Raw genomic sequence first — 57,671 nt, 5'->3', positions numbered from 1 at the left:
GGTGGCAAGGTAGGGCCGCTACTGACCGATGACGAGCGCATTCAGGGCGTCATGTTTACCGGCTCTACCGATGTGGCCCGTCTGCTGCAACGCACGCTTGCCAAACGCCTTGGGGCCAACGGCAAACCTGTACCGCTGATTGCTGAAACCGGCGGCCAGAACGCCATGATCGTTGACTCCTCGGCACTGCCAGAGCAGGTCATTCGTGATGTTGTCATGTCCGCTTACGACAGTGCTGGGCAGCGCTGCTCCGCGCTGCGCGTGCTGTGCATCCAGGAAGATGTGGCCGAACGCACCCTCGATATGCTCAAGGGAGCCATGCGCGAGCTGCAACTGGGCGATCCGATGCAACTCGCAACCGACGTAGGCCCGGTCATCGACGCTGAGGCCCGCGATAACATCAATCGCCACATCAGCACCATGCGCAGCAAGGGCCGCACTGTGCATCAGCTCAATCTGCACGGTGAAAGCGCCCAGCAAGCCGCCGATGGCGCTGGCACCTTTGTGCCGCCCACCTTGATCGAGCTGGATTCCATCGCTGATCTTGAGCGTGAAGTCTTCGGCCCCGTACTCCACGTAGTACGCTATAAGCGCGAAAACCTGGGCGATTTGCTGAAGCAGATTCGCAATACCGGCTACGGCCTGACCATGGGTGTTCATACGCGCATCAACGAAACCATCAACTATGTTGCCTCCAACTCCCACGTTGGCAACTTCTACGTTAACCGCAACATGGTCGGTGCCATCGTAGGCGTGCAGCCCTTTGGTGGCGAGGGGCTTTCCGGTACTGGCCCCAAGGCGGGCGGCCCGCTGTACCTTTACCGCCTGCTGGCCGAGCGTCCTGAAGGCGTACTGGCGTGGCCGTTCGGAACCCGTAACGATACCTACGCAACGCCAACTTCTCATGACCAGCGCTCAGAGAAGGAAGTGGGCGAGCTGCGTCGCTGGGCGGCCGCAAAAGGCGTCGATTTTGCCAAGGCAGACGAGCCTTTCTTCGGCCCTGACACTTACGGTTTGCCCGGCCCTACCGGAGAAGGCAACACCTATCGCACGCTGGCGCGTGATGCGGTGCTCAGCGTCGCCGATACCATAGAGCAGTACCTGATTCAGCTCGAATCGGTAGTAAAAGCAGGCTCTCGCCTGGTGTGGGACGCCTCCAGCCGAGTACCGGCCAAGCTGTATCATGACTTGCCAGACATGCTGAAAGGATTTGTGACGCTCAGTGCCAAGCCGCTTGAGGAAGAGTTTGATATCGCCCTGCACCATGGCGGCAAGGAATCCCTGCTGGCATTGCAGAAGGCACTTGCCGAGCGCGACGGCGCTATCGTGATTATTACTTCCATGGGTGAAGGTAACGCACTGGTACCGCCTGAGCGACTGATGGCGGAGTGTTCCACCAGTGTGGATACGACGGCAGCAGGCGGCAATGCCAGCCTGATGACGATGGATTAAGCCTTTTCTGCCATCTCTTTCCAACTACGCTGTTATTTTGCCGGGGCCGTCAGGCTCCCGGCTTTTTTACGTGTAGCAACGGGGCGTGAGGCTTGCCGGTGAGCTGAAACAACCAGCGATACTTCTCTTTTGGCAATACCGCACCAGTGCATCTACACTGTCTAGCCAGTAACAAAGAAAGTCGCTTTCAGCACTTGAAATTGCACGTCATCAGGCGCATTTATAAGGGCAGGTACAAGTTCCTAACCGTGGCAGGATAGTCGCACAAGCTGTCACATCATTCTCACACGAGAAGGGTAACTAACATGAGCAGTGCAAATCCGAGCAATATCAACGAAGTAAATGCCAGCAACCTCTTCGCTACACGCATTGGCCTCAGCGACGATACTCGTGCCAAGGTAGTAGCCATTATCAACGAGCGCCTGGCTGACCTCATAGATCTTCAGCTGGTAATCAAGCAGGCTCATTGGAATCTCAAAGGCTCCAACTTCATTGGCGTCCACGAAATGCTCGACGGCTTCCGTGCTGAAGTTGACGGTTTCGTTGATTCCGTTGCAGAACGTGCCACTCAATTGGGCGGTACTGCCCTGGGTACAGTTCAGGCAGTTGGTCAGAACACCAACCTGAACGCCTATCCCACCAATATCCATCAGGTGGAAGATCACCTGAAGGCGTTGGCTGATCACTATGGTGATGCTGCCAACCTGGTGCGCAAGGCGATTGATGACACCGACGAGCTTGGCGACCAGGACACTTCTGACCTGTTCACCGAAGTTTCTCGCGGCCTCGACAAGAACCTGTGGTTCATCGAATCGCACCTGCAGAAGTAAGCGCATCAATCAGAAGCTGATACGCTTTCAGACAAAACCGGAGCCTGGCGCTCCGGTTTTTGTTTAGAGAAGCTTTCTTCCCTGAGCAAGCATTCGATGTTCGCTTATCTACCCGTTCATCGCCTCTGCTATTGCGACGATAACGACCCTTCCCGCCTTGATGCCCTGCTCTCTTTGCCGTTCTGCTCAGAGATTACCGTTTAATCTTCGCCGCAAATTACGCTAACAGTTCCCGCTCCCTCCCCCCATAAGGGTCGCGATTATCCACCAGAATCACGGTATGGATTTCTCACACAGTACGCCCCATCTCTCCTATGCGACGCGCTATTTAGCCTCCACTATATACCCGAGATTCTGCTGGATAGCTCAACCGGCAGAAAGCTCTCTACGCCATACTTATAATTAATGAAAAAGCTCGCCGTGGGCCATTCGTAGACGGTGTCAATCTACAACCCGAGCGCCACTTTCTTGCAGAGGACAAGCTCACTTCCTTCCACATCACACCGCATCATACATGATACTTTCGTAGCACTAACCACTGTCATCAATGCAGGGTATCAAGCCATTGGGCACCTAGCAGATCGGCACTCTTCGACACACCATTTGCTATCCCCCGACCAGTTCAGTGCAGTGATCGAGTCCAGCAATGACATAGGTTATAGCTCGTTTTTTGGCATTACAGCTGCGCGATACCCAAGGGCAAAAATCTTCAAACTCATCCCACATTTCTGAGCTTCCAGCGTCTGTTCCCTTCTCACCTCACTCATTGAGCCTGCGATGGTAACCCTTGTTTTTCATGGTAATCTGAACCGGCTTCTAAATATTGCAGGGCAACTTGTGTTTCTCCTCACGATTGGGAAGCGCCGCACACTACCACTAAAAAAACCAATAAGGTTTGTTCACATTTCCAAATGAGGGCAAATCCTAACTAATAATTACGCAACAGGAGATGCCTTTATGGCCATTGGGGTTTGGATCAGTCTGATTGCCTATTTCGTACTGATGATCGCCATCGGCTTGTACGCCATGCGCACGTCCACTTCTACATCCGAAGATTACATACTGGGGGGCCGAACCCTCAGCCCTCAGGTCACCGCGCTATCTGCTGGTGCCTCGGACATGAGCGGCTGGCTGCTGTTGGGCTTGCCTGGGGCCATATTCATCTCAGGTCTTGGGCAAGCCTGGATCGGTATCGGTCTTTTCATCGGAGCTTTCTTGAACTGGATACTGGTAGCCCCGCGCCTGCGCGAGCAGACCGTTCGCTACGGCAACGCAATCACCATTCCAGCGTTCCTCTCCAACCGTTTTCCGACACGCGCCATGTCACTGCGCACGATCTCGGCCATCGTTATCGTCGTATTCTTCGCCATCTATACCGCCTCGGGGCTGGTGGCTGGAGGCAAGCTCTTCGACAGCGCCTTTGCAGGAGTGATTAACATCGGAGGTCTGAGCAACTATGCCACCGGTATCATCATCACCCTCGGCATAGTGCTGGTCTATACCGTCATCGGTGGCTTTCTTGCCGTGAGTCTGACCGACTTCGTGCAAGGCTGCATCATGATGCTGGCACTAGTCATCATGCCTGCGGTAGTACTGTTCGGTGAAGGTGGCGGCGGCTTGTCCCAGGCTACCCAAACGCTTAACGAAGTCGATCCCAACCTGCTCTCCTGGACCAGCGGCTTGACCTTCATCGGTTGGCTCTCGGCTGTCACCTGGGCACTCGGTTACTTCGGTCAGCCCCACATCATCGTGCGCTTCATGGCCATTCGTTCTCTCAAGGACGTTCCTGCTGCCCGCAACATCGGCATGAGCTGGATGCTGATCTCGCTGATCGGCGCGATCTCTGTCGGTGTTTTCGGTCGCGCCTATGCCGTGCGCAATGGGCTGGACGTACAGGACCCGGAGACGATCTTCATCGTACTCTCCAACCTGCTGTTCCATCCGCTCATCACCGGCTTCCTCTATGCGGCTCTGCTCGCGGCGATCATGAGCACCATTTCCAGCCAGCTATTGGTGGCCTCTTCATCGCTGACTGAAGACTTCTATCGTCTGTTCCTGCGCAAGGAAGCAACCGAGAAGGAAACCGTCCTCATCGGTCGTGTGAGCGTGGTCGCAGTGGGCATTATTGCGGCAATCATCGCCTCCAATCCGGATTCACAGGTACTGGGGCTGGTGAGTAATGCGTGGGCCGGCTTTGGCGCAGCCTTCGGACCGTTGATCCTTCTGTCTCTGATGTGGCCTCGCACCAACGGCACAGGCGCCATCGCTGGCATGATCGTGGGCGCAGTTACCGTGATGGTCTGGATCTCACTCGGCTGGAGCGATTCGTTCCTGGGCGGCCCCGGCATCTACGAAATCATTCCCGGCTTCGCTGCTTCCCTCATTGCCATTCTCGTAGTGAGCTGCGCCACGGGAGATGCTGGCGAATACAAGGCGCGCTAGTCCACATCACCAAGGGCCTCGGCTGGGGCCTCTAAAACGATCAGACCGGAGCCAAAAGCTCCGGTCTTTTTATAGTGATGCTCCCGTTGATAGAACTCTTATTGAGCACGCAGGCGGTCAGCCGCTTGCCGCAGGAGCGTGGCCGTATTCTCCCAGCCTAGACAGCCATCGGTGACCGACACCCCATAGCGCATAGCATTAGAGATCGGCTGCTTGCCCTCTTCCAGATGACTCTCGATCATCACACTGTGCAGACTTCTTTCGCCGTTCAAACGCTGACGTACCACGTCCTCGAACACCAGCGGCTGCCGCGTGGGGTCCTTGAGGCTATTACCATGACTACAATCCACCATGATGCTGGGGCAGTAGCCCGCCTGCTCAAGCGCTGTTCGCGCGAGCGCGATACTCTGTTCATCATGGTTGGGGCCGTTTCTTCCGCCACGCAACACCATATGCGTATCAGGATTGCCAAGCGTAGCCACCATCGAAGGCATGCCCGTTTCACTGAGGCCAAAATAGTGATGCGCCCTGGCAGAAGCACCAATAGCGTCACACGCTGCGCCGAAGGAGCCGTCGGTGCCATTCTTGAAGCCGGTCGGGAACGGCAAGCCACTGACAAGCTCACGGTGAACCTGTGATTCAGTGGTACGTGCCCCTATCGCTCCCCATGCCAGAAGATCAGAGAAATACCCGGCCACCATCGGGTTCAATAATTCATTGGCAAGCGGAACACCGCGCTCCAGCAGTTCGATCATCAGCGCACGGCTCATTTCGAGACCTGAGGCCATGTCATCACTGCCATCAAGGAACGGATCATACAGCAGCCCCTTCCAGCCCACTGTGGTACGCGGTTTTTCAATATAAGCGCGCATCACCAGTAACAGTTGGTCGTCCACCTGACGAGAGAGCGATGCCAAACGCTCAGCATACTCCAGAGCAGAGCGCCGGTCATGCAGCGAGCAAGGCCCTACCACGACCAGCATGCGTGAATCCTGACCGTTGATGATATTGCGAACCTGCTCACGCTGCTGGGCAATACGCCGTGTCAATTCAGGCGTGAGGGGAAATTGATCGCGCAGGCAGGCAATGCTCGGAAGTTGCCCGTTGAGAACAGGCTGGGAGGTTACGGCTTCAGTGGTATCGGTGGTCATAAGAGCGGTTCCTTGAGATCAGCGCATCAGGTGCGCTGCTGAATTCAATGTCGGGTTCGTAAAGAGAGGTCGGAGAAGCGCTGGCCGCGCAGGGAGGTATAAGGCCGCCAGCGCACGCTAAATCGAACATCAGAGATGCTGTTGGGATAAGAAGCGTTGGAATAGGTCATAACAATCTCCTTTCAAGTAAATCAGGTAGTCACTGCACCAAAACGAAAACCCCGGTCAGGAAGCCTGACCGGGGTTTAACTGTAGCGGTATCAGGCGGCCTCTGGTGGGCACGCCTGTGGGGTATCAGGCGCGCCTGTGGCTAAACCAATACCCAAAATAGTTGGAGCTGCCGGGAGCAGCGCTCTTTTCTTCATGACATAACGCAAGAGCAGCACGCGCTTCCATGGAAATGCACGTACCAGGCATACGAGTCTGGAGCAAATGTGACGCTGCCATAATGTGCCCTACGTTAATCTGCGTTTATGTTGATTGATGTCGCACTGCTACGGAATGCGCGAACATCAGCCTTGCTGCCAATATATCGACCATACGCCGGGACAGATGGATTCTCAAGCGCATTCAGCCTGAAATAACTTCCCACCAGATAAACAGTGCAGGCAATGCACTGACCGCAGCCAGCATCGTGAGTATGGCAGCAGTACAGCATAGCGCTACCGGTTCACGTCGCCATAATGCGCCAGGTGACAGTTCTGCACAGTCGCGCTGTACGCTGCTGCCGGGAAAGTGACGAGCTGATGCGGCACGAGGCCGAGGGTCGCATGGCATAGGATGGCTCCTGCATGGCTGATATACCGACGATACTCGAACGAGTATCTATCCATCAACACTATTTCACCCCGCGCCCGCCATCAACAGAGAGCACTGTTCCGGTAACAAAACGAGCATCCAGCAGATAACGTACGCTCTCCCACACAGCGGAAGGCCCCGGCAGTACATCAAGTACCGACTTGCGCTTCAATTTTTCAATGTAGCGGGCATCATCACCGCGATTCAGCATGATAGCGGCTGGCGCGACGGCATTGACCTTGATATCAGGCGCATAGCGAGCCGCAAATGATCTGGCAAGATTTTCAAGCCCCGCCTTGGATGACGCATAAGCGGAGTGGCGGCGCGAGCCATGCGCGGCTGAAAAATCGGTGATATGAATGATGTCGGTCAGCGGCTCAGGCCCCGCCAGCAGTAGCTCACGACAATGCGTATTGATCAGCATGGGCGCCTGCATATGCACATGAAACATCCGTTCGTATGTATCGGCTTCCTGCTCGATATCCTCAGCGTTATCCGGCAGCCACACCGAGGCATTGTGGATAATGGCGCGAAGCCGCGGCGTACTCTCCTTCAGATGCCCAATGAAGCCGATAATGCCCGCACTGCTGGAAAAATCGGCCTGAATGGCCGTCGCTCCCCGCGCGCGCATGGCCGCCACGGCATCACGTTCGCGCAGGTAGGTAATGATGACGGGATACCCTTCATCCAGCAGGCGTTCAGCGAGGTAACGCCCCAGCCGCTGCGCTCCGCCGGTAATCAATACAGGCGATTGAGGCATTAGCGGGCTGCACCTTGCGCTGACGGTCTGGGGGCATAGCTGAAGACATCGGAAAATACCCGCTCCGTCAGCGGCTCGATGGCTTCCAGCGCATCCACGACGGCATAGACCATGCCTGGCGATCCCGAAATATAGACGCTGTAGTGCTGGGTGGCGGTCAGCGTATTGGTCAGCGCCTGGTCGATGCGCTCAACCAGAAACTCAAGGTCATCCTGCTCATTGCCGCCGGGCTGATGCTCTTCGATCACGGGGTGATAGTGAAGATTGGGGTAGCGCTGCGCCCATTCGCGGGGCAAGTGATCCATATATAGCTCGCGAGCGCTGCGCGCCGCCCACCATAGATCAATATGATGATCGGGATCATGCGCCAGCACCGCTTCCGTGATCGCCTTCATTTGCGCGAAACCGGTGCCTGCCCCGACCAGCAGCAAGGGGGCGGAATCCCCCAAACGGAATACCGTGTCCCCCTTGGGCAACCGAATATTCAGCGTTCGGCCAACTTCCAGCACCTTGCGCAGCGCGGTATTACTTCTGCTCTCTTCGACACGCAGAATATGCAGCTCAAGCAGCCCGTCACCACGGTACGCATTGGCAATGGAGAACGGCACCCACTTCGGTTCACCGTCAACCTCTACCGATATTTCCAGATATTGCCCCGGCGCATGGGCGATCCCCTCTCCTTCCATACGCAGAAATACGCGCAGTACATCGGGGGCGAGGGTTTCAATGCTGTCAATTGTCGCGTTAGTGGTTGTCACGCTCATGCTGCATGTCCGTCTGATTGGGTTAAATGCGTTAGCCTGGAAGGTACAGCGACCTGCCGATGCTGACCTCTGGCAAACGCTTCTTTATTGATCGAGCCCGTATTCGCTCCAGCGCTGCGTTACGGTCTCCTTCACCTGCTCATCCATCTCGATGGGAACGCCCCATTCACGACTGGTTTCCCCAGGCCATTTGGAGGTGGCATCCATGCCCATTTTTGACCCCAGCCCACTCACCGGAGAGGCAAAGTCAAGGTAATCAATGGGCGTATTTTCGACCATCACCGTATCCCGTGCAGGGTCCATGCGCGTGGTGATGGCCCAGATCACATCTTTCCAGTCGCGCGTATTGATGTCGTCGTCCACCACGATAACAAACTTGGTGTACATGAACTGGCGCAGAAAGCTCCAAACGCCCATCATCACTCGCTTGGCGTGCCCCGGATACTGCTTGCGCATTGATACCACGGCCATTCGGTAGGAGCAGCCTTCAGGAGGAAGATAGAAGTCGATGATTTCGGGAAACTGTTTGCGCAGAATGGGCACAAATACTTCATTCAGCGCCAGCCCCAGCACTGCCGGTTCATCCGGTGGCCTGCCAGTATAGGTCGAGTGATAGATCGCTTCACGGCGATGCGTGATGCGGGTAACAGTGAAAACAGGGAAGGAATCGACTTCGTTGTAATAACCGGTGTGGTCACCAAACGGGCCTTCAGGGGCGATATCGTCAGGATAGATAAAGCCTTCCAGCACAATCTCGGCAGAAGCAGGTACTTCAAGATCGGCATGCCCACAGCTCACCAGCTCGGTTCTACTATTGCGCAGCAAACCGGCAAATGCGTACTCCGAGAGAGTATCCGGTACAGGCGTTACCGCCCCCAGAATGGTGGCAGGGTCAGCGCCCAGCGCGACAGCGACCGGGAAAGGCTCGCCGGGATGCTGCTGCTGCCAGTCGCGAAAATCGAGCGCCCCGCCACGGTGTGACAGCCAGCGCATAATCAGCCGATTACGGCCTATTTTCTGCTGCCGGTAAATGCCCAGGTTTTGACGCTTACGATGGGGGCCACGAGTCACTACCAATGGCCAGGTCACCAGAGGGCCGGCATCGCCGGGCCAGCAATGCTGAATCGGCAAGCGATCAAGATCAACGTCGTCACCTTCCAGCACCACTTCCTGACAAGCGGCCTTGCGCACCCGTTTTGGCCCCATGCTGAGCACTTTCTTCAGAAGCGGCGCTTTTTCCCACGCATCGCGCATGCCCTTGGGCGGATCAGGCTCTTTCAGGAAGGCTAGCAGCTCGCCCACTTCGCGCAGCTTGAATACATCGTCCTGCCCCATGCCCAGTGCGACACGGCGAGGCGTCCCAAACAGATTAGCGAGCACCGGCATATCATGGCCGCGTACATTTTCGAACAGCAGCGCCGGGCCACCGTCACGCAACACTCGATCGCAAATTTCGGTCATCTCAAGGTAAGCATCCACCTCGGCCGAAATGCGCTTAAGCTCGCCCATCTCTTCCAGACGCGCGATAAAGTCGCGTAAATCCTTGTATTGCATGACGTTCTTCCAACCCTGCGTACCTGACGGTATTTGGCTACCTTGGTACAGCGACTTTCACGCCTTTAGCGACAACACGCTGTAGGCACATTACCCTGCAAAATAAAAAGGGGCGATGCATCATAGCATTCGCCCCTTCTTGCGCCTACAACACTACTGTTTGGCCTATATAACAGTTTCCTATTAACGGCGCTTCATCGCCTCGAAGAACTCATCGTTGGTCTTGGTATCCTTCAGACGCTCGATAAGGAACTCGGTAGCCGCAACATCATCCATCGGATTCAGCAGTTTGCGCAGAATCCACATACGCTGCATCTCTTCTTCCGAGCACAGCAGATCTTCACGGCGCGTGCCTGAGCGACGAATGTTGATCGCCGGGAAGACGCGTTTTTCAGAGAGCTTGCGATCAAGGTGCGCTTCCATGTTACCGGTGCCCTTGAACTCTTCGAAGATCACTTCGTCCATCTTCGAGCCGGTATCGACCAGTGCGGTGGCCAGAATGGTCAGACTGCCGCCCTCTTCGATGTTACGCGCCGCGCCGAAGAAACGTTTTGGCTTCTCGAGTGCGTGAGCATCAACACCACCGGTCAGCACCTTGCCAGAAGAAGGCACAACGGTATTGTAGGCACGCGCCAGACGGGTAATGGAGTCAAGCATGATGACCACATCTTTCTTGTGCTCGACCAGTCGCTTGGCCTTCTCGATTACCATCTCCGCAACCTGAACGTGGCGTGCGGGCGGCTCGTCAAAGGTAGAAGCAACTACTTCACCGCGCACGGTGCGCGACATCTCGGTCACTTCCTCAGGGCGCTCATCAATCAGCAGAACAATCAGGTAGCATTCAGGATTGTTACGCACGATGGCATTGGCCACGTTCTGCATCATCATGGTTTTACCGGCCTTGGGCGGCGACACAATCAAACCACGCTGGCCTTTACCGATCGGCGATGTCAGATCAATGATGCGCGAGGTGAGATCCTCGGTTGAGCCGTTACCGATCTCCATGGTCAGACGCTCGTCCGGGAAGAGCGGCGTCAGGTTCTCAAAGAGAATCTTGTGCTTTGAATTCTCGGGACGGTCGAAGTTGATCTGGCTGACTTTCAGCAGCGCGAAGTAACGCTCACCTTCCTTCGGCGGACGAATCTTCCCGGAGATGGTATCGCCCTTGCGCAAATTGAAGCGGCGGATCTGGGAAGGAGATACATAAATATCATCAGGGCCAGCCAGGTAAGAGCTGTCCGCACTTCTCAAGAACCCAAACCCGTCCTGCAGGATTTCGAGAACGCCATCGCCATAGATATCCTCGCCACTTTTGGCATGCTTTTTAAGGATGGCGAAGATAATGTCCTGCTTGCGCGAACGTGCGACGTTATCAATTCCCATGCTCTGCGCAAGTTCGAGCAGTTCCGGAACGGTCTTTTGCTTAAGTTCAGTTAGATTCATTGGCTTGTTTCAAAGAGAGAAAGGGCTGATTTATCAGCGAGGCATAATGGGAAGACAAGTGCCGTTAAGCACGATATGGAATCTTGAGGGAATGGGCCTTCACGCCTTTTGAGCGTGTGAGAGACGTGTGCATAGCAGATGCGGCTGCCACTAGCAGCGGCCGGTTCAGCACTGTGCATCGCCTGAAGGCACCGTTGTACCCGCGATATTGGAACCGATGGAAAACATAGCGATCAACGCTCAGTCTGCAATTGTGCATCCTCAAACGATACAGGAGCAAAATAAGCGGATGGACCTGGGTGACTAGCGAAAAGCGAACAATAAATTGGGGTATCAACTGACTGAACGCGTCAGAGAGATTCCAGGTGAAATCGGCTGCAGAGGCCGTTGGGAGCACCAGAGCGGGCTAACTGCACGAATAGTATGCAACACAGAAACACAACGCAAGCGAAAAACCGAAAATTGCTTAAACCATCAGTAGCATAGTAACGAATGTTGCGGTTGTCTTTGCCTTAGTTACCGAAAGAGTAATGACTCCCTGCTTGCCACCCATCGGCAAACCGGGACCACCGCTCACCTAGCAATGCGACCGGCTCATTATTATTCCCTGCATAATACACAACCCCCACCCAATGGCGCTGCCACGGAGGAATATCCGCTTCCTGCAATAGCTGTTTAACCCGCCGGTGCTGCTGCCCCACCAATAGTCGCTCACCGCCTTGTCGCGGCTGGCACCATAGCGAAGCCGCTGCGCCATCCTGGCGACATGGCTGCCACTGCACCAACAGGCGCTGCCAATAGCCAGCATCGGGGGCTTCACGCGCACGTTCCATGTAAAGCCGCCCTCGCCATAGCCGTGCGACCACATCCGCCCACTTCACCTCAGCCACGCTATCGGGCCGAGCCTCCAACTGTCGCAGCAACTGCGCCATCACTGCGCGCGGCGGCGTTGCCAAAGCGCGTTGCGACAATGCATGTCGAATCAGCAGCGCAGCACGCGTGCTGCTCAGGGCCAGCAAAGCCGCCTGATCCAGCACACCTGGCGTCAGCTCAATATCTGCCAAATCCTGCGCGGCGTACTCTTCCAGCAACTGGCGCTGCTCGCCTAGCTGCTCGGCACAGCCAGCGAGGGAGCCAACCGCATGCGGCCACTCCTTTTCCAGCGCAGGAATAACACGGTGGCGCAGGTAGTTACGGGAAAACGCGAGCGTGGCATTGGAAGGATCTTCTACCCATGACCACCCCTGTTCGCGCGCCAGTGCCTCCAGCTCGGCTCGCCGGAAAGAGAGCAGAGGGCGCTGTAGAATGCCCTTTCCCAGTGGCCGCTGTGGCGGCATCGCTGATAGTCCGGTCAGCCCGCTGCCACGCAGACTGCGCAAGAGAAAGGTTTCCGCCTGATCGTTGCGATGATGGGCAAGCCACACTACTTCATTGGCCGCGACACACTCACCGAACGCACGATAGCGCGCCTCACGAGCAGCGGCTTCCAGCCCTTGCCCGCTCTCGGTTACCTGAGGGTGCAAAACCTTGAGCGCAATCCCGACGTTATCGCAAAGCGTGCAGCAAAAATGCTCGAACTCGGAGGCAGCGGACTGCAACTGATGATTCACATGAATGGCAGCCAGTGCCGGCACACGCTGGCCTTCGCACTGAAGACGCTGATGGGCGGAAATCGCCAGCCGCAGCAGACAAACGCTATCCAGCCCACCCGACAACGCCAGCCACACCCTGGGTCGCTCCGCTACAGACAACAACGCTGCCTCAAGCGAAATATCACCTGGGGCAGCGTTAGAGAAGATCATGATCTGACGTTATATCAGGCTGGAGCGCCGAAGCTCATCAGGCGCTGATAGCGTCGATCAAGCAGCTCGCTGTGATCAAGCTGTTGCAGCTTATCAACGGAGGCCGTCAGTGACTCCTTCAGGCTTTCAGCCGCACTCTGGGGGCGGCGGTGTGCGCCTCCCAACGGCTCCTTGATCAGCGAATCCACGAAGCCCAGCTCCTGGAGCTGCGCAGCGGTAATGCCCATTGCCTGCGCCGCGTCGGAAGCGCGCTCGGCACTCTTCCACAGAATGGAAGCACAGCCTTCCGGCGAGATAACCGAATATGTCGAATACTGCATCATCAGCAGCTCATCGCATACACCGATAGCCAGCGCACCGCCTGAGCCACCTTCGCCGATTACCGTCGAGATGATCGGTGTTTTCAGGCGAGACATAACGGCCAGGTTATAGGCAATGGCTTCACTCTGACCACGCTCTTCAGCGTCGATACCGGGATAGGCCCCAGGCGTATCAATGAAGGTCAGCACCGGCATATTGAAACGCTCGGCCATTTCCATCAGGCGAATGGCCTTGCGGTAGCCTTCAGGACGCGGCATGCCGAAATTGCGCTTTACCTTGTCCTTGACGGTACGCCCCTTCTGATGACCAATAATCATCACTGGCTTGTCATCAAGTCGCGCAATGCCGCCAATCAGCGCGTAATCATCAGCGAAGGCACGGTCACCGTGCAGTTCGTCGAATTCGGTAAAGATGTTCTCAATGTAATCCAGCGTATAGGGGCGCTGAGGATGGCGTGACAGCTGCGATACCTGCCACGGCGTAAGCTCACGGAAAATCTGCTCGGTCAACTTGCGGCTTTTATCTTCCAGCCGGCCGATCTCATCGGACAAGTTGATTTCGCTGTCGTTACCTACCAGACGAAGCTCTTCAATCTTGTCTTGAAGTTCCGCGATAGGTTGTTCGAAGTCCAGATAATTGGGATTCATAGGGCGTGTCTAAAAGCTCTGACAAAGGGCCAGCAGCCGCGCGAACGCAGCGCTATGCCGGCATGTTTGAGGGAGCCTAACAACCTCCCCCGGACACAAAAGTGAGACATTATCCCATGCCTGACACGTCACGAAAAGCCGTGCGGCGTCGAAGGCATTGGGAGTTAACGATAGCAGAGGCGTACATTCTGCTGCCCCCGCACTTCAGTGAGACGAATAAGCAGTTCATCACTGGGCGCAACCCGCCAGCATTCGTCCAGTTGGAGAGCGCCGCTGGCCGCGCTGTTACGGTAACGGATGCGCACCGGCAAGCCGTTGGTATCCAGATGGGCGCTCAGCCCTTCACGCAGCGCGCGGGCGAAGTGCGCGTCCAGCCGGCTGCCATCAATGCTTACCTCTACCGCATCGCCATAGCGCATACGCGCATCCACCATAGGCGTAATCTCTTTCACACGCATCCGCAGTCCGCCGGAGTAATCATCGGTGGAAACCTCTCCTTCGACAATCAGCACCTGCGTATCGTCCAGCTGCCCGCGTACCTGATCGTACATTTCACCAAATAATGAGGCTTCAATGCGACCCGTACGATCGTCCAAGGTGACAAAGGCGATGGTATCGCCACGCTTTGATTTCATGGTGCGAGTCCCGACCACCAGCCCTGCTACACGCTGCGGCTGGCGCGACGGCTTAAGCTCGTTGATGCGCGTCGAGACGAAGCGTTTGATTTCAGGCTCATACTCATCAATGGGATGGCCGGTCAAATAGAGGCCCAGGGTGTCCTTCTCGCCCCCTAACCGTTCGCGATCCGCCCACTGGCGGGCATCACGATAATCGGCATAGTTGTCGCCCTCTTCTTCAGCGCTGCCAAACACATCGCCAAACATGTCGATGATGCCCGCACTCTGGTTAGCGTGGCTTTGCGATGCCGCTTTCATGGCATCATCGAGGGCGGCCATCATCACAGCACGGTTCGGACCGATATTATCGAGTGCACCCGCGCGAATCAGCGCTTCCAGGGTACGTTTGTTGAGGCGCTTGGCGTCGATACGTTCACAAAAGTCGAAGATATCCACAAAGGGACCGCCAGCATCGCGCGCTTCGACAATCGCCCCTATCGGCCCTTCACCCACTCCGCGAATTGCACCCAGCCCGTAGACGACTTCGCCCTTGTCATTAACGCTGAACTTATAGCTGCCCAGATTGACATCCGGCGGTGTGACCGTCAGCTTCATGCGCCGGCACTCCTCGATCAAGGGTACTACCTTGTCGAGGTTGTCCATTTCGGTAGAGATAACCGCCGCCATGAAAGGCGCTGGGTAATGGGTCTTGAGCCACGCGGTTTGATAGGACACCAGACCATAAGCCGCCGAGTGCGACTTGTTGAAGCCATAACCGGCAAACTTCTCTACCAGATCGAAGAGGTTGCCCGCCAGATCATTATTGATACCATTGGCGGCACAGCCATCCAGGAAGCCTTGGCGCTGCTTGGCCATCTCTTCGGGCTTTTTCTTGCCCATGGCACGACGCAGCATATCGGCCTGACCCAGCGTGTAGCCTGCCAGTACCTGGGCAATCTGCATCACCTGTTCCTGATACAGAATGATGCCGTAAGTGGGTTCAAGCACCGGTTTCAACAGCTCGTGCTGATAATCCGGGTGTGGATAAGCCAATTCGGCACGGCCATGCTTACGGTTGATAAAGTCATCCACCATGCCCGATTGCAGCGGCCCGGGGCGGAATAGCGCCACCAACGCGATCATATCCTCAAGGGAATCGGGTTGCAGGCGCTTGATCAGCTCCTTCATGCCGCGCGATTCAAGCTGGAAGACAGCAGTAGTTTCAGCCTTCTTCAGGAGATCAAAGGTCGGCTTGTCATCCAGCGGAATGGTGCTGATATCCAGCGGCTCTTCGCCATCGCGCGCGCGGGTCTTATCGACCATTTCCAGCGCCCAGTCGATAATCGTCAGCGTGCGCAGGCCAAGAAAGTCGAACTTGACCAGACCAACGGTTTCGACATCGTTTTTGTCGAACTGCGTCACCAGCCCGTGGCCTTCTTCATCACACAGCAGCGGCGAGAAGTCAGTCAGTTTGGTAGGCGCAATCACCACCCCACCGGCATGCTTGCCGGTACCGCGGGTAATGCCTTCAAGCTTGAGCGCCATCTCCCAGATTTCGCCGGCTTCATCGTCGTTGGCGACATACTCTTTGAGCGCAGGCTCGGCCTCGATGGCTTTCGCCAGCGTCATGCCCACTTCGAAGGGAATCAGCTTGGAGATCTTGTCGCCCAGCGAATACGGCTTGCCCTGCGCACGCGCCACATCACGCACCACCGCCTTGGCCGCCATGGTGCCGAAGGTAGCGATCTGCGATACCGCGTTGCGCCCATAGCGATCAGCCACATAGTCGATTACCCGATCACGCTTCTCCATGCAGAAATCGACGTCAAAGTCGGGCATCGAGACACGCTCTGGGTTAAGAAAACGTTCGAACAGCAGATCATATTCCAGAGGGTCAAGATCGGTAATCTTGAGCGAATAGGCGACCAGCGACCCCGCCCCGGAGCCACGCCCCGGCCCTACCGGCACCTGGTTATCCTTGGCCCACTGGATGAAGTCCATCACGATCAGGAAGTAACCGGGGAACCCCATCTGGTTGATGATATTAAGCTCAAACTCAAGACGCTCGCGGTACGCTGGCTCTTCCTCGGCACGCTGGCGACCGCTATAGATGGCATCCGGCGCATCGAAAAGCTGATAAAGGCGTTCGTCCAACCCTTCATAGGAGATCTTCGAAATAAATTCCTCGATGGTCATGCCATCAGGAATGGGGTATTCGGGCAGGAAGTACTCCCCCATCCGCACATCGACGCTACAGCGAGCGGCGATAGCGACGGTGTTCTCGATCGCAGAAGGTACATCTGCAAACAGTGCGGCCATTTCATCGGGCGACTTCAGGTACTGCTCTTCACTGAAGCGTCGCTCGCGACGGGGGTCATCAAGGGCGCGACCTTCACCAATCGACACTCGCGTTTCGTGGGCCCAGAAATCGTCACGGTGGATAAACCGCACATCGTTGGTAGCCACCACGGGAGTCTGGGTAGCCGCCGCCAGCTCTACCGACAGGTGCAGGCACTCTTCATCGTTTTCACGCTGGGTACGCTGTAGCTCAAGATAGAAGCGGTCGGGGAAAAAGCGCTGCCATTCACCCAGTACCGTGCGCGCGGTCTCCTTGTGGCCGCTTAACAGCAAACGCCCCACTTCGCCTTCGCGCGCGCCGGACAACACGATCAGCCCTTCGGAGGCTTCGAATACCCACTCCTTGTGAACAAACGCTTGGCCGAGCTGTTGACCTTCCTGCCAGACTCGTGAAATCAGCTCGATCAGATGGCGATAGCCGACATTGTTCATCGCGAACAGGGTCAACCGGTACGGATGCCCTTCATCCTGCGCGTTGTACATCCAGAAGTCGGCGCCAATCACCGGCTTGACGCCCGCTCCCTGAGCAGCCGTGTACAGCTTGACCAGCCCAAACAGGTTGCTTTCGTCGGTCACCGATATTGCCGGCATCCCCATCTGCTGGGTAGCGCTGTTCAATGTCTTAAGGCGAACCAGTCCATCGGATAACGAGTATTCACTGTGAACACGCAAATGTACGAAAGGAGTCATAGATATAGGGTCCTGCTCGCCCCTCGGGGGTAACCGTTGGGTAAAAAATGGGTGGCGCTTATGCGTTGATCATAAGATATCGCGGCACAGGGTACTGCGCTCACTCCGCTACAGCCGAGCGTAGTGGCAACATCTGGTGAATCAGGAGGCCAGCGACCTCTGCACCGGGCCAAACGAACGGCGATGTTCTGCAATCGGGCCTCGCTGCGCAAGGGCCTGAAGGTGCTCGCGGGTGGGATAGCCCTTGTGCTTGGCAAAGCCGTATCCGGGGTGGCGCTGCTCCAGTGCGAACATGTCAGCGTCGCGCGCTACCTTGGCAATAATGGAGGCCGCGCTGATGGCCGGATGGCGTAGGTCTCCCTTGACCACCGCCATGCCGGGCAACGCATGCCCAGGTAGCCGGTTGCCATCAACCAGCAAAAACTCCGCCGCTGGTTGCAGCGCATCAATAGCGCGCCGCATGGCCAGATGAGTCGCGTGATAAATGTTCAGCTCATCAATCTCGGCGGGACTGGCTCTGCCAATGGCAAAGCAGAGCGCATCGGCGCGAATCAGTCGGTCGAAGGCTTCTCGCCTGGTGCTAGAGAGCGTCTTGGAATCGGTAAGCCCCGCAATAGGATGAGCCGGGTCCAGAATAACCGCTGCCGCAACAACATCACCAACCAACGGGCCGCGGCCAACCTCATCGACCCCCGCCAGCAGCGTACCGCGATAGGGAATATCGAGGGCGGGAAAATCGGTTGCCTTCAATGCCATTAGAGATCTTCTCCATGAGAGGGAGCATGTTTCTCGGCGACGACCTCAACCACTGCATCGGCAGCTCGCACACTGGCACCGCGCGCCAGTGCCTGATGCATCTCCTTGAAACGCACTACCAGCGAAGCCCCGGCCCCTTCAAACAGCAACGGCGCAAGCTCACTGACAATACGTTCGACACTCGCGTCATGCTGAACAAGCTCCGGCACGATAGTGCTCTGGGCCAGCAGATTGGGCAGCGAGATCCATTCGGTATGCACAACCCGCTGCGCAATCCAAAAGGTAGTTGCCGCCATGCGATAAGCCACCACCATCGGGCGATGGCATAGCATCGCTTCTAGCGCCGAGGTGCCCGAGGTCAGCAGCACCGCATCGGATGCCGTCATTGCCACACTCGCTTGCCCATCAATGATATGAATAGCCTGACGCGTGCCTGGGTCGATATGGGCCTGCTCGATCAGCGCTTCAATCTCCTGACGCCGTACTTCAGAAGCCGCCGGAATCACCGTTTCCAGCTCGAAGTGGTGTCCTCTTAACTGCCGCAGTGCCTCAAGATAAACGGGCAGCATCAGTTCGACTTCATTGTGTCGAGAGCCTGGCAGCAGCGCCAGCAGTGGAATATACGGATCAATGCCGAGAGCACGACGAGCCGCGCCCTGATCCTCTTCCAGGGGCAGGTCATCAGCCAGCGGATGTCCTACAAAACTGACCGGTACCTGATGTTCCCGATAGAAGTCAGCTTCAAACGGCAGAAAGGTCAGCATGCGATCCACTGCCCGACGGATCTTCTTCACCCTGCCCTGACGCCATGCCCAAACGGATGGACTGACATAGTGCAGCGTTTTTATCCCTTGCTGGCGCAACGCCAGTTCAAGATCAGTATTGAAGTCAGGCGCATCAATGCCGATCATGACATCGGCACGCCATTCAAGAGCTGCTCGCTTCAAGCGCTTGCGTAATGCCAGGAGGCCGGGCAAATGCTTCAGCACTTCTACCAGCCCCATCACCGACAGCTGTTCAATAGGTGCCAGACTCTGCAACCCTTGCGCGATCATGCCGGGGCCACCCACGCCGCGAAATTCAGCATGTGGATAGCGCGCCTTCAGCTCGCGCAGCAAACCGGCGCCCAGTACATCACCAGAAAGCTCACCGGCAACAACAAAAACTTTCAGTGCAGACGATGCGGAAACGGGAGCCGCAGAAGTGGGCGTGGTCATAGCGGAAGATCATCAGCCAGGAAGTTAAGCGACAGGAAGGTGCTGCTGCACGCCGGAACGTGCAGCAGGCAAAGCGGCGTTAGCGCGTAATACCACGCTCAGCGCGCTTGAGTGAGTCAATAAAGAGCTGCAATTCGTCGCTGGGAGGACGCTGCTCAAGCTCGGCGATGGATTCTGCCAGCTTGAGATTACTGCGGAAGACGACCTTGTACGCATCGCGCAGCGTAGCCACCGCATCGGCGGAAAAGCCGCGGCGCTTCAGACCTACTACGTTGAGGCCGTGCAAGTGCGCCGGATTACCGTTGGCAATCGCATACGCCACGATATCCATGCTCACGGCGGTCATGCCGCCTACCATGGAGTGCGCCCCCAGGTTGCAGAACTGATGCACTGCGGCAAGACCACCGATGATAGCGTGATCGCCCATGGTGACATGCCCCGCCAGTGTGGCACCGTTGGCCAGTATGCAGTGGCTGCCGATTTCACAGTCATGCGCGACGTGGCTATAGGCCATCAGCAGGTTGTCGCTACCGATGAAGGTGCTCCATTTATCCTGCGCGGTGCCGCGGTGAACCGTAACGCTCTCTCTGAAGACATTGTTGTCGCCAATGACCAGACGAGTAGGCTCACCCTTGTATTTCTTGTCCTGACACTCTTCCCCAATCGAGCAAAACTGGAAGAAACGGTTATTGGCACCGATAGTGGTAGGACCCTTGATAACAACATGGGACTCGATCCTGCACCCCGGGCCGATAACGACATCGGGACCAATAATGGAAAATGGTCCAATCTCGACATCGTCGGCTAGCGTAGCGCTGGGATCGATGATCGCGGTGGAATGGATCAAGCGACTTTCCTCTCTGCGCACATAATGTCAGCTTCGCATACCAGTTCATCGCCTACGTGGGCGCGGCAGTGGAATTTCCATACGCCACGACGCGACTTGACGATCCAGGATTCCAGCATGAGCTGATCACCGGGATAAACGGGACGCTTGAGACGCACGTTATCACTTCCGACATAGTAATAAACGTAACCGTCACGCGGGCGCTTATCGCCGGTTTTGAAACCAAGGATACCGGATGCCTGGGCAAGAGCTTCGATAATCAATACCCCCGGCATGATGGGATAGTCAGGAAAATGGCCATTGAAGAACTGCTCATTAACGCTAACGTTCTTGAAGGCTTTGATATAGCTTCCCAGCTCCAGTTCCAACACTCTATCGACCAGAAGGAACGGGTATCGGTGGGGTAGGAATTCCTGGATTTCCTTGATATCCATGACCATGCAGAAACCTCTGAGGCTCAAGCCTCGCAATATAACAGTGCGACCGTCCAAAACAATGACAGTCGAATGAAAAGATAACCTCAAGACCGAGCCGCAGCCGACAGCCTTTATAGGTATTCAGGAAGGCCACGCAATGCAAAGCGCTTCCATATAACCGCGTTTTTTCCAAAGAATATCGGGATCAGAGCCTGGCCGGCCCCGGATCCCGACATTTTGGAAATAAAGCGAAAGATATAGCGCCAGGCGCTATATCTTACTGCTTATGACTTTTCCAGCTTCCCTATACGCTTGGCCAGCGAATCAAGCTGCCGGAAACGCACAACGCTCTTGCGCCACTGGGCGTTAGGGAGAACCCCGGTGCCTGAAGAGTATACGCCAGGCTCGGGGATGGAGTTGGTGACCATGCTCATTCCGGTTAAGGTAACACCGTCCGCAATCTCGATATGACCACCAAGGCCGACCCCGCCGCCGAGCAGACAGCCGCGCCCGATCTTCGTCGAGCCGGCAACTCCGACACAGCCTGCCAATGCGCTGTGATCGCCCACCTGAACATTGTGGGCTACCTGCACCTGGCTATCTATTTTGACATCGTTGCCGATAATCGTGTCGCCAAGGGCGCCGCGATCAATGCTGGAACTGGCGCCGATTTCGACATCATTGCCGATCGTGACACCACCGATCTGAGCGATTTTCACCCACTGGCGCCCATCATGGGCAAAGCCGAACCCATCACCGCCAACTACGGCAGAGCTGTGAATGATAACGCGTTCACCAATCATGACGCCGTGGTAAATCGTCACGTTGGCGTAAAGAAGTGCATCTGCACCCAGCTCGCTATCATCACCGATAAAGCAGCCAGGACCGATGATACTGCCGTCACCTATACGCACATTGTCGCCGATAACGGTATGGGCGGCGATCGACACATTCTCGCCGATCACGGCACTCTCGCTGACACAAGCGCTCGGGTGAATTCCCACCGTTGCTTGCTGCGGCGTGCGTGCGAAACAGCTGGACAGCAGCGCAAACCCCAGATAAGGGTTTTTCAGCACCAATGCATTGGTTGGGCACTGGTCAGCGTGTTCAGGGCTTACCAATACCGCAGCCGCATTGGTGGCTGTCAGATGTTTTAAATACGCGGGATTTGCCAGAAAGGCGAGATCGTCACTGCCGGCATCAGTTAACGTAGAGAACCCCGTCACGCGACGCGATCCATCCCCTTTCAATTCAGCCCCTGCGCGCTCAGCAAGCTCGTTCAGGGTCCAGCCGGAGTTAGCCGTAGTAGTCATGTGCATCCACTTGACGACCGCCGGTAGCAGGCTGTCTAGACCTGCTACCGGCGTGTGAAGCTATGCGTTGGAGCAATAGCTGAAAATTACTTGCCGCTATTATACGCAGCAGTGACCTCTTTCGTCAGGTCCATAGCGTCATCGCCATAGATCACGGCAGAGCGATCAATAATCATATCGAGGTTATGACGTTTTGCGACGCTCTGGATCGCTTTATCAAGACGGGGGCGAGCCTGCTGCAGGAAGCCTTGCTCTTTCTGCTGGCGAGCCTGTTCAACTTCGGCGCGCTGCTCCTGGAACTGCTGACCCTTGGTCTGTAGCTGTCTTACCAGACCGTTACGCTCGGACTCGGACATGGTCGAGCCATCGCGCTGCAAACGCTGCTGAAGCTGCTGCACTTCCTGTCCCAGCGACTGTACCTGCTGAGGCTTGTTGCCGAGCTGGTTCTTCAGCTGGTTGACCGACTGCTTGGCAGCACTGGTGTTCATCAGTGCTTCCTGCCAATCAATCACACCAATGCCAGCAGCATTAGCTACGGAAGAAGCACCACCCAGCGCTACTGCTACGCCCAATGCGATACCAAGTTTACGCATGTTTCTTTCTCCTGAATGACCTGACCCGCGAGTCTTGCCCGACTCGCCAGGAATAAAAGTGTTACTGCTGATCAGCTAGCCAGCATCAAAAGGTTTGTCCCAGCGAGAACTGGAAGAACTGGCTTTCTGCACCACTTGCCTTGTGAATCGGCTTCGCGACACTGAAGGTGAGCGGGCCTACTGGCGTCAGCCATGACAGTCCAACACCTGCCGACAGGTTCATATCCCCCAGGTCAACGCCAGATTCGCAGTCTGACTTGGGTCCATCGCCAGTAGAATAGCAGTGCGACAGATAGGTGTTACCAGCATCGACGAACAGTGACGTTTGCACCTGACGATGATCTTCAATAAATGGCGTCGGGAAGATCAGGTCGGCGGAGCCTTCCATTTGGATGTTACCACCCAGGGTGTAGTCGTCATCGTCGCCACCACGGGGCGTAGTACGCTGACCGAGCGAGTTGGTACGGAAACCGCGCACCGAGCCAAGACCGCCTGAGTAGAAGTTTTCGTAAAATGGATAGACATCGGTTTTACCATACTTGTTGGCATAACCGAGGTTGGTGCTGAATTTGAGCGCCCACTCAGGATTGAGTTCAAACAGTTTGTCGCCACGATAACGCAGCTTATAGATTTGAGCATCACTGCCGGGGCCGTTGCCTTCCAGCGACAAGCGCTGATAACTGCCGTCGGTAGGCATGATGCCGCGGTTGAGGTTATTGCGAGTCCAGCTCACCGACAGCTTATAGGAGTCGAAGGTATCGCCCTCATCCTTCACGTACTGGTAAATTTCCCACGGCGTATCGTGGTAGGTATCAAGCGTCAGGTGCTCACCGCCAATACCAAAGTTCAGGCGCGAAAGATCGCTGATCGGATAACCGAAGTTGACACCGCCACCGACCGCGTCGCTTGAATAGGACGAGATATCAATATCGCTGTCGTCATAATCGGACTTGCGATAGTAGAGGTTAAAGCCGCGCGAAATACCGCTCAACGTCCAGTAAGGATCGGTATAGGAGAAGTTGAGGTTGGTAAAGTAGTTACTTTTGGTCGCGCCGATATCGACACGGTTACCGGTACCCAGGAAGTTGCTCTGCGAGAGCGACGCACCATAGATAAGCCCTTCGGACTGGGCAAAGCCAAGGCTCGCCGAGATACTTCCCGAAGGCTGCTCGGTCACGGTGTAATCGACATCCAGCTCATCGGGGTGGCCTTCCACCGGGTGGGTATCGACCTTCACGTCGCTGAAGAATCCAAGCCGCTGTAGGCGTGCCTGAGAATCCTTGATACTGGCAGAGGAAGCAGGTGCACCCTCCATCTGCGTCATTTCACGGCGCAGCACTTCGTCAGCGGTCGTGGTATTGCCGCTGAAATTGATGCGGCGCACGTAGGCACGCTTGCCTGGATCAATATTGAAAGTGACTTCCGCCGTATCGTTGCTGTCACTGGTATTTGGCACAGCATCGACCTTGGCGAAGGTATAGCCTTCGTTACCCAGCGCGTCACGGATCGCATCTGCCGAGGCGGTCAGTTTCGACTGGTTATAGACATCGCCTTCCTTGGCCTGAACCAGCCCTCGTACCTGCTCTTCGCTAAGACCGCCTAGCTGACCAGCGAAGTTAATGTTGCTGATGCGGTACTGCTCACCCTCATCCATATTGATGTTGATGTAGATATCCGCTTTATCGGGAGAGAGCGATACCTGGCTGGAGGTCACGTTGAAATTGACGTAACCACGATCCTGATAAAAGGCGCGCAGATTATCGAGATCCTTGGACATGGCGTCGCTGGAGAACTTGTCGTGCGAGAACCATCCCAGGAACCAACCGGGGTGGTCGGCCAGATCAAGCTCGTCAAGCAGCTGGTCATCACTGAAGGCGTGGTTGCCTACAAAGTTAATCTGGCGAATACGTGCGTTACCGCCCTCATTAACATTGATATTGACCTGAACGCGGTTGGCATCAAGCGGCACTACAGCCGTTTTGATCGTGGCGTTGTAGCGGCCCTGATCCTGATAGACGTTCTCCAGCGAGCGCTGCACTTCTTCAAGGGTAGAGCGCTGCAGCACCTGACCTTCGAGGATGCCTGCGTCAGCAAGACCCTTTTTAAGGTTATCGGTTGAGATCTGCTTGTTGCCATTGATGTTGATTCTGGCGACCGAGGGGCGCTCCTTGAGGTGCACAATCAGGTCTTCGCCTTGGCGTTCAAAGCTGATGTCGTCAAAAAGTCCCGTGCCGTATAACGCCTTGCCCGCCTGACTCAATTGACTTTCATCAAGCTGCCGATTGCCGTTAAGAGGCAAGACGTTGAATACGGTTCCCGAAGAAACTCGCTGCAACCCCTCGACACGAATGTGAGAAATTTGAAAAGACGCAGCGTGAACCAGTTGGGACGAGCCCAACAACATCGCTGCCAAACCGAGGGTCTTGATCTTCATGCCGTCCTTTCACTTAATTCAGATTCTTTCGGATCACCAGGATCGAATCATGTCGCCACCAACGCGACACCGAGCCGACGAATGACTGTAAATTATGCAGTGCACCTTATACACAAGCCATGCTACCTGACAAGCGCAGTTACGCATATCCAGCCGTAAAAAACGCTGACACTCGCTTGATTGCTACTCTTCATGGCAAGCCATGTCAGCATTGATGTCGCGCCGTACTTACTCATTTCTTGCACATGGCACGAACCTGCGACGCTACAGCCTCATCAGGTCAAAGTACAGTGCCAGCATCATTAAAGTGCCAACAACCAGCATGCCAATTTTCAGGCCAAGCATCTGCACCTTGTCTGACAGGGGGCGTCCACGCACCGCTTCGACAACAAAATAGAGCAGATGTCCCCCGTCGAGCATCGGAATGGGCAATAAATTCAATACGCCCAGACTGATCGACAGATAGGCCAAAAAGCTGCCAAAAGACTCAACGCCGCTGCGGGCCGAATCTCCGGCAACGCGTGCGATGGTCACAGGGCCAGATAAATTGCTCGGCGAGATGAGTCCAACCACCATCTTGCCAATCGACACCGTGGTCAGCTGGATCATGTCCCAGGTCTTGCCAACGGCGCGTGGAACAGCCTGCCACGGCGAGAAGCTGACATCCCGCACGTAGCGTGAAGGATAAGCCGGTATTTCAGCAGCGGCTCCAATATAGCCGATTGTCTTACCGTTGTTAGCCTGTTTTCGCTGAGGCGTCAGCACCACTTCGCGACTGGCGCCCGCATTTTCCACTTCCAGCTGCATAGAGTGACTATCACTCTGCTGGACATGCGCGACAAACGCCGCCCAATCGGTGATCGGCTGTCCATCAACCCGCGTAACCAGATCACCCGCCTTGAGGCCCGCCTGCGCTGCCGGCCCCTCTGCCACGACACGCTGAATACGAGGAGCTACCTTCGGCTGCCATACCGACAGGCCAAGCGGTTGCAAAGGGTTCGAGGGATCGTCACCAACCAGGTAGCGGTGCACAGGCAGATCATAGCGGTGTTCAGTGGTCTCGAACGAGATAGTGCCGCTACGACCAATCAGATCAACCAGACGCAGATTGATATCTTCCCAAGTGAGCACTTCTCGCCCTTCTACCCGCGTAATCTGCTCACCTTCGGCAATACCGCTGTGACTGGCAGGCGAATCAGGCGCTATCTGTCCGACCACCGGCACCAGTGCAGAAATACCGTAAACAAAGAGCGCCCAGTAGATAACCCATGCGAGCAAAAAATTGGCCAGCGGCCCCGCCGCCACAATCAGGATGCGACGGAAGACGGAAGCTCGGTTGAATGCTCGGTGGCGCTCCTCTTCCGCTACCGGCCCTTCACGCTCATCGAGCATCTTGACGTAACCGCCAAGCGGAATAGCAGCAATCGAGAAGCGAGTACCATGACGGTCATAAATGGACCAAAGGGGTTTGCCGAAGCCTACCGAAAAATGCAGCACCTTGACGCCACAGCGACGTGCCACAAAAAAATGGCCGTACTCGTGGAAGGTAATCAGCACCCCGAGTACGACAATGACGGCAATGATATTTTCGACAATACCCATGAATTGGGGCCTCTGAGGCTAGTGCCCTGACCAGGCAGCAAGCAGCGCAAACAGAGGAACCGCTGAAGTGAGGCTGTCGATGCGGTCAAGCATACCGCCATGCCCGGGGAGCATTTGGCTTGAATCCTTGATACCGCGCGCACGCTTGAGCATGCTTTCGGTCAGATCTCCCATCACTGAGGCAAAGGTGATAATCCAGGTCACGATCAAAAGCCACACGAAGCCGCCGAAGCCGATCCCTTGAATGAAGGTCATCAGCACGGCCAATAGCGCGGTACCCGCCAGGCCACCGTAAACACCCGCCCATGACTTGCCCGGGCTGACACTCGGGGCCAGTTTGCGCCCACCAAAGGCGCGACCGGAGAAATAGGCAGAAATATCAGCGCCCCACACCACGAACAGCACGTAAAGCAGCCACCAGGGTTCGGTACGTAGCTGGTTGAGCGCCATCCAGCAGGGCAGCAGCGCCCCAACGCCCATGACGATGCGCACCGCCTTGCTCGACCACTGCGATTGCAGCGACGGATAACGCATCACCCAGTAGGCGCAGATGATCCATCCCCAGAATGCCAGCCACAAGGGCCAGCGCTGCCACACGATACCGCTCGACCACAGCAGCGCCATGACGAAACAGATCGCCAGCGAGAACAGCAGACGATCACGCTGCTGCGAGAACCCCGCTAGATTGGCCCACTCCCATGCAGAGAGCGCGACAATAATGCCGACAAAACTGGCAAACCAGCCGCCAGTTAACGTAAACAGTAGCACCAGAGAGACCGGACCAATGGCCAAAGCGGTCAGAAATCGTTGTTTAAGCACGCTCTACCTCGATCTGCTCGTCCGTTTTACCGAAACGGCGTGTACGCGATGCAAAGGCACCCAGCGCTTCATCAAAGGCTTCGACACCAAAGTCGGGCCACAGCACGGGTGAGAAAAAAAGTTCGGCGTAAGCAAGCTGCCATAGCAAGAAGTTGCTGATTCGCTGCTCACCGCTGGTACGAATACAGAGATCAACTTCCGGAATATGTGCCGCCATTTCGTTCGCCAGCATCCCCTCGGAAATATCGCCAGGAGAAAACTCGCCTGCTACCGCACGTTCAGCCAGATGACGGGCCGCCTGCGCGATATCCCAGCGACCACCGTAGTTGGCGGCCACAATCAGATGTAGCCCGGTGTTGTCGCGGGTTTTGGCCTCTGCCTTTTCGATCAGCCTCACCAGAGAACCATGCAAGGCGGAGCGATCACCGACAATGGAGAGCCGAATATTATTGCGGTGAAGTTTGCCCACCTCGCGCCTCAGCGCCAGCACGAACAGCTCCATCAGCGCACTGACTTCATCCCGCGGACGCCGCCAATTCTCGCTGGAAAAGGCAAACAGCGTTAGTGTGTTTACGCCTCGTTCTGCGGCCCGACGCACCACCGCCCTGACCGACTCGACGCCGGCATGGTGCCCGCGCACAGCGGAAAGACCGCGCGCGCGCGCCCAGCGATTATTGCCATCCATAATGATGGCAACGTGACCAGGCGGCGTGAACGAGGCCGACTGCGCCTCATTCGCTGAGTGAGAAACTGATGACATGAGCGTCCATTATACCTGCATCAGGTCGTGCTCTTTCTGTTCCAGCAGCTGATCAATTTCAGCGATGTACTTATCGGTCAGTTTCTGGATGGCATCTTCGCCCTGACGCGCTTCGTCTTCGGAGATCTCTTTCTCTTTCAACAGCGCCTTGATATCGCCGTTGGCGTCACGACGTACGTTACGCACCGCCACCTTGCCCTGCTCAGCTTCGGCACGCGCCTGACGGGTATAACCACGGCGGGTCTCTTCAGTCAGCGGCGGCATGGGGACGCGAATAACGGTGCCCGCAGACGATGGGTTAAGGCCAAGATCAGAAGTCATGATCGCTTTCTCGACCTTCTGCACCATGCTTTTTTCCCACGGCACCACGGCCAGCGTACGCGCATCTTCTACGTTGACGTTGGCAACCTGGTTGATCGGCACATCACCGCCGTAATAATCAACATGTACCGCATCGAGAATGCTGGGGTGCGCGCGCCCTGTACGAATCTTGTGAAACGCCGAATTGATCGCCTCGACGCTCTTCTTCATACGATTTTCGGCGTCCTTCTGAATATCCTTGATCACGAAGACTTTCCTCTAAAGCGAAGAGATAGGCTGGCGGCTTCTGCGCCAGCGGGGAAGAAAATATTGCTTGCGGCGCGATGCGCTATTTGCTGCCGTGGATCAGCGTACCTTCACGGCCACCCATGACCAGATTGAGCAACGCTCCGGGGCGGGTCATATCGAAAACACGTACCGCCATGTCATGGTCACGCACCAGACAAATCGCGGTCAAATCCATCACCCCAAGTTTCTGGTCAAGCACCGCATCGTAGTCGAGCTTGTCGTACTTGACGGCATCAGGGTTTTTCACAGGATCACTATCGTAGACGCCATCTACCTTGGTCGCTTTTATGACCACATCGGCGTCAATTTCTATGCCGCGCAAGCAGGCAGCCGAATCGGTGGTGAAGAATGGGTTACCGGTCCCTGCCGAGAAAATGACCACATCGCCGCTGCTCAGGTAACGAATCGCCGCACGACGGTCGTAATGCTCTACCACCCCACTCATGGGAATGGCAGACATCACCCGCGAGCGAATGCTGGCGCGCTCCAGCGCATCACGCATGGCGAGACCGTTCATGACGGTTGCCAGCATCCCCATGTGGTCACCGGTAACGCGCTCCATTCCAGCAGCACTCAACGCAGCGCCGCGAAACAGATTTCCGCCGCCAATCACCAGGCCCACCTGAACGCCGATACCGACCAGCTGACCAATCTCCAGAGCCATTCTATCCAGCACCTTGGGGTCGATACCAAAATCGAGCTCGCCCATCAGCGCTTCGCCTGACAGCTTCAAAAGAATTCGTTTGTATTTGGCATTGCGATCATTGTTCGCGGACATCTGTTTCTCCTGGCCACCGGTGAAGATCAGCGAGTGTTAGCTCAGTCGCCTCATCTTACTCTGGTTGGGCGCCTGACATGCAATGGCGCGCATAGAGTTATGCACGCCATTGTCGATAAAAATTCGGCGCTGCGCCAGCGCAACGCCGAGGGAACATCTCATCGCACTTAGCGACGCGCCTGTTCCATGACTTCTTTCGCGAAATCAACTTCTTCTTTCTCGATGCCTTCACCTACTTCGAAACGCACGAAGCCGATGACTTCACCGCCAGCTTCCTTGGCGAAGTTGGCAACCGTCTGGTTAGGATCCTTAACGAACGGCTGATTGACCAGGCTGTTTTCAGCGAGGTATTTTTTCAGACGACCCTGAACCATTTTCTCGGCGATTTCAGCCGGCTTGCCTGCCATGTCAGGCTGAGCAAGGATGATCGCTTTTTCGTGATCGAGCTGCTCCTGCGGCATGTTTTCCGGCAGGGCTACGGCAGGATTGATCGCTGCTACGTGCATCGCGATGTCGCGTGCAGTTTCAACGTTACCGCCTTTCAGCGAAACAACAGCACCGATACGGTCGCCGTGAACGTAGCCGCCTACGTGACCACCTTCCTGCGCTTCAACGATAGCCGCACGGCGTACCGAAATGTTTTCACCGATTTTCTGCACCAGCTGGCTACGGGCTTCTTCAAGCTCGCCTTCCATCAGGGCAGCAATATCTTCATTTTTGCTTTCGAAAACAGCATCGGAAATACGAGCCGCAAACGCTTTGAAGTTATCATCGCGTGCAACAAAGTCGGTTTCCGAGTTGATTTCTACCAGCGCTGCATAGCTGGCATCGTCAGCCACGCGCACGGTTACCACGCCTTCAGCAGCCACGCGGCTCGCTTTCTTGGCGGATTTAAGGCCCGCGTTTTTACGCAGGTTATCAATTGCTACGTCGATATCACCGTCAGCTTCCTGAAGCGCCTTTTTGCACTCCATCATGCCGAGACCGGTACGCTCGCGCAGTTCCTTGACCAGAGAAGCACTGATCGCTGCCATGTCGAGAATCTCCGTGATTATCTAACAACCAACCGCTGAATGCGTTTGGTCAGGATTAGAAAGGCTCGCCGCCCTTGACTGAAACATCTGCAAAAAAGGAAGGCGAGCGCTGAGCTGGCCCCTCATCGCATCCAGCAAACGCTGCATGGCATCTGACACTATTTCCGACAGCAAGTGCCGAAACAGAACCAGGATGAGAAGCCTCAAGTCGTTATCGAGCCTGTCTGACGATTATTCGCCAGCAGCGGTTTCTTCGACTTCAACGAACTCGTCAGGACGACCTTCTTTCGCTTTGCCACATGCATCAGCAATGGCTTTAACGTAAATCTGGATCGCACGGATGGAGTCGTCGTTACCGGGGATAACGTAGTCAACGCCGTCGGGGTTGGAGTTACTATCGACAACACCGATAACGGGAATGCCAAGCTTGTTGGCTTCGTTGATGGCGATGCGCTCGTGGTCAACGTCGATCACGAACAGTGCATCAGGCAAGCCGCCCATGTTTTTGATACCACCGATGGAGCGCTCGAGTTTTTCCTGCTCGCGCGTTGCCATCAGGACTTCTTTCTTGGTCAGCTTGTCGAAGGTGCCGTCTTCGTGCATCTGTTCGAGTTCGCGCAAACGCTTGATGGACTGACGAATCGTCTTGTAGTTGGTCAGCATGCCGCCCAACCAGCGATGGTTGACGTAAGGCTGACCTACACGGGACGCTTCTTCGGCAATGATCTTGCCCGCTGCACGCTTGGTACCAACGAACATGATCTTGTTGTTACTGGCGGCCATCTTCTCGACCACTGCAACGGCTTCATTCAGCGCAGGCAGGGTGTATTCGAGGTTGATGATATGAATCTTGTTACGCGCACCGAAAATGTACTGACTCATTTTCGGGTTCCAGAATTTGGTCTGGTGACCGAAGTGCGCACCTGCCTTGAGCAGGTCGATCATTTTAACTGCCATGAAACTTCTCCTTGAATCGGGTTACGCCTCCACGCACCCCATGGATCCGACCGCTTGCGCGGCACCCGGGACCATGTGCCGGAACGTGTGTGGTGTTTTGATTTCAATATCAGACGTAGTCATCACGTCCGTTTAGGTAAACGCCCCCATTTGGGCAAGCGCATTGCTGAGCTGAAAGAAGCGGGTTCCAGCAGTCTCAGGCGCGGCTTTATACCACAATGCCGGTCAAAAAAGAAGCATCGCCGCCCTTGCGCAGCCCCCTTACCAGTTGCTTATCAAGCAGCCTTCAGGTTCGCCAAGAAGCTGCTGAGGCGATATGCTTGCGCCATTCCATTCGGTCGCCAGCCCTTGCTTTTGCAGAGCACCGCCGACCGATGCCTACCCTATTCCTGACGACATATTCAGCACCAGGCAGAGGAGCCTTCAGCACCATGAATATCCCTATCAATACGCCCGAACAGATCGACAAGCTCCGCATTGCAGGCCGACTGGCAGCCTCCGTGCTGGAGATGATCGAGCCGCACGTCAAGGCGGGAGTCTCCACGGGTGAACTGGACCGTATCTGCCATCGCTATATCGAAGATGATATCGAGAGTGTTTCCGCCACCATCGGCTACCACGGTTACCAGCACGCCAGCTGCATTTCGCTCAACCATGTGGTGTGCCACGGTATCCCTGACTTCAACAAGAAGCTGAAAAAGGGCGACATCCTTAATATTGATATCACCATCATCAAGGATGGCTACTACGGCGATACCAGCGCGATGTTCATCGTGGGGGAAAATATCAAGGGGCAGCGCCTGTCACGCGTCACCCAGGAGTGCCTGTACGCATCCATGAAGATGATTCGCCCTGGGGTACGCCTCTCCGAGCTGGGTCGCTGCATTCAACAGCACGCCGAAGCCAATGGATTCAGCGTAGTGCGTGATTTCTGTGGACACGGTATTGGCACCGAATTCCACCAGGACCCGCAAATTCTGCATTACGACGGCTATGATGCCGCCACAGATGCGGTACTCGAAGAAGGCATGTGCTTCACCATTGAACCGATGATCAATGCCGGTGACTGGCCTACCAAGGTGCTGAAGGATGGCTGGACAGCCGTGACCCGCGATAAAAGCCTCTCGGCGCAGTGGGAACATACCCTGATCGTGAGCGCTGATGGCGTTATCGTTACCACCAAACGGGAAGATGAAGATCTTTCCTTCCTGGGTGGCGAGTACGCTTAGCACAGCGAAACGCTCGACCTCCCCTTCTGCCGCCAACACAACAACTCCAGGCCGACTGCTACCGAGGTATTGAACGCTATGCTGCTGCATCACTACCAGTTTACCCCCGCTCAGGACATTCTTGATGAAGCCGGGCTGGAAGCCGAACTCGCCGCGCTGGATGCACAATTGGGACAGCGAGTGTCGCCACAGCACATCGCTGCCTTCAAACAGCGCATCAGCGATCTGTCAGCGACCCTTGACGAACGCTTCCGTCAGGGCAGCGATATTCGTGATCTGGTACGCGGGCGTAGCTGGGCGATGGACAAACTGTTGGCGATCGCCTGGCAGCGCATGGAGTGGCCTGCCGATCACGCCGAGATTGCGCTGGTTGCTGTCGGCGGTTACGGACGCGGTGAACTGCACCCTTACTCGGATATCGACTTACTGATATTGCTCGGCAGCAGCGACGACAGCGCCCTGCAAGCGCCACTGTCAGCCTTTATTACCCTGCTGTGGGATTTGGGGCTGGCGATCGGTCATAGCGTGCGCACGCTCGACGAATGTGTTGAAGAGGCGCGCAACGATGTCACGGTGATTACCAACCTGCTGGAAACACGCACTCTGGAGGGGAACGCTCAACTGCGTGACACCCTGATGCAGCGCATCGACGTTAACCATATGTGGCCCATCGAAGTTTTCTATCGGGCCAAGTTCGAAGAGCAGCAGCAGCGGCATCTCAAGTTCAACAACAGCGAATATGGCCTGGAGCCGAATCTCAAAGGCTCTCCGGGCGGGCTGCGCGATCTGCACACCATCGTCTGGATTGCCAAGCGCTATTTCGGCACCGAAGAGCTGGATGATGTAGTAAAGCACGGTTTCATGACCGACTCCGACCTGCGCGTCTACAGCCACGGGCAGGCGTTCCTGTGGCAGTTGCGCTACGCCCTGCACATGCTGACGCAGCGTCCCGAAGATCGCATGCTGTTTGATCACCAGCGTGCCGTGGCAAAGCTGTTGGGCTATCGCGATCGTACCGGCAGCCTCGCGGTTGAACAGCTCATGCACCGCTATTACGTGATGGTAGGCGCCATGGCGGAGCTTAACGATATGCTGCTGGTGCATTTCGCCGACTTAATGCTGTCCCCCTCTTCTGCTGCGCCTCCCGTTGTGCTCAACAAACGTTTCAGCGTACATCGCAATCTGATTCAGGTGCGTTCTGCCAGCGTCTTCAAGCGGCGTCCGGGCGCCCTTCTGGAGCTTTTTTTGCTGATGGCGCAACACCCTTCCATCAAAGGGGTCGATGCGCAAACCATCCGGCTGATTCGCGAACATCGTCATTTGATCGACGACAGCTTCCGCCATGATGTGCGCCACCACTCCCTGTTTATGGAGCTGCTGCGCAGCGGCGGCAATGTGGCACGCCAATTGGCACTGATGGCGCGCTACGGTGTGCTGGGCAACTATCTGCCTGAATTCGGTAACATCGAAGGATTGATGCAGTACGATCTCTTTCATATCTATACCGTCGATGCTCACACCATGAGGGTGCTGTCGCGCTTGCAGAGCTTCCGTTCAGCAGAGACCGAGCGCGACTTTCCGCTTCCCCACAAGCTGATCCGCCATATTCCCAAACTTGAACTGCTGTGGATTGCCGGCCTGTTTCATGATCTTGGCAAGGGGCGTGGCGGCGACCATTCTCAGCTGGGTGCCATTGATGTGCGGCATTTTTGCGAACGCCATGATCTGTCGTCGCACGATACCCAGCTCGTCAGTTGGCTGGTGGAGAACCACCTCCTGATGTCATGGACAGCACAAAAGCGCGATTTGGCCGAGCCAGACGTAATCAGTGATTTCGCGCTACGGGTACGCAGCGAGATGTACCTCGACTATCTATACCTGCTGACCGTGGCGGATATCGACGCAACCAATCCAACCCTATGGAACAGTTGGCGCGCGGCATTGCTGAGAACCCTGCACAGTGAAACCCGACGGGCGCTAGCCAGAGGACTGGAACACCCCTTTGAGCGCACCGACTGGATTGAAGATACCCGCACCGAGGCGCGCAAACTGCTGGCTGCGCGTCATGTGAGTGAAGAGAGCTATCAGGCGCTGTGGGCCGCCTTCGGGGCCGACTACTTCCTCGCCTATTCACCGCAGGAAATCGTATGGCAAACCATCGCCATTCTACAGACCCAGAAGCGCCCTCTGGTGCTGATTTCAGCCCCTGAAAGCGACGCTGAAGATGGCGGTACCAAAGTATTCATTAACACGCGCGAAGCCAATCACCTGTTTGCGGCTACCGCTGCTGCCATTGATCAGCTCAATGCTTCGATTCACGATGCGCGTATCATTTCTACCGAGGATGGCTGGGCGCTCAACACCTTCCTGCTGCTGGATGATGAAGGCCATGCCATTCGCGCGCCGGGCACTCTGCGCGAGATCCATGACGTGCTGACCGAAGCCCTGACCGATCCCGACGAATACCCCCACATCATTAGCCGTCATACTTCTCGCCAGTTGAAGCATTTCAGGGTGCCGACCCAAACCCACTTCAGCCAGGATAACGCTCATCAGCGCAGTATCGTTGAGATTGTGGCGGCCGATCGGCCCGGACTGCTGGCGCGGGTGGGGCGCATCTTCGTTGAATTCGATGTTTCTATCGTTAACGCTCGCATCGCCACCTTCGGCGAGCGCGTCGAGGATGTCTTTTTCATTACCAATCGCAATGGTGAACCGCTGGATGAAGCAAGCGAGGCGCAGGCACTGATGCAACGCCTGCGCGAAGTGCTGGACGCGGAGGCTTGAGCGGCACTTGTCTGGTACACTCTCGCGCAATTGCTGCAACGGGTGAAAAGCCTGTCCGCACTCGCTCACTGACATGAGGATGCTCCCATGCCTGCCACTCTTTACGGCCTGAATAACTGCGATACCTGCCGCAAAGCGCGTCGCCTCCTTGATTCCCTCGGTGTTGATTATGCCTTCGTGGATTTGCGCGCCGAGGCTAGTGACAGTGACGGGAAGCTCGACAAGACACTGGTTGACTGGTTCTTTGACCATGCCCAGTGGGACACCCTGATTAATCGCCGCAGCACTACCTGGCGACAGCTCGATCAGCAGCAGCGTGACACGCTAAACGCCGATTCAGCGCGCTCACTCGCCATAACGTATCCGACGCTGTTGAAACGACCACTGCTCGTGACAGGCGAGCAGCTACTGGTCGGCTTTGATCAACACGCGTATGAGCAGCTTGCTCAGCACTAACCTTTTCTCCCGCTTACTTTTCGTTGAAGGATTTCACTATGTTCAGTTTTGCTCTCGGTACCGGCACTCAGAATAGCAAGGGCGAATGGCTCGAAGTCTTCTTTCCGGCGCCACTGCACGCCCCCGCTGCCGCCCTTGGCAAGGAAACCCGCCGGGCGCTGAACGCCGCCGACGACGCACGCGTTATTCCTTTCGACACTGCGCAGTGCAAGGAGCTTGCTGCCGCTCTGCGCGGCGCTGGTCACGACGATCAAGCGCAGGTGGCAGAATCTCTGGCTGCGGCAACCCGCCCGCTGGTGGCTGTTGTGCTCGACGAAGATACCGCCCCCGAAAGCGTGCCTGAAGCCTATCTGAAGCTACAGCTCATCTCGCATCGACTGGTGAAGCCGCACGGCACGCGCCTCGACGGTATCTTCCCGGTGCTCAAGAACATTGCCTGGACCAATGAAGGCCCCATTGATGTAGAAGAGCTGGCAGCTCGCCGCCTGCAAGCGCGTCTGGAAGGCCGTGCGCTGGATGTCGGGTCGGTGGATAAATTCCCCAAAATGACCGACTACGTGATGCCCTCCGGCGTGCGTATCGGTAATGCACTGCGCGTGCGTCTGGGCGCCTACCTCGGTGAAGGCACCACCGTCATGCACGAAGGTTTCTGCAACTTCAATGCCGGCACTGAAGGCCCTGGCATGGTGGAAGGCCGCATCTCCGCAGGTGTCTTCGTTGGTGCCAACTCTGATCTGGGTGCGGGCTGCTCAACCATGGGCACCCTGTCAGGCGGCGGCAACATTGTTATCTCCTTCGGTGAAAACTGCCTGATTGGTGCCAACGCTGGCTGCGGCATTCCGCTGGGCGATCGCTGCACCATCGAAGCGGGGCTTTATATCACTGCTGGCACCAAAGTGACGATTATTGATAACGAAGGCAATGAAGTGAATACGGTCAGCGCCCGCGAATTGGCTGGATATTCCGATCTGCTCTTCATTCGCCACTCCGTGAGCGGTCGTGTTGAGTGCCGCACCAACAAGACGGCCATTGCATTGAATGAAGCGCTGCACGCGCATAACTAACGCGGCGGTGGTCGGACAGCACTATTCACTGTTCAAGGAAGAGGCCGGTCTTGCAGCTGGCCAACCTGATACCTGTACGCCTGTGACAACAACACACGCGTCGCTCACTGAAGGAAATCCCGCGCGTCATGTCGCCATCCGCCCCCCAGCCCTCTTTATCACCTACGCTAGCGCTCGCTTTCGAGCTGATCGCGCGCCCTTCGGTCAGCCCCGATGATCAAGGCTGTCAGCAGTTGATTGCCGAGCGCCTGAAGTCGCTTGGTTTCACCCTCGAATGGATCGAGCACAACGGCGTCACGAATCTGTGGGCGACCCATGGCGAGGGCACTACGCTCGCCTTCGCGGGACATACGGATGTGGTCCCCGCCGGGCCGGCTGAACAGTGGCAGACCCCGCCCTTCGAGCCAGTCATTGATGAACACGGCTATTTGCGTGGCCGTGGCGCTTCCGACATGAAAGGAGGGGTTGCCGCCTTTGTGACGGCGGTTACGCAGTTCGTCGAACAGCACCCGCAGCACTCCGGACGGCTGGCGCTGCTGATTACCAGCGATGAAGAAGGACCGGCCATTGATGGCACACGGTTGGTGATTGATCGGCTGAACGCGCGCGGCGAGTGCATCGACTACTGCGTGGTCGGTGAACCTTCCAGCAGTCAACGTCTCGGTGACACCATCAAAAACGGTCGGCGCGGATCGCTGAGCGGGCACCTGCTGGTGAACGGTATCCAAGGGCATGTCGCCTACCCCGACAAGGCGCGTAATCCGATTCACATGGTGAGCGCGGCATTGGCGGCACTCGTGGCCGAGCGCTGGGATGATGGCAACGATTTCTTTCCTGCCACCACCTTCCAGATTTCGAACTTCACTGCCGGTACTGGCGCAACCAACGTCGTGCCAGGTCAGGCCGATATCCACTTCAATTTTCGCTTCTCCACCGAAAGCAGCGCCGAGCAGCTAATGGCGCGTGCCGAAGCCATTCTTCAGCACCATGGGCTGCACAAGGGCGACCACTATCAGCTGGACTGGACGCTGTCAGGCAAGCCGTTTTTAACCGAGCCTGGCAATCTGGTAAATGCTGCGCGCAGTAGCATTCAAGCAGTGACCGGCACCCATGCCGAACTCTCCACCTCGGGGGGCACGTCTGATGGGCGCTTTATTGCCACGTTGGGTGGGCAGGTGATCGAACTGGGCGTGAAAAATGACACGATCCACCAGGTGGATGAACGTGTGCTCGCCAAGGATATTGATACCCTTACCAGCATCTATGAAGGTATCATCACGCGTCTGCTGGGCAGTGAGGAGGCTTGATGAACGAAGAGCGCTATCCCGATATCGAGGTATATTTAGCCCCTCTGAATATCCGTGTATTAAACGAGTGGCTAAAACAGCGGCTTCATGTCGAACTGACAAGTGCCGGCAAGCGCCAATGGGCAGGCACTGGCCTGTCCGAGCAAAAGCAGCCTCTTCCGGTGCTTTTGATGGAATCCGTAGCCGACAGCTTTGCCAGTTTATGGATTGATAGCCCCGACTCGCCCTGGGCAAGAGATATCGACCTCGCCCGCGATTTGAATGCAGCCCTGGGGGTTGAGGTACGCTGCTCGCTGGGCGGCTGGCATCCAGGCGATGCGCCGGATCGCTTCTTCCGCATTGCGTGCGACGGCAGCGAAGGGGTTATGGAGTGGCCCGACCACCACGCCGGCTAATATTGACCGCAGGTGATTGAAAGGCCAATAAAAAACGCCTCCGAAGAGGCGTTTTCCTGCTATCAGCAGCACACGTGTTACGTAATGACGGTGACATCTTCTGCCTGTAGGCCACGATCGTTTTCGATCGCGTGATAACGAACGCGCTGGCCTTCTACCAGGGTACGATGCCCCTTGCCGCGAATGGCGCGAAAATGGACAAACACATCTTCGCCACCTTCCCTGGTAATAAAACCGTAGCCTTTGTTGACATTAAACCATTTAACCTCGCCCACTTCGCGATCATCGTTCTCGATTTGCGCAATGTTCGCCAGTTGGGGAGTCAGTAATTGCATGGCAAGGGTAGCGATAATCAAGACGATAAAGCTGCCCGCCACTGCCAGCAGATAAACTGTTAACAAGCCACCGTTGGAGGCAATGTCATTCAGTAGCGCGGAGTAATACTCGCTATCTGAAAGAGACACACAAAAACCAATTAATGGCGGCGCCAACAGTGCAAGTAACACACTAATAATGATACAACGTAGAAGGGATTTAGCACTCATTACAACCATTCTCTCTAATCAATCAGTGCCGCGTGTCGTCACACTTCGAAAAACGCGGAACAGCCGAGCTTAATAATGTTTGATTCAATAAAAAACACCCGCAGGACTCCCACTTATGAGTGACCCAAGGCATCTCGCTGATAGTAACATGCCCATACACACACTGCTCGAACAACAGAGCGCGCGTATCGAGACGCTGGAAATGCGTGTGACCTATCAGGAAGACTGGCTCGAAAAGCTCGATACTCGTCTGTTAGAGCAGCAACGCCTTATTGAACAGCTGCAACAAGGCCAACGGCTGCTGCTGCAACGGTTGCAGGAAGAGCATGACAGTCAAGGCGGCGAATATGACTGGCATACGCTGGATGAGCGCCCGCCTCATTACTGATGCGTGTTTGCAAGACGATGAGCGAATGGCTCGGTACTTCCATAATCGGTACTTCCCATAAGAAGCCCCGCAGACGATACCAACGCCTGCGGGGCTTTTCTCTTCACGCTAATGGAGCGCTAACGCGGCCCTGTTATGCGTGCGGCACGCTGGGGTCGAGCTTGTCGAGAAAGCGCTCGGCATCCAGCGCGGCCATGCAGCCACTTCCCGCTGAGGTAATCGCCTGACGGTAGATAGAGTCAGCCACGTCACCCGCAGCAAATATACCCGGAATGCTGGTTTGGGTAGCATTGCCCTGAGTGCCGGAAGCAATCTCGATATAGCCGTCACTCATGGCGAGCTGCCCGGCAAAGATATCGGTGTTGGGCTTGTGACCAATGGCGATAAATAGCCCCGGTGCGTCGAGTTCAGTGATGCTGCCATCCTTGACCGAGCGCACCTTCACGCCGGTAACGCCAGTGTTATCGCCCAGCACTTCATCGACTTCATGATTCCAGAGAATATCAACGTTGCCATTCTCGGCCTTTTCCAATAGCTGTTGCTGCATGATTTTTTCGGCACGCAGCGAATCGCGACGATGCACCAGCGTCACCTTAGAGGCGATATTGGACAGATAAAGCGCCTCTTCTACCGCAGTGTTCCCGCCACCGACGACAACGACCTGCTGGTTACGGTAGAAGAAACCGTCACAGGTGGCACATGCTGAAACGCCCTGACCGCGGAAGCGGCTCTCGGATTCAAGGCCGAGATAAAGCGCCGAGGCACCTGTCGCGATGATCAGCGCATCACAGCTATAGGTGGTTTCGCCCCCTTTCAGGGTAAAAGGCCGCTCGGTCAGCACCGCTTCAGTGATAAAGTCGGTCACGATTTCAGTCTCGAAACGCTGTGCGTGACGACGCATACGCTCCATCAGCTCCGGCCCTTGCACGCCGTCGGCATCGCCGGGCCAGTTATCAACCTCAGTGGTCGTGGTGAGCTGCCCGCCTACTTCCACACCGGTAATCAGCATCGGCTTCAGGTTGGCGCGAGCCGCATAGACAGCCGCTGAATAGCCTGCCGGTCCAGATCCCAGAATAATAAGTGAACGGTGAATAACCTCTGACATGGAAGCCTCGAAGTGCTTTAAGCACGCAAAACAGTGAGAAAATCGCTCCAATGGTACTACGCGAAACACGCTATCGGCGCCAATAAGCGCCAAGCGATGTCACAACGCCCGCTCCATAAAGCGATCCTTCGGAAATTTTACGCAAGGTATCCAAGCAGCCGCCCGACTGCAACCTATAGCGATGATTGCAGCAGACCATTACCGGCTTCGATGGCCGCCCATGCCCTTCCGGCATCTATCCACAGCACCAGTGACGCCTGATGTGTGACACAAATGGGTAATTGCAAAATTTCTATCGTTTTTGACACAATCGCCGTAGTCATAAATTGTCTACACTAAGGAAGACAATCACGTCGCTGGCGGCAATTCCATGGGCCACGGTGATCACAATCAGCATTTAACCGTGTTCTTGGCGATGGAGCTAACGTCCAGCGACTCAAAAACGACCGCCTGACAATACCGGCGGCATCTTGATGAAGGAGGCGCGAGATGAGTTCGCAAGATCCGGCTAACACCTTTGCCGAACTTCCTGTAGGAGACAAGCGCTATGGTTACTATAGCCTTGCCCGTGCAGAGAAAGCCTATGGCGATATCAGTAAACTGCCCTTCACCCTGAAGGTATTGCTCGAAAACCAGCTACGTAATATTGATGGCACCACGACTACCGAAGAAGACGCACAAGCGCTGGTAGAGTGGCAGCAGCAGCGTCGCTCCACCCGCGAAATCGGCTATCGCCCCGCCCGAGTGCTGATGCAGGACTTCACTGGTGTGCCCGCTGTCGTCGATCTTGCCGCCATGCGTGATGCGGTAGCAGAGCTGGGCGGTGACCCCAAGCGCATCAACCCGCTCTCTCCTGTCGATCTGGTAATTGACCACTCGGTGATGGTCGATCGCTTCGGCAATGCCGAAGCCTTCGATGACAACGTCGAACTCGAAATGAAGCGTAACCACGAACGCTATCAGTTCCTGCGCTGGGGCCAGCAGGCGTTTGACGACTTCAGCGTAGTGCCGCCCGGCACCGGTATCTGTCACCAGGTCAATCTGGAATACCTCGGCAAGTCGGTGTGGACCCGCGATATTGACGGTAAAACCGTCGCCTACCCCGATACTCTGGTCGGCACTGACTCCCACACCACCATGATCAATGCACTCGGCGTGCTGGGCTGGGGCGTAGGCGGTATTGAAGCTGAAGCGGCAATGCTCGGCCAGCCGGTGTCGATGCTGATTCCGGAAGTAGTAGGCTTCAAGCTGACCGGCAAGCTCAAGGAAGGTATCACCGCAACTGACCTGGTGCTGACTGTCGTTCAGATGCTGCGCGAAAAAGGCGTAGTCGGGAAATTCGTTGAGTTCTATGGCGATGGCCTGAAAGACCTGCCCCTCGCTGACCGCGCAACCATTGCCAACATGGCACCTGAATATGGCGCAACCTGCGGCTTCTTCCCGGTAGATGAAGAGACCCTGCGCTACATGCAGCTTACCGGTCGCAGCCAGGAACAGATTGATCTGGTCGAAGCCTATGCCAAAGAGCAGGGGCTATGGCGTCTGCCAGGCCATGAGCCGGTCTTTACCGATACTCTGGCGCTCGATATGGGCAGCGTCGAATCGAGCCTCGCTGGGCCGAAACGCCCGCAGGATCGCGTCGCGCTCAGCGCCATGACCTCGACATTCCGCAAGATTCTGTCTGAATCCAGCGCTGATGCGGCGCAGCAAGCCAAAAGCGAATGGACCGATGAAGGTGGCGCTACTGCAACTTACGACATAGACGCCTACCATGAAAATCCCAATGTTGAGTACGAAGGTCAGCGTTTCCGCGTTGACGATGGTGCTGTCGTTATTGCCGCCATTACCTCCTGTACCAACACCTCGAACCCCAGCGTAATGCTGGCGGCAGGCTTGCTGGCCCAGAAAGCCGTCGCCAAGGGATTGACCACCAAGCCATGGGTAAAAACCTCGCTTGCTCCCGGCTCCAAGGTAGTGACTGATTACCTTTCTGCCGCCGGTCTTAACGACTCCCTTGATGCTCTCGGCTTCAACCTGGTGGGCTACGGCTGCACCACCTGTATTGGCAACTCAGGGCCGCTTGCCGCGCCTATCGAAAAAGCCATTCAGGATCATGACATTACGGTTGCAGGCGTGCTCTCGGGCAACCGCAACTTCGAAGGACGCATTCACCCGCTGGTACAAACCAACTGGCTGGCGTCACCGCCCCTGGTGGTTGCCTACGCGCTGGCAGGCAATCTTCAGGTGGATCTCTCGAAGGATGCCCTGGGTCATGACAAGGATGGCAATCCGGTCTATCTCAAGGATATCTGGCCTTCTCAGGCAGAGATCGCCGATGCGGTAGAGCAGGTGAAAACCGATATGTACCGCAAGGAGTACGCGGCTGTTTTCGAGGGCACCGAAAGCTGGCGCTCCATCGACGTTGCGCCTTCTGAAAGCTATCAGTGGAGCGACAGTTCGACCTATATCCAGAACCCGCCGTTCTTCACTGGAATGCAGGCCACGCCCAGCGCCATCAGTGACATCAAGGGCGCACGAGTGCTGCTGAAACTGGCCGATTCGGTAACCACGGACCACATCTCCCCCGCTGGCGCGATCAAAAAAGATAGCCCCGCCGGACGCTACCTTCAGGAGCACGGTGTCGAGCCGGTAGATTTCAACTCCTACGGCTCACGGCGTGGCAATTTCGAGGTAATGACGCGTGGCACCTTCGCTAACGTGCGTATCCGTAACGAAATGCTTGATGACGTGGTAGGCGGCTACACCCGCTATGTAGGCGATGGCCCTCACAATGGTGAGCAGATGGCGGTGTACGACGCGGCAGTTAACTATGCCGAGAGCAATACGCCGCTGGTTGTCCTGGCCGGGAAGGAGTACGGCACCGGCTCGTCTCGCGACTGGGCCGCCAAGGGCACCAATCTGCTGGGCGTGCGAGCGGTGATTGCCGAGTCATTCGAGCGTATCCACCGCTCCAACCTGATCGGTATGGGCGTGCTGCCCTTGCAGTTCCCGGAAGGTCAGGACCGCAACAGCCTGGGGCTTACCGGCGACGAAACCTTCAGCATTACAGGGCTTGAAGGCATGGAGCCAAGCGGCACCATCAAGGTGACGATCGAGCGTCAGAATGGTGAAACCTTCGAGCTTGATGCAAAAAGCCGCATCGACACCGGTAACGAGCTGGAGTACTACCGTCACGGCGGTATCCTCCACTACGTACTACGTAGCCTGCTGAGCCATTAACAGCAGAGTGAAGACCACCCATAGCGACGGGGCGCCTGACAGCGCCCCGTTTTTTTATCGCGGTTCTGCCCCCGTTCAGCGACAGGGTTGAATTCCACGCTCAATGGCAGCATAACCAAGGGCAGATACATTCCCGATAAATGCCCTTCCGCATTTACGCACTGCTATACAGGTACCCAACATGGCCATTGTTGATCCGCGCACCGGCGCCCCTCTTACCTCCGATACCACAAGCTCGACAGGATCGTCCTCGGCAGCTCAGGGCGGTGCCAACAGCGCTGATGTCATCGTTGATGTCGATCTGCAAAACTTTCAGCAGGTGGTGCTGGAAGGTTCCATGAAAGGTGCCGTGCTGCTGCTCTCGTGGAGCGCGCAGGCGGACTCCTCTGCACTAACCACCACGCTTGAGAAGCTGGCCCGCGAATATCACGGCGGCTTCCTGCTCGCGAAGCTGGATGCGGGTGCCAACCCTCAAGTAGCCGCCCAGTTGGGTATTCGTTCAATTCCCGATGTGAAGCTGATCGTACAGGGCCAGCTCTACGATCAGTTCCAGGGTGATCTCCCCGAAAGCCAGATTCGCCAATGGCTCAGTCAGCACATTCAGGCACCCGCGGATGCTGGCGTGCCCCTCGACCAGCAGGCGGCTCAGGCGCTGGAAGCAGGCGATACCCAGCAAGCGCGCGAACTTTACACCCAGCTGATTGAAGCTGAACCAACCAGTGCCGAGCATCGCGTGGGCCTCGCTGAAGTGTTCGCCACCGAGGGAGATACCGCACAGGCACAAGCACTGCTTGATGCGCTGTCGCCGGAACAGCAAGGCTCAGCACGCGCTAAAGCCCTGAAAGCACGTCTGGGCTTCGCGGGTGAAGCGCCTTCCCATGAAGAGATCGCTGCGCTTGGCGACCAGGACGACAGCAATGCCCGCTTCAAACGCGCCTTCCGCCAGATTGCAGATGGCCGCTATGAAGAAGGTCTGGAAGGCGTGCTCGCGATCATGAAGTCGGATCGCGCCTACGGCGATGATGCTGCGCGTAAAACGCTGCTGAAGGTGTTTGAAGCCTTGGGCAACGATCACCCGCTGACGATTGAATATCGCCGCAAGATGTTTGCCCTGCTCTACTGATTGACTGACTCTGTCAAAACCAGCGCCCCGTGCAACTAACTCTCTTTGCACGGGGCGTTTTCTATGAGGGCATCGAATATTTCGCAGCGCCCCTACACCACTTTAGCGACAGATTCAGGTGCTTGTTGGCAATAGTGACTACCGCCCCCACCCATTGGGAAATCATCCAGGCGAGAGAAGAGACTAGCAAGGAAAGTGATGTGGTTAATTCGCTGGAGTACCAAATTGAAGCCGCACTGAATGTGTACTGTATGCCTGAAATGCTCGCTCAAGATGCCTGCACGCATGCGCTTCATCTGCTTTCTGATACCCACGGGCGCTGGAATGCAGGACTTCACTAGCGGAAGCATATACACGCCCCATGATTTTCCAGTTGACCTTCCCACGATGGTAAGCCTTACTCTTCCCACCTATCGAATCCGAACGACGGGACACTCACCATGAGCACTTCAGCAACCAACGATGCTCGCGTCACCGCTTCTATCAGCCTGCCCATTGAAGGAATGGCCTGCGCAAGCTGTGTTGGCCGAGTCGAAGCGGCACTCGCCAAAATAGAGGGCGTCAGCAGCGTCTCCGTGAATCTGGCGACAGAGCGGGCAGACGTTAGTCTGGCAGGCCCCGTTGATCGCATGGCACTGGTTCAGGCCATCGAGAAATCAGGATATGAAGTGCCCGCCAGTACCGTCGAACTGGCGGTGGAAGGCATGACCTGCGCCTCCTGCTCGGGGCGTGTCGAGAAAGCGCTCAACGCTCTCCCCGGCGTCACCGAGGCCACGGTCAATCTGGCAACCGAACGTGCCACCGTGCGCGGCGTTGCTGATTCGGAAGAGCTGATCTCTGCCATTGAGAAGATCGGCTACGACGCCCGACCGGTCGATAACAACGCGCAAGCCGACGAAGAAGCCGCAGAGAAAAAAGACGCTGAGCGTGCCCGTCTCAAGCGCGACCCGATACTGGCAGCGGTGCTTGCCCTGCCCGTATTTGTGCTCGAAATGGGGTCACACATCATCCCCGGCATGCACGCATGGGTGGCGTCTACCATCGGTATTCAGCAGAGCTGGTATCTGCAATTCATTCTGACGCTGCTGGTGCTGGCCGTGCCGGGCAGACGCTTCTATGAAAAAGGTATTCCTGCCCTGCTGCGCCTTGCGCCGGATATGAACTCGCTGGTCGTGGTCGGTACTGCTGCCGCCTTCGGTTTTTCGGTGATCGCCACCTTCGCGCCCAGTCTACTGCCTGCCAATACGGTGAACGTCTATTACGAAGCCGCCGCCGTCATCGTCACGCTGATCCTGCTGGGCCGCTTCCTTGAAGCGCGTGCCAAGGGGCGCACCTCCGAAGCGATCAAGCGTCTGGTCGGTTTGCAGGCCAGGGAAGCGCATGTGCTGCGCAATGGCCGCATCATCGACATTCCGGTCAATGACGTGGTTCTGGGCGATATCGTCACAGTGCGTCCCGGCGAAAGCGTGCCGGTCGATGGTGAAGTAACCGAGGGCCGCAGTTTTGTGGACGAGTCGATGATTACCGGTGAACCCATTCCCGTCGAAAAGTCGGTGGGCAGCACGGTGGTCGGTGGCACGATCAACCAGAAGGGAGCATTGACCCTAAGCGCCACCGCCGTGGGCGGGAAGACCATGCTCGCGCAGATCATTCGCATGGTCGAACAGGCGCAAGGCTCCAAACTGCCGATCCAGTCCGTGGTCAGCAAAATTACGTTGTGGTTTGTGCCGGCAGTGATGCTGGCCGCCTTGTTGACCTTTGTAGCCTGGCTGACCTTCGGCCCAGCACCGGCACTGAGCTTCGCCCTCGTTAACGCCGTGGCCGTGCTGATCATCGCCTGTCCCTGTGCGATGGGGCTGGCCACGCCAACTTCCATCATGGTCGGTACGGGGCGTGGCGCAGAGATGGGGGTGCTGTTCCGCAAGGGCGAAGCCTTGCAACTGCTCAAGGACACCCGACTGGTGGCGCTGGACAAGACCGGCACCCTGACCAAAGGCCGTCCGGTATTGACCGATCTCGACATCGCCGAAGGCGCTGAGCGCAATGCCGTGCTGGCGAAGGTGGCCGCGGTGGAGTCACACTCGGAGCACCCCATCGCCCGCGCTATCGTCGAGTCCGCCCAGGAGAGCGGTATCACCTTACCGACAATCACCGACTTCGATTCGGTAACGGGAATGGGAGTACGCGCCACGATGGAAGGCGTTCGAGTTGAGGTTGGCGCAGATCGTTTCATGGGTGAACTGGGGCTGAATATTGAGGAGTTCGCCGCGACCGCCGAGCGTTTGGGCAGCGAAGGTAAATCGCCCTTGTATGCCGCTATCGACGGGCGACTGGCCGCCATCCTTGCGGTTGCTGACCCGATCAAGCCCAGCACGCCCGCCGCGATTGCCGCACTGCATCGGTTCGGCCTGAAGGTAGCGATGATTACCGGCGACAACGCACGCACCGCTCATGCCATCGCCCAGCAGCTCGGCATCGACGAAGTAGTGGCCGAGGTATTGCCCGAGGGCAAGGTGGAAGCCGTGCGGCGATTGAAATCATCCCACCACCAGGTCGCCTATGTGGGCGACGGTATCAACGATGCGCCTGCGCTGGCCGAGGCCGATGTGGGCCTGGCGATCGGCACCGGCACCGATGTAGCGGTGGAATCAGCCGATGTCGTGCTGATGTCGGGCAATCTGCAAGGTGTACCCAACGCCATTGCGCTCTCCAGGGCCACCATCGGCAATATCCACCAGAACCTGTTTTGGGCCTTCGGTTACAACACCGCGCTGATTCCGGTGGCTGCTGGGGTGCTCTACCCCGCCTATGGCGTGCTGTTGTCGCCTATTTTTGCCGCTGGCGCGATGGCACTCTCCAGCGTATTCGTACTCGGCAACGCCTTGCGTCTGCGTCGCTTCCAGCCACCGTTGGCAGCGGATAGCGCTCATTGAACCAGGGAGATAACCATGAATATCGGTGAAGCCTCCAGGGCATCCAAAGTCTCGGCCAAGATGATCCGCTACTACGAACAGATCGGATTGATTCCCGCTGCCGAGCGGACGGCGTCAGGCTACCGCACCTATTCCCAGCCAGATATCCACCGTTTGCACTTCATTCGCCGCTCCCGCGACCTCGGCTTCTCCGTGGCTGAAATCACTGATCTGCTGGGCTTATGGAACGATAAAGCGCGTCACAGCGCTGACGTAAAACGCGTTGCCCAGCAACATATCGCCGAATTGGAGCACCGTATGGAGAAGATGCGGCAGATGACGGAGACGCTACGTGCGCTGGCCGACTGCTGCGCAGGTGATGAGCGGCCTGAGTGTCCGATTTTGGAGACATTGCAGCAGCCCGATGACTCGCCTTCAGAGTCGAAGGAGCATACGGAGCGATAGCCCACCGCAAGAGTGACACGCAGAACTGACGACGCTGAAACTAAAATGGCCTGCTTGAGCAGGCCATTTTGCGGGGATTAATTCATTTCGCCCCATGATCTTCCAACGTATTCATTCAAACCGAAGAAGCGCGTTACTCCTCGCGCGGCGGGAATCCTGCTTCACGCAGCGCTGTCACAATCGCCTCACTGGAGGCCGAGGTGTGCACCTCTACCAGACGGGTCGGCGGGTCCGTAACAATCTGCGCGTCAGGATCGACCGACTGGATCGCTTTGGTGACGGTGCGAGCGCAGCCGCCGCAATGCATATCATCGAGATGGAATTGCATGGAAAGCTCCTTTCACGTTTGTGATGTGGGCACTCTAGACCTTGCCACGGTTGGAAGGTCAAGCAGACAGCGGCGAAGTCCCTTCATACTTACGACAGAATACAGGCGCCTGTTCTTCATCGCGCATGTATTCAGCTTCTGTGTATCAGCGATACAAGCAGAAATAGTGCACTAACGATTGGTGCTCGGCCCCAGCAGTGCGTCCATTCTCTCCAGCGCCTCTCCAATAATCGCTGTCGGGGCACCCAGATTGATACGCACAAACCCGGGCCAGCCAAAATCGGCCCCATCAGAAAGCCCTACCCGCGCCTTCTCAAGCAGCACCTGCTGCGGATTCTCCCCAAGCCCTGCATGGCGGCAATCGAGCCACGCCAGAAAGGTCGCCTGCGAGGGAATACAGGTAATTCCTGTCCAACGTTCTACGTGGCGTTCAAGCAAGGTCAGGTTGCTGCGCAATACCTTCAGCAATTCGAGGCGCCACGCATTGCCTTCGCGGTAGGCCGCTTCCGTGGCGATCAAGCCCAGCACATTGTGAGACGGCATCAGCCCTTCACAGCCGTCACGAAAGCGCTGACGCAACTTAGCATCCGAAATAACGGCACAGCACGTAGTCAACCCTGCAATGTTGAAGGTTTTGGTGGCGGCCCATAGCGTAATGGTGCGGCGAGCAATACGGGCGTTCATTGACGCCAGAGGAATATGCCGACACTCTGGCGCCACGATAAGATCGCAGTGCAGCTCGTCCGAGCAGACCAGCAGGTCATGGCGCTCAACGAAGTCGGCCAGCCACTCAAGCTCTTCATGATCGAAAACGCGACCAGTGGGATTATGCGGATGGCACCATAGCAGCATTCGCGTGCGTGGCGTGACGACGTTTTCAAAAGCATCTCGATCCAGATGCCAATGTGGTATCTCATCACTGGGCGGCAGCATCGGCACTGTCAGCATGGTACGTCCGGTCTTTTTCCCCACATCCAGAAAAAGTGGATAGATGGGCGTTACCGTCAGCAGTTCATCGCCCGGCTCTGTCAACGCGAGGCTTGCGACATGCAGCGCTGGCACGGCCCCAGCCAGCCACTGCTGCCAGGCAGGTTCTATCTGCCACTGATAGTGATCGAGACTCCACTGGCACAGCGCCTCAACCAACGCTTTTGGCGGTGCGGTGTAGCCAAATAGAGGATGCTCGGCAAGGCGTTCCTGTAGTGCCTCGACAATCACTGGCGCCACCGCAAAGTCGGTATCTGCTACCCATAATGGCAATACATCTCTCGGGTAGCGCGTCCATTTTTTGGAAGGGTGAAGTCGCCGGTCCCAGCGTGAGGTAAAATCGAATTCCATGCAGTTACCTTCAAACCAGTGAGTGATCAATTGCCCAGACTATGACCCAGCTTTCCTTTTATGCCAAGGCGATGACGGGCCTGCCGCTGCTGGTGGCACGCCTGGTCAATAACGCCGATGCTCCTGTGGAGCGGCTCGCCATTATTCTCGGCGACACCGCGCGTATTGCCGATCTGGGCGCTCCCGCCGAAAACCCTGAACCATCGCACGTTGCGCTGTGGCAACAGCAAAAACCGCCGCTATGGATTGCCAAAACCGCGCTGTTCCTGCTGGTGCAGATGCCGAGCCGCCCACTACCCGACAGCGATGAAGAGCGCGCGGCATGGGCCTATACCTGGCTGCGTATTCGCTCTTATGCATCGCTGGAAGCCGCGCTGACAGCCCTGCCCGAAGCGGCCCGCTTTTCGCTGCGCCCCTACCTTGAAGATGCCTGGAGCGATATTCAGGGACAACGTTTGCTGTGACGGTCTGATAGTATAGCTATCAGAAAAATGGCAGAGACAGAGGCAACCATGGCGCAGACGCCAGCTATCGCGCTGCTTGAAAAGAACAGTATTGCGCACAGGGTGATCGAATTCTCCTCCGCTCAGCACGCTGGCGATTACGGCCGCTCGGCAGCGGCTGAACTTGGTCAGAGTGAGCAGCAGGTCTTCAAGACCCTTATGGTCGAGCTGGATGGCAAAAAGCTGGCGGTAGCGATGGTGCCAGTGGCTGATCAGCTTGATTTAAAAGCGGTCGCGCAGGCGTTTGCGGCACGCAAGGCGCGTATGGCGAATCCTCAGGATGCGCAGCGGGCCACCGGCTATGTGGTAGGCGGTATCAGCCCACTGGGGCAGAAGAAGCGCGCCCCCTCGGTGATTGATGCCAGTGCCCTGACATTTGACGAAATTTTTGTCAGCGGCGGGCGGCGCGGTCTTGAGATCGCAATAGCCCCCCAGGCATTGATCGACCTGCTCGATACCACGGTTGCCACCATCGCGGCTGGAAGCGCTTAGCTTCTTCTGCCCAGACAGTTCTCACTTCATCTTATTTCAGCGTTTCAGGACACTACATGCTTAACCGCGTTGACCTTCCCCCTACCCCTGAGCAGCTCGACATCATCGCTGACCAGCTTGGCCGCAAGCCCAAAGGCATTCAGGCAGTCACCGCTATCGACAGCAATGGCACACCGCTCGCCATTCGCATGCACTCATTGGTGGATAAGGCCCCCTTCCCCACGCTCTATTGGTTATGCAGCGATCGCTTGAAAGTAGAGCTTTCCCATCTTGAAGCAGCGGGCGTGATCAAGGCGCTTGAGGCGCATTTGCTCGAAACACCAGAGCTGATGATGGCCTACCGTCGTAGCCACGAGGAATATGTGGCGGACCGCTGGCGCTTCATGACACCCGAAATAAAAGCCGAGGTCGATACGCTGGGGTTTGCCACGCTACTGAAAGAGCGCGGTGTCGGCGGTATCAGCAACTGGCAGCAGGTGCGCTGCCTGCATACCCAATATGCACACCACCTCAGCACGCATAATGCGATCGGCGCATGGATTGATCAGCACTATCCTGAAGTGGCGGCAGCCATCGCCTGATTCCCCTTTACCGATACTTCTGCGGCAGCGCCGCATGCAAAGCAAAAAGGAATACTCTCATGACCAGCGTTTGTGTATACATGGGATCTCGTGACGGCGACTCTCCACAGTGGGGTGAAATGGCCGAGCATGTAGGACGACGCATTGCCGAGCGCGGCTGGCGGTTGGTGTATGGCGGCGGCAATGTCGGTCTGATGGGCCGCTGCGCCAACGGTGCATTGAATGCGGGCGGCGAGGTGATCGGTGTAATTCCCGATAACCTGATGCAGCTCGAAGCTGGTCACCGTAGCGTGACAGAACTGATTCAAGTGCCCGATATGCACACGCGCAAGGCGCGCATGAGTGCACTTTCCGATGGATTCATTGCCCTGCCGGGCGGTATCGGCACCTTCGAGGAGCTGTTCGAGATCTGGACATGGTCCTATCTGGCGCTGCACCGCAAACCGTTGGCAGTGCTGAACGCTAATGACTTCTATACGCCGCTGATCGAATTCCTGGAAAAGACAGCGCACCATGGATTCATGAGCCGGACAACTCTGGATAGCCTGCATGTTGACGACAACATTGATACGCTGCTCGATGCCATGTTTGGCGCGCAGTAGTCCGCACGCTTTTATCACACGAACACATAGCTCTTGGCCGTACTTCATAGGCCCATGCTTGCGGCAGGCAATCACAGCGTCAGGCCAATCCGCCCTAACTCACCGGTGATGCGGATTGGCATTTCCCTTCTCCGTATCAATATTTCCGTGCACACAAGGAGCGATCATGAGGTTTTCTTCTCTAGGTGATACCGGTATTCAAGTCAGTCGGCTGTGTCTTGGTACCATGACCTTCGGTGAGCAGAACACTGAACAGGAAGCTCATCAGCAGCTGGATCGAGCGATGGAAGCCGGTATCAACTTCATTGATGCCGCGGAGATGTACCCGGTTCCGCCGAAAGCGGAAACCCAGGGGCTGACCGAGCGCTATATCGGTAGCTGGTTGAAGGCGCGCGGCAACCGTAGTGATCTTGTGCTGGCCAGCAAGGTAGCCGGCCCCAACCGCGATATGCAGCATCTGCGCGGTGGGCCTCGTCTTGATAAAACGCACATTACTCAAGCGGTGGATGCTAGCCTGCAACGGCTTGGCACCGATTACCTTGATCTTTATCAGCTGCATTGGCCCGAACGTTCAGCCAACTTCTTCGGCAAACTGGGATTCACTCCCGACCAGAATGAAGAGGCTATCTCGCTTCAGGAAACGCTAGAGGCGCTTAAAACACTGGTGGATGCGGGAAAAGTACGGGCCATCGGTCTATCGAATGAAACGGCGTGGGGCACCATGAAATGTCTCCAGCTTGCCAGTGAGCAGGGGCTTCCACGGGTGGCGAGTGTGCAGAACCCTTACAATCTGCTGAATCGTAGCTACGAGATAGGTCTGGCGGAAGTCAGTTATCGCGAGAATGTGGGGCTTTTGGCCTACTCGCCGCTGGCATTTGGAGTATTGAGCGGCAAATACCTCGAAGGGCAACGGCCAGAAGGCGCACGTTTGACGCTGTTTGAGCGTTTCAAACGCTACGCTTCGCCACTGGCCGAAGAAGCAGCGGCGGCCTACGTTGGTATCGCCCGCGATCATGGACTTGATCCCGCGCAAATGGCGCTGGCCTATGTCAATACACGCCCGTTTTTGACCAGTAATATTATCGGCGCGACTACCCTGGAACAGCTCGACAGCAATATCGCCAGCGAGTCACTTGTGCTCTCTGACGATGTTATCGACGCTATCGAGAATATCCATCGTCGCCTCCCTAACCCCTGCCCCTGAATGTGAGACACTACTTTTCAGCCCATTTCATGCTCCCTTAATGGGAGCATGAGCGACAAGTGGTAACCTTCACCTTCACGCTGATAGGATGCGCGCATGCTAAGCGTTATTTCGCCTGCAAAATCGCTGGACTTCGAAAGCTCACCGCCGTTCGAGACGCATACTCAGCCAGATTATCTGGAATCGAGTAAAACGCTGATTGATCTGCTGCGTAAGCTAACGCCAGCCCAGCTCTCCAGTCTAATGGGCATCAGCGATAAACTGGCGCAGCTAAACACGGCGCGCTATGCCGAGTGGCATACGCCGTTCAAGCTGGATGACCAAGAGAATCCTGCCAGGCAGGCGATCTTTGCCTTCCAGGGTGATGTCTACATAGGATTTGATGCCGCCTCGCAATCGAAGGAAGTCATCGAGCGCGGCCAGCGGCAATTGCGCATACTATCAGGGTTATATGGGCTGCTCAGGCCGCTGGATCTGATTCAACCCTACCGGCTGGAAATGGGCATCAAGCTGTCTAACCCAGCGGGCGATACGCTGTATGATTTCTGGCGCGAACGCGTAACCGACGATCTGAGAGACGCGATCGACGCCAGCGGCAGCCCGGTACTCATCAACCTTGCGTCGAATGAATACTTCAAGGTCATTGATCGCAAGCGTTTGGATAGGCGCATTATCTCACCTGTTTTCAAGGATGAGAAAAACGGAAAGCTCAAGATCATCAGCTTTTATGCCAAGAAGGCACGCGGACTGATGGCCGCCTGGATTCTCGACAACAACGTAGATGATCCTGAGCAATTGAAACACTTTGACAGCGCTGGCTATGCATTCAATGCGGCGCTGTCTACTGAGAACGAGTGGGTCTTTACACGCGGTGAGCACTAGGCTTGCCCGATAAAGACTCCTCACATGGCGTGAATTAACCAGGAGTTGCCAATAATGCGACAGCTGATTATTACCCTGCTGGTCGGGTTTATGACGTTTGGGATCGCGGTAGATAATGCCGATGCCCGGCGTTTCGGGGGCGGTGCCAGCATGGGCCATTACTCGCGTTCCAGTAGCGCGACCAGCGGCAGCGCGGCTTCTACGCCTCGCCAGGCGCCTGCGTCGCGCCCAGCAGCAGCGGGAAGTCGTTTCATGGGGCCAATGGCAGGGTTACTTGCTGGCGGACTTATCGGTGCGATGTTCTTTGGCGGCGCCTTCAATGGCCTGCGCTTCGCTGACATTCTATTGATTGCCCTGGTGATCTTCGGCATTTACCTGTTTATGCGCTCACGCCGACAGGCTTATGCCAGCCATCAGCAGACAAGCCAGCATTACCAGCAACATCAGGGGCAGCAGCCTCAACAGCAGGCATTTAATGCGACTCAGGCTGGCGGTGGCAGCTACGGAACAACGCCAACATGGTTTAACCGTGAACGCTTCCTGGAAGATGCCAAAGCGCACTTCACTAACCTGCAAAAGTCATGGGACGCTAATAATCTGTCCGACATGCAGGATTACGTAACGCCGGAGCTTTACAACCTGCTGCGCCAGGAGCGAGCCAAACAGCCTGACAACAACAGTACTGAAGTGATCAAGCTATTTGCGGAGCTGGGTAATATTCAGCAGTTTGGTCAAAAAGCCGAAGCCTCTGTACTGTTCCATGGGGTTATCAAAGAGAATGGTGAGCAGAACGAATTCAGCGAAGTATGGCATTTGGTACGCGATGTGCGTGACCAGGCCCCCTGGTATATTCAGGGAATTGAGCAGCGCTAGAATCCTTTCTTCACCAGCTATTGAGCTAGTAACAACCGCCCCGCCTTTCTGGCGGGGTTTTTTATTACCACCAAACTCCGCACACTCCCCACATACATCGAGCCCACGCCATTCTTAATCACTTGAAGTTGCTTCTAGAAGCGAGTTTTAGACACAAAAAACCCCAATACAACGCTGGGTTGTATTGGGGGTAGTGGCTGTATTGATCCATTAAAAAATCAAGTACAGAGCACCCTCCATGGCGCTTGCCACTCTACACGATCAACAGGCGATTAATTATCACCATGGACGGACTGTGATGCGCTGTCTTTAGCATCACCAGCTGCGTCTTTTGCCTTGTCCCAGGCATCAGAGGCCTTTTCTTTAGCACTTGCGCCAGCATCGGAGTCATCCGCCGCATCAGAAGCTTGATCTGCTGCATCGGAAGCCTTGTCGGCAGCATCGTCTGCTGCATCAGCCGCGTCATCTGCTTCATCGGAAGCATTTCCAGTCGCGTCATCAGCGGCGTCAGAAGCATTATCAGCAGCTTCGCTTGCTGCGTCGGATGCATTGTCTGCGGCATCAGAAGCGCTATCAGCCGCTGCGCTTGCTGAATCAGATGCACTATCGGCAGCATTGTTAGCGGCGTCGTTGGCGTTATCGGCAGCCTCAGAAGCATTATCAGCAGCACTATTAGCTGCTTCAGTTGCGCTGTCGGCAGCGTTATTAGATGCCTGATCGCTCGAAGAGCCGTTGTCACAGCCCGCCAGAGTTGTCATTACAAAAACGCTTGCAGCCATCATTCCCAGCAGCTTTTTCATTACAATACTCCCTTAAGACAGAAAAGGTGCGTTACTCATTACTAGCGTGTTTGATCATATTAGCAAAAGGAAGAAACAGCGCGCGTAAACTAAGGTAACGAATGTAGTGTAGTCTGTCACTTATTGAGAAACCAACTTCGGACATCAATTTTTACCGTTAATCTGGCATTTGTCCAGAGCGACCTTTCGGTAAGCTCGCCAAACCCGGAAGCGTACAACAACTAACAGCCAGTTTTTCAATGCCGGTGATTCGCTCTTCATTCTTGCACTGGTAACGAAGCAGCCATTCACACGCGGTGGTTACTCGCCGCTATGAGATTCGGCACTATCGGTAGCGTCAGAAGCGTTATCTCTGGTTTCGGAAGCCTTATCGTCTACACTGCCAACAAAGTCGGAAGCCTTGTCGTCAGCGCTGTCAGCGGTATCGGAAGCTTTATCTCTAACCTTGCCGGCCATATCAGATGCTTTATCGCTGGCCTTGTCCGCAAGGTCGGATGCCTTATCGCCCGCTTTGCCAGCCAGATCGGAGATTGTCTCTTTAGCGTTACCGGCAGCGTCAGAAACCTTGTCAGCAGCGTTGTTTACTGCGTCTGATGCTGTCTGGTCGGAGTCAGATCCATTATCACATCCAGACAGTGCAGCAATCACCAAGGCACTGGCAGCCATCATTCCCAGAATTTTTTTCATACCGAGACTCTCTTATGTGCGAACTCAAAATCACATGAATAACGCATGTGAGGACTCTATATAGTAATAAACCAGTCCAAAGAGCAAGAGAAAAACGCTCTCTTGGCATCAAATCAAGTTTTCAATAAGGTGTATCGCTATGATGGATAAATAAGTCACAAAATTTAATATACTGAAAATGCTAGAAATACTGGTTACAAAAAACAACAATAACGACGAACCATTAGAGCACTGAATACAACCCAGATCGTTATTAGGCCAGTATTCTCTTATAGATGTGCGAAGCTCGCGACCTTTACCTTTAGCCTGCAAGTTCACCACTCTCCACAGCCCCCTTCCCCCGCCCACCGAGTAACAGGCGCTGCCCCCACACTATCAGCAGCAACTGCGAACACCCTTCCCCTCTTTTCTTCCCGACAAGAAAAAACCCCGGCCAGCGATGCTGATCGGGGTTTTAAAATAAATGCCTGACGATGACCTACTCTCACATGGGGAATCCCCACACTACCATCGGCGCTAAGCGGTTTCACTTCTGAGTTCGGCATGGGATCAGGTGGTGCCCGCTTGCTAAGGTCGTCAGGCAAAACTGGTGTCGTTACCC

General features: G+C 56.1%; 52 protein-coding genes and 1 rRNA gene (1 of these 53 running past the window's edge). 22 read left to right on the top strand and 31 right to left on the bottom strand.

The features are described from left to right. From putA to putP, 3 genes are all read left to right on the top strand, one after another. A protein-coding gene (gene putA, locus L881_RS0103945; protein ID WP_025732416.1) for a trifunctional transcriptional regulator/proline dehydrogenase/L-glutamate gamma-semialdehyde dehydrogenase crosses the window boundary here: on the top strand, positions 1-1,452 show its 3' end. 2,334 nt of this gene lie to the left of the window's left edge; the window shows 1,452 of its 3,786 coding nt (coding positions 2,335-3,786); its start codon lies beyond the left edge, outside the window; it ends in the stop codon at positions 1,450-1,452. A 305-nt stretch (positions 1,453-1,757) separates the two neighbouring features. After that, positions 1,758-2,282: a DNA starvation/stationary phase protection protein Dps gene (gene dps / locus L881_RS0103940; protein ID WP_025732415.1), complete on the top strand. Its 525-nt coding sequence runs from the start codon at positions 1,758-1,760 to the stop codon at positions 2,280-2,282. A gap of 957 nt (positions 2,283-3,239) precedes the next feature. Then, a complete protein-coding gene (gene putP / locus L881_RS0103935; protein ID WP_025732414.1) occupies positions 3,240-4,724 on the top strand; it encodes a sodium/proline symporter PutP in 1,485 nt (494 codons plus the stop codon). Between the two features lie 98 nt (positions 4,725-4,822). On the opposite strand, the gene L881_RS12795 is transcribed toward putP, so the two are convergent. The 24 genes from L881_RS12795 to rpsB form a co-directional block, all read right to left on the bottom strand. After that, on the bottom strand, positions 4,823-5,875 hold the full coding sequence (locus L881_RS12795) for a 3-deoxy-7-phosphoheptulonate synthase (RefSeq protein ID WP_034578593.1): 1,053 nt from the start codon (positions 5,873-5,875) through the stop codon (positions 4,823-4,825). Positions 5,876-5,919: 44 nt separating this feature from the next. Continuing rightward, positions 5,920-6,045, bottom strand: coding sequence for a hypothetical protein (locus tag L881_RS14035; RefSeq protein WP_281172167.1), 126 nt, complete (start codon positions 6,043-6,045; stop codon positions 5,920-5,922). 400 nt (positions 6,046-6,445) lie between these two features. Continuing rightward, on the bottom strand, positions 6,446-6,652 hold the full coding sequence (locus L881_RS0103925) for a hypothetical protein (protein WP_025732413.1): 207 nt from the start codon (positions 6,650-6,652) through the stop codon (positions 6,446-6,448). A gap of 61 nt (positions 6,653-6,713) precedes the next feature. Next, positions 6,714-7,433, bottom strand: a complete 720-nt coding sequence (gene folM, locus L881_RS0103920; protein WP_025732412.1) for a dihydromonapterin reductase — start codon at positions 7,431-7,433, stop codon at positions 6,714-6,716. Further along, entirely contained in the window at positions 7,433-8,197 is a 765-nt protein-coding gene (locus L881_RS0103915) for an FAD-binding oxidoreductase (protein WP_025732411.1), read from the bottom strand. Before L881_RS0103915 ends, folM begins: the two co-directional genes overlap by 1 nt. Before the next feature lie 84 nt (positions 8,198-8,281). Beyond that, positions 8,282-9,751: a 4-hydroxy-3-polyprenylbenzoate decarboxylase gene (gene ubiD / locus L881_RS0103910; RefSeq protein ID WP_025732410.1), complete on the bottom strand. Its 1,470-nt coding sequence runs from the start codon at positions 9,749-9,751 to the stop codon at positions 8,282-8,284. 183 nt (positions 9,752-9,934) lie between these two features. Further along, a complete protein-coding gene (gene rho / locus L881_RS0103905; RefSeq protein WP_025732409.1) occupies positions 9,935-11,194 on the bottom strand; it encodes a transcription termination factor Rho in 1,260 nt (419 codons plus the stop codon). A gap of 512 nt (positions 11,195-11,706) precedes the next feature. After that, positions 11,707-12,996 carry a tRNA lysidine(34) synthetase TilS gene (tilS, locus tag L881_RS0103900; RefSeq protein WP_025732408.1) on the bottom strand — a complete coding sequence of 430 codons (1,290 nt, stop codon included), beginning with the start codon at positions 12,994-12,996 and terminating at the stop codon, positions 11,707-11,709. 14 nt (positions 12,997-13,010) lie between these two features. After that, positions 13,011-13,964, bottom strand: coding sequence for an acetyl-CoA carboxylase carboxyl transferase subunit alpha (gene accA / locus L881_RS0103895; RefSeq protein WP_025732407.1), 954 nt, complete (start codon positions 13,962-13,964; stop codon positions 13,011-13,013). A gap of 164 nt (positions 13,965-14,128) precedes the next feature. Beyond that, the gene (dnaE, locus tag L881_RS0103890; protein WP_025732406.1) at positions 14,129-17,629 is read right to left on the bottom strand and encodes a DNA polymerase III subunit alpha; all 3,501 of its coding nucleotides are present in this window, start codon (positions 17,627-17,629) and stop codon (positions 14,129-14,131) included. 141 nt (positions 17,630-17,770) lie between these two features. Next, positions 17,771-18,385 (bottom strand): ribonuclease HII, encoded by a 615-nt coding sequence (gene rnhB / locus L881_RS0103885; RefSeq protein WP_025732405.1) that lies wholly within the window; start codon positions 18,383-18,385, stop codon positions 17,771-17,773. Next, positions 18,385-19,602, bottom strand: a complete 1,218-nt coding sequence (gene lpxB, locus L881_RS0103880) for a lipid-A-disaccharide synthase (RefSeq protein WP_051464785.1) — start codon at positions 19,600-19,602, stop codon at positions 18,385-18,387. The genes rnhB and lpxB overlap by 1 nt, the downstream gene beginning before the upstream one ends. Before the next feature lie 79 nt (positions 19,603-19,681). Beyond that, positions 19,682-20,449, bottom strand: coding sequence for an acyl-ACP--UDP-N-acetylglucosamine O-acyltransferase (gene lpxA, locus L881_RS0103875; protein WP_025732403.1), 768 nt, complete (start codon positions 20,447-20,449; stop codon positions 19,682-19,684). Beyond that, positions 20,446-20,889 carry a 3-hydroxyacyl-ACP dehydratase FabZ gene (gene fabZ, locus L881_RS0103870; protein ID WP_025732402.1) on the bottom strand — a complete coding sequence of 148 codons (444 nt, stop codon included), beginning with the start codon at positions 20,887-20,889 and terminating at the stop codon, positions 20,446-20,448. The genes lpxA and fabZ overlap by 4 nt, the downstream gene beginning before the upstream one ends. Positions 20,890-21,149: 260 nt before the next feature. After that, entirely contained in the window at positions 21,150-22,178 is a 1,029-nt protein-coding gene (gene lpxD / locus L881_RS12790) for a UDP-3-O-(3-hydroxymyristoyl)glucosamine N-acyltransferase (RefSeq protein ID WP_034578589.1), read from the bottom strand. 86 nt (positions 22,179-22,264) lie between these two features. Further along, on the bottom strand, positions 22,265-22,771 hold the full coding sequence (locus L881_RS0103860) for an OmpH/Skp family outer membrane protein (protein ID WP_025732401.1): 507 nt from the start codon (positions 22,769-22,771) through the stop codon (positions 22,265-22,267). Between the two features lie 85 nt (positions 22,772-22,856). Then, positions 22,857-25,205, bottom strand: coding sequence for an outer membrane protein assembly factor BamA (gene bamA / locus L881_RS0103855; RefSeq protein WP_211238890.1), 2,349 nt, complete (start codon positions 25,203-25,205; stop codon positions 22,857-22,859). Between the two features lie 264 nt (positions 25,206-25,469). Beyond that, positions 25,470-26,807, bottom strand: coding sequence for an RIP metalloprotease RseP (gene rseP, locus L881_RS0103850; RefSeq protein ID WP_025732399.1), 1,338 nt, complete (start codon positions 26,805-26,807; stop codon positions 25,470-25,472). Positions 26,808-26,825: 18 nt separating this feature from the next. Continuing rightward, the gene (locus tag L881_RS0103845; protein ID WP_025732398.1) at positions 26,826-27,626 is read right to left on the bottom strand and encodes a phosphatidate cytidylyltransferase; all 801 of its coding nucleotides are present in this window, start codon (positions 27,624-27,626) and stop codon (positions 26,826-26,828) included. Then, on the bottom strand, positions 27,619-28,386 hold the full coding sequence (gene uppS, locus L881_RS0103840) for a polyprenyl diphosphate synthase (protein WP_025732397.1): 768 nt from the start codon (positions 28,384-28,386) through the stop codon (positions 27,619-27,621). Before uppS ends, L881_RS0103845 begins: the two co-directional genes overlap by 8 nt. Before the next feature lie 9 nt (positions 28,387-28,395). Further along, complete coding sequence (gene frr, locus L881_RS0103835) at positions 28,396-28,953, bottom strand: ribosome recycling factor (protein WP_025732396.1); 558 nt, start codon at positions 28,951-28,953, stop codon at positions 28,396-28,398. Positions 28,954-29,035: 82 nt separating this feature from the next. After that, positions 29,036-29,773 carry a UMP kinase gene (pyrH, locus tag L881_RS0103830; RefSeq protein ID WP_025732395.1) on the bottom strand — a complete coding sequence of 246 codons (738 nt, stop codon included), beginning with the start codon at positions 29,771-29,773 and terminating at the stop codon, positions 29,036-29,038. Positions 29,774-29,940: 167 nt separating this feature from the next. Next, the gene (gene tsf / locus L881_RS0103825) at positions 29,941-30,807 is read right to left on the bottom strand and encodes a translation elongation factor Ts (RefSeq protein ID WP_025732394.1); all 867 of its coding nucleotides are present in this window, start codon (positions 30,805-30,807) and stop codon (positions 29,941-29,943) included. 231 nt (positions 30,808-31,038) lie between these two features. Beyond that, on the bottom strand, positions 31,039-31,764 hold the full coding sequence (rpsB, locus tag L881_RS0103820; protein ID WP_025732393.1) for a 30S ribosomal protein S2: 726 nt from the start codon (positions 31,762-31,764) through the stop codon (positions 31,039-31,041). A gap of 431 nt (positions 31,765-32,195) precedes the next feature. Between rpsB and map the strand changes: the two genes are divergently transcribed. The 6 genes from map to L881_RS0103790 all read left to right on the top strand — a co-directional run bounded on the left by map (position 32,196) and on the right by L881_RS0103790 (position 39,002). Further along, a complete protein-coding gene (gene map / locus L881_RS0103815) occupies positions 32,196-32,993 on the top strand; it encodes a type I methionyl aminopeptidase (RefSeq protein WP_025732392.1) in 798 nt (265 codons plus the stop codon). Between the two features lie 78 nt (positions 32,994-33,071). Beyond that, complete coding sequence (gene glnD / locus L881_RS0103810; protein WP_025732391.1) at positions 33,072-35,780, top strand: [protein-PII] uridylyltransferase; 2,709 nt, start codon at positions 33,072-33,074, stop codon at positions 35,778-35,780. 87 nt (positions 35,781-35,867) lie between these two features. After that, a complete protein-coding gene (locus tag L881_RS0103805) occupies positions 35,868-36,236 on the top strand; it encodes a Spx/MgsR family RNA polymerase-binding regulatory protein (protein ID WP_025732390.1) in 369 nt (122 codons plus the stop codon). A gap of 38 nt (positions 36,237-36,274) precedes the next feature. Beyond that, positions 36,275-37,300 (top strand): 2,3,4,5-tetrahydropyridine-2,6-dicarboxylate N-succinyltransferase, encoded by a 1,026-nt coding sequence (dapD, locus tag L881_RS0103800; protein WP_025732388.1) that lies wholly within the window; start codon positions 36,275-36,277, stop codon positions 37,298-37,300. A gap of 128 nt (positions 37,301-37,428) precedes the next feature. Next, positions 37,429-38,607 (top strand): succinyl-diaminopimelate desuccinylase, encoded by a 1,179-nt coding sequence (gene dapE, locus L881_RS0103795; RefSeq protein ID WP_025732386.1) that lies wholly within the window; start codon positions 37,429-37,431, stop codon positions 38,605-38,607. Continuing rightward, on the top strand, positions 38,607-39,002 hold the full coding sequence (locus tag L881_RS0103790; RefSeq protein WP_025732384.1) for a hypothetical protein: 396 nt from the start codon (positions 38,607-38,609) through the stop codon (positions 39,000-39,002). Before dapE ends, L881_RS0103790 begins: the two co-directional genes overlap by 1 nt. 77 nt (positions 39,003-39,079) lie before the next feature. Here the strand turns inward: L881_RS0103790 and L881_RS14030 are convergent, their stop codons facing one another. Further along, positions 39,080-39,466 (bottom strand): cold-shock protein, encoded by a 387-nt coding sequence (locus L881_RS14030; RefSeq protein ID WP_342664096.1) that lies wholly within the window; start codon positions 39,464-39,466, stop codon positions 39,080-39,082. A gap of 229 nt (positions 39,467-39,695) precedes the next feature. Between L881_RS14030 and L881_RS0103780 the strand changes: the two genes are divergently transcribed. Next, positions 39,696-39,935, top strand: a complete 240-nt coding sequence (locus L881_RS0103780) for a SlyX family protein (RefSeq protein ID WP_025732382.1) — start codon at positions 39,696-39,698, stop codon at positions 39,933-39,935. A 133-nt stretch (positions 39,936-40,068) separates the two neighbouring features. Here L881_RS0103780 and trxB read toward each other — a convergent pair whose 3' ends face one another. Beyond that, positions 40,069-41,040 (bottom strand): thioredoxin-disulfide reductase, encoded by a 972-nt coding sequence (gene trxB, locus L881_RS0103775; protein WP_025732381.1) that lies wholly within the window; start codon positions 41,038-41,040, stop codon positions 40,069-40,071. A 489-nt stretch (positions 41,041-41,529) separates the two neighbouring features. Between trxB and acnA the strand changes: the two genes are divergently transcribed. The 5 genes from acnA (at position 41,530) to cueR (ending at position 48,780) form a co-directional block, all read left to right on the top strand. Next, positions 41,530-44,280, top strand: a complete 2,751-nt coding sequence (gene acnA, locus L881_RS0103770; protein ID WP_025732380.1) for an aconitate hydratase AcnA — start codon at positions 41,530-41,532, stop codon at positions 44,278-44,280. A gap of 181 nt (positions 44,281-44,461) precedes the next feature. Beyond that, positions 44,462-45,403 (top strand): tetratricopeptide repeat protein, encoded by a 942-nt coding sequence (locus L881_RS0103765; protein WP_025732379.1) that lies wholly within the window; start codon positions 44,462-44,464, stop codon positions 45,401-45,403. Between the two features lie 134 nt (positions 45,404-45,537). Then, the gene (locus L881_RS13725; protein WP_156926492.1) at positions 45,538-45,744 is read left to right on the top strand and encodes a hypothetical protein; all 207 of its coding nucleotides are present in this window, start codon (positions 45,538-45,540) and stop codon (positions 45,742-45,744) included. 99 nt (positions 45,745-45,843) lie between these two features. Next, positions 45,844-48,336: a heavy metal translocating P-type ATPase gene (locus tag L881_RS0103755; RefSeq protein ID WP_025732378.1), complete on the top strand. Its 2,493-nt coding sequence runs from the start codon at positions 45,844-45,846 to the stop codon at positions 48,334-48,336. A 15-nt stretch (positions 48,337-48,351) separates the two neighbouring features. Further along, positions 48,352-48,780, top strand: coding sequence for a Cu(I)-responsive transcriptional regulator (gene cueR, locus L881_RS0103750; protein WP_025732377.1), 429 nt, complete (start codon positions 48,352-48,354; stop codon positions 48,778-48,780). Positions 48,781-48,913: 133 nt separating this feature from the next. Here the strand turns inward: cueR and L881_RS0103745 are convergent, their stop codons facing one another. Together L881_RS0103745 and L881_RS0103740 are read right to left on the bottom strand one after the other, a co-directional pair. Continuing rightward, positions 48,914-49,108, bottom strand: coding sequence for a heavy-metal-associated domain-containing protein (locus L881_RS0103745; RefSeq protein ID WP_025732376.1), 195 nt, complete (start codon positions 49,106-49,108; stop codon positions 48,914-48,916). Between the two features lie 171 nt (positions 49,109-49,279). Beyond that, entirely contained in the window at positions 49,280-50,446 is a 1,167-nt protein-coding gene (locus tag L881_RS0103740; protein ID WP_025732375.1) for a MalY/PatB family protein, read from the bottom strand. A 41-nt stretch (positions 50,447-50,487) separates the two neighbouring features. On the opposite strand from L881_RS0103740, the gene L881_RS0103735 reads away from it, so the two are divergent. The 7 genes from L881_RS0103735 (at position 50,488) to L881_RS12785 (ending at position 55,583) form a co-directional block, all read left to right on the top strand. Beyond that, a complete protein-coding gene (locus L881_RS0103735) occupies positions 50,488-50,910 on the top strand; it encodes a hypothetical protein (RefSeq protein WP_025732374.1) in 423 nt (140 codons plus the stop codon). A gap of 48 nt (positions 50,911-50,958) precedes the next feature. Beyond that, complete coding sequence (ybaK, locus tag L881_RS0103730) at positions 50,959-51,441, top strand: Cys-tRNA(Pro) deacylase (protein ID WP_025732373.1); 483 nt, start codon at positions 50,959-50,961, stop codon at positions 51,439-51,441. A gap of 56 nt (positions 51,442-51,497) precedes the next feature. Beyond that, positions 51,498-52,022 (top strand): DUF501 domain-containing protein, encoded by a 525-nt coding sequence (locus L881_RS0103725; RefSeq protein ID WP_025732372.1) that lies wholly within the window; start codon positions 51,498-51,500, stop codon positions 52,020-52,022. 59 nt (positions 52,023-52,081) lie between these two features. After that, entirely contained in the window at positions 52,082-52,624 is a 543-nt protein-coding gene (locus L881_RS0103720) for an LOG family protein (protein ID WP_025732371.1), read from the top strand. Between the two features lie 166 nt (positions 52,625-52,790). Further along, positions 52,791-53,828 (top strand): NADP(H)-dependent aldo-keto reductase, encoded by a 1,038-nt coding sequence (locus L881_RS0103715; RefSeq protein ID WP_025732370.1) that lies wholly within the window; start codon positions 52,791-52,793, stop codon positions 53,826-53,828. Positions 53,829-53,924: 96 nt separating this feature from the next. After that, positions 53,925-54,710, top strand: a complete 786-nt coding sequence (yaaA, locus tag L881_RS0103710; RefSeq protein WP_025732369.1) for a peroxide stress protein YaaA — start codon at positions 53,925-53,927, stop codon at positions 54,708-54,710. A 54-nt stretch (positions 54,711-54,764) separates the two neighbouring features. Continuing rightward, entirely contained in the window at positions 54,765-55,583 is an 819-nt protein-coding gene (locus L881_RS12785) for a Tim44 domain-containing protein (protein WP_034578582.1), read from the top strand. A gap of 272 nt (positions 55,584-55,855) precedes the next feature. Here L881_RS12785 and L881_RS0103700 read toward each other — a convergent pair whose 3' ends face one another. The 3 genes from L881_RS0103700 to rrf all read right to left on the bottom strand — a co-directional run bounded on the left by L881_RS0103700 (position 55,856) and on the right by rrf (position 57,651). Further along, a complete protein-coding gene (locus tag L881_RS0103700; RefSeq protein ID WP_025732368.1) occupies positions 55,856-56,383 on the bottom strand; it encodes a hypothetical protein in 528 nt (175 codons plus the stop codon). A 300-nt stretch (positions 56,384-56,683) separates the two neighbouring features. Then, positions 56,684-57,070: a hypothetical protein gene (locus L881_RS0103695; RefSeq protein WP_025732367.1), complete on the bottom strand. Its 387-nt coding sequence runs from the start codon at positions 57,068-57,070 to the stop codon at positions 56,684-56,686. 465 nt (positions 57,071-57,535) lie between these two features. Continuing rightward, a 5S ribosomal RNA gene (rrf, locus tag L881_RS0103690) occupies positions 57,536-57,651 on the bottom strand. Positions 57,652-57,671: the final 20 nt, after the last annotated feature.

It is taken from the genome of Carnimonas nigrificans ATCC BAA-78, from assembly GCF_000526695.1.
Lineage (GTDB): Bacteria > Pseudomonadota > Gammaproteobacteria > Pseudomonadales > Halomonadaceae > Carnimonas > Carnimonas nigrificans.
Note: the sequence above shows the minus strand (reverse complement) of the source record. Positions and strands in the feature narration are given on the sequence as shown.

Excerpts from the sequence above, each read along its gene's own strand:
- dps (WP_025732415.1), top strand. The coding sequence starts at position 1,758 with ATGAGCAGTGCAAATCCGAGCAATATCAACGAAGTAAATGCCAGCAAC.
- putP (WP_025732414.1), top strand. The coding sequence starts at position 3,240 with ATGGCCATTGGGGTTTGGATCAGTCTGATTGCCTATTTCGTACTGATG.
- L881_RS12795 (WP_034578593.1), bottom strand. The coding sequence starts at position 5,875 with ATGACCACCGATACCACTGAAGCCGTAACCTCCCAGCCTGTTCTCAAC.
- L881_RS14035 (WP_281172167.1), bottom strand. The coding sequence starts at position 6,045 with ATGACCTATTCCAACGCTTCTTATCCCAACAGCATCTCTGATGTTCGA.
- L881_RS0103925 (WP_025732413.1), bottom strand. The coding sequence starts at position 6,652 with ATGCCATGCGACCCTCGGCCTCGTGCCGCATCAGCTCGTCACTTTCCC.
- folM (WP_025732412.1), bottom strand. The coding sequence starts at position 7,433 with ATGCCTCAATCGCCTGTATTGATTACCGGCGGAGCGCAGCGGCTGGGG.
- L881_RS0103915 (WP_025732411.1), bottom strand. The coding sequence starts at position 8,197 with ATGAGCGTGACAACCACTAACGCGACAATTGACAGCATTGAAACCCTC.
- ubiD (WP_025732410.1), bottom strand. The coding sequence starts at position 9,751 with ATGCAATACAAGGATTTACGCGACTTTATCGCGCGTCTGGAAGAGATG.
- rho (WP_025732409.1), bottom strand. The coding sequence starts at position 11,194 with ATGAATCTAACTGAACTTAAGCAAAAGACCGTTCCGGAACTGCTCGAA.
- tilS (WP_025732408.1), bottom strand. The coding sequence starts at position 12,996 with ATGATCTTCTCTAACGCTGCCCCAGGTGATATTTCGCTTGAGGCAGCG.
- accA (WP_025732407.1), bottom strand. The coding sequence starts at position 13,964 with ATGAATCCCAATTATCTGGACTTCGAACAACCTATCGCGGAACTTCAA.
- dnaE (WP_025732406.1), bottom strand. The coding sequence starts at position 17,629 with ATGACTCCTTTCGTACATTTGCGTGTTCACAGTGAATACTCGTTATCC.
- rnhB (WP_025732405.1), bottom strand. The coding sequence starts at position 18,385 with ATGGCATTGAAGGCAACCGATTTTCCCGCCCTCGATATTCCCTATCGC.
- lpxB (WP_051464785.1), bottom strand. The coding sequence starts at position 19,602 with ATGACCACGCCCACTTCTGCGGCTCCCGTTTCCGCATCGTCTGCACTG.
- fabZ (WP_025732402.1), bottom strand. The coding sequence starts at position 20,889 with ATGGTCATGGATATCAAGGAAATCCAGGAATTCCTACCCCACCGATAC.
- lpxD (WP_034578589.1), bottom strand. The coding sequence starts at position 22,178 with ATGACTACTACGGCTAACTCCGGCTGGACCCTGAACGAGCTTGCTGAG.
- L881_RS0103860 (WP_025732401.1), bottom strand. The coding sequence starts at position 22,771 with ATGCGTAAACTTGGTATCGCATTGGGCGTAGCAGTAGCGCTGGGTGGT.
- bamA (WP_211238890.1), bottom strand. The coding sequence starts at position 25,205 with ATGAAGATCAAGACCCTCGGTTTGGCAGCGATGTTGTTGGGCTCGTCC.
- rseP (WP_025732399.1), bottom strand. The coding sequence starts at position 26,807 with ATGGGTATTGTCGAAAATATCATTGCCGTCATTGTCGTACTCGGGGTG.
- uppS (WP_025732397.1), bottom strand. The coding sequence starts at position 28,386 with ATGTCATCAGTTTCTCACTCAGCGAATGAGGCGCAGTCGGCCTCGTTC.
- pyrH (WP_025732395.1), bottom strand. The coding sequence starts at position 29,773 with ATGTCCGCGAACAATGATCGCAATGCCAAATACAAACGAATTCTTTTG.
- tsf (WP_025732394.1), bottom strand. The coding sequence starts at position 30,807 with ATGGCAGCGATCAGTGCTTCTCTGGTCAAGGAACTGCGCGAGCGTACC.
- rpsB (WP_025732393.1), bottom strand. The coding sequence starts at position 31,764 with ATGGCAGTTAAAATGATCGACCTGCTCAAGGCAGGTGCGCACTTCGGT.
- map (WP_025732392.1), top strand. The coding sequence starts at position 32,196 with ATGAATATCCCTATCAATACGCCCGAACAGATCGACAAGCTCCGCATT.
- glnD (WP_025732391.1), top strand. The coding sequence starts at position 33,072 with ATGCTGCTGCATCACTACCAGTTTACCCCCGCTCAGGACATTCTTGAT.
- L881_RS0103805 (WP_025732390.1), top strand. The coding sequence starts at position 35,868 with ATGCCTGCCACTCTTTACGGCCTGAATAACTGCGATACCTGCCGCAAA.
- dapD (WP_025732388.1), top strand. The coding sequence starts at position 36,275 with ATGTTCAGTTTTGCTCTCGGTACCGGCACTCAGAATAGCAAGGGCGAA.
- dapE (WP_025732386.1), top strand. The coding sequence starts at position 37,429 with ATGTCGCCATCCGCCCCCCAGCCCTCTTTATCACCTACGCTAGCGCTC.
- L881_RS0103790 (WP_025732384.1), top strand. The coding sequence starts at position 38,607 with ATGAACGAAGAGCGCTATCCCGATATCGAGGTATATTTAGCCCCTCTG.
- L881_RS0103780 (WP_025732382.1), top strand. The coding sequence starts at position 39,696 with ATGCCCATACACACACTGCTCGAACAACAGAGCGCGCGTATCGAGACG.
- trxB (WP_025732381.1), bottom strand. The coding sequence starts at position 41,040 with ATGTCAGAGGTTATTCACCGTTCACTTATTATTCTGGGATCTGGACCG.
- acnA (WP_025732380.1), top strand. The coding sequence starts at position 41,530 with ATGAGTTCGCAAGATCCGGCTAACACCTTTGCCGAACTTCCTGTAGGA.
- L881_RS0103765 (WP_025732379.1), top strand. The coding sequence starts at position 44,462 with ATGGCCATTGTTGATCCGCGCACCGGCGCCCCTCTTACCTCCGATACC.
- L881_RS0103755 (WP_025732378.1), top strand. The coding sequence starts at position 45,844 with ATGAGCACTTCAGCAACCAACGATGCTCGCGTCACCGCTTCTATCAGC.
- cueR (WP_025732377.1), top strand. The coding sequence starts at position 48,352 with ATGAATATCGGTGAAGCCTCCAGGGCATCCAAAGTCTCGGCCAAGATG.
- L881_RS0103745 (WP_025732376.1), bottom strand. The coding sequence starts at position 49,108 with ATGCAATTCCATCTCGATGATATGCATTGCGGCGGCTGCGCTCGCACC.
- L881_RS0103740 (WP_025732375.1), bottom strand. The coding sequence starts at position 50,446 with ATGGAATTCGATTTTACCTCACGCTGGGACCGGCGACTTCACCCTTCC.
- L881_RS0103735 (WP_025732374.1), top strand. The coding sequence starts at position 50,488 with ATGACCCAGCTTTCCTTTTATGCCAAGGCGATGACGGGCCTGCCGCTG.
- ybaK (WP_025732373.1), top strand. The coding sequence starts at position 50,959 with ATGGCGCAGACGCCAGCTATCGCGCTGCTTGAAAAGAACAGTATTGCG.
- L881_RS0103725 (WP_025732372.1), top strand. The coding sequence starts at position 51,498 with ATGCTTAACCGCGTTGACCTTCCCCCTACCCCTGAGCAGCTCGACATC.
- L881_RS0103720 (WP_025732371.1), top strand. The coding sequence starts at position 52,082 with ATGACCAGCGTTTGTGTATACATGGGATCTCGTGACGGCGACTCTCCA.
- L881_RS0103715 (WP_025732370.1), top strand. The coding sequence starts at position 52,791 with ATGAGGTTTTCTTCTCTAGGTGATACCGGTATTCAAGTCAGTCGGCTG.
- yaaA (WP_025732369.1), top strand. The coding sequence starts at position 53,925 with ATGCTAAGCGTTATTTCGCCTGCAAAATCGCTGGACTTCGAAAGCTCA.
- L881_RS12785 (WP_034578582.1), top strand. The coding sequence starts at position 54,765 with ATGCGACAGCTGATTATTACCCTGCTGGTCGGGTTTATGACGTTTGGG.
- L881_RS0103700 (WP_025732368.1), bottom strand. The coding sequence starts at position 56,383 with ATGAAAAAGCTGCTGGGAATGATGGCTGCAAGCGTTTTTGTAATGACA.
- L881_RS0103695 (WP_025732367.1), bottom strand. The coding sequence starts at position 57,070 with ATGAAAAAAATTCTGGGAATGATGGCTGCCAGTGCCTTGGTGATTGCT.